Raw genomic sequence first — 56,083 nt, 5'->3', positions numbered from 1 at the left:
GGTTGCCGAATCCGGCATGCCAGGCCTCAGATATGCCGGCTGGTTTGGCTTGTTTGCCCCAAGAGCGACCCCGGACGCGGTCGTGGAGCGGATCGCCGCCGCGACCCGCGCGGCGATGGCCGATCCTCAGTTGCAGGAAAGCTATCGTTCGCAAGGTTTGGAGCCGGACATCGATTCAGGCCCCGATAAATTTCAGCGCCTCGTCGAGGACGAACTCGTCCGCCTGACTCCCATCGTCAAGTCGATCGGGCTCAAGCGCGACTGAGTGCTTCTCAGAGACGCACCCCGGTCGTAGCAAACGCCTGCGCGGCGGGCTCCTGAACGCGATCCAAGATCAGCATCCCCGCAATCGCAATCACCAGGGCCGCGACGCAGCCAAGCAAAAAAGCCTTCATCCTCAGCCTCCCTCGATTGGACCAGCAAACCATCTATACGACACGGCTTGCCGCCAGCAAGCTCGTTGATCGCTCCAAGGCTTCCGCGGTCCTATGGGCTCTTGAACACGGGATCGGCGGAAAACGCATCGCCCATCAAGCCAAGGGACTGAAGCTCGGTGCCATTCAAATCGACTTCCAAGACTGCGAGCAGCAGCGCGAGCACGACGGCAACGAGGAGGAGGAAAGACGAGGCTTCTCGCGCAGCGGGATCTTGCAGGCCATCAATGGCACGAAGAACGCGCAGCCGCGCAATCATCCGCAGAATTGGCCCCGTTCGCCCCTGCATGCCGTCTTCCTTGACGTGAGCAGCCAGAATCTGGTGTCGGGGCGATCGGCATTCAAGGCGGAGGATGCGCGAGCCGGGCTATTGCACTGCACGCTTCGGAACGGAAGGAGGGTTTGGAAGTTCTTGCGAGTTAGTGAGCGCATCGGAGATATTGCGTGAGATTAGCGAAAACGCTTTTGTGCTTCGCTGCACTTTGCTTTGCTGGGAGCGCCCTGGCCCAGCCCGCGCAAACCAACTCCTCGCCGACGCCAACCCGTCCCGAGGAGAAAGGTCAAGCACAGCCGCAAGGTTGGACGGGCCCGACCAATACAGGTTCGGGTGGTGCGCCAGCCGAAAGCCCCCAGGGCCAGAGTCCGCCTGGAATGCAGGCCGCTCCCGAGGGATCCTCCAAGACCACGACCGCACCTGCCAAGTAGACCGGTCCCGGATATTCATTTCCGTTGCCCGTTCTGGCAATCTTGAGGGCGTGAATGTCAGCAGGGCGGCCACGAATGAACAGATCGCCTTGGTGCAGGAACGTCGCTGCGGCGCTGTGGGTCATCTTTGCCGCATCGCCCGCGCACGCCGACATGGTCGGACACGGCGGCCCGATACGGGCTCTCGCCATCTCGCCCGACGGGGGCAGCCTTCTTTCCGGCAGCTTCGACACGGCGGTCATCCGCTGGTCGCTCAAGACGGATACCGCAGAGCAAGTGCTGCGGTATCATGCTGATGGCGTCAATGCGGTCGTCTTTCTGAAGGACGGCCGCATGATCACGGCCGGCGCCGATGCACGAATTGCGGTGTGGACGGCGGGACGGCAGGAGCCAGACCGGGTGCTGGAGGGGCACGTCGCTCCGATCGTGGCGCTTGCCGTGTCGCCCGATGGGTCGGTTCTCGCATCGGCTTCATGGGATCGGACGGTACGGCTCTGGTCGCTATCGGACGGCACGTCCCGCGCGCTCGAAGGGCATACGCAGAACGTCAACGGTGTCGCTTTCCTGCCGGACGGCGGACTTGTCAGCGTCGGCTACGATCTTGCGCTGCGAATCTGGCGTTTGCCGGATGGCCAGCCGGAAATCGTGACGTTGCCGGCGGCGCTGAACGCGGTGGCCGTGGCGCCGGATGGTGAAATCGTCACAGGCGCGGTCGACGGCAAGCTGCGCATGCTGAGCACCGACGGCAAGGTCAGCGGCGAGGTCGCGGCCAGCCCGACACCGGTGGTGGCCTTGACGATGTCGGCGGACGGCGCATTGATCGCTGCGGCCGGCATCGGCGGCACAGTGGCGATCATCGATCGCAAGTCGCGCAACCTGCTGCGCACGCTGGTTGGGCCCGGGCAGCCGGTGTGGTCGGTCGCCTTCCTTCCAGACCGCGAGACACTGATGACGGGTGGTGCGGACGGCAGGATCAGGCGCTGGAACGCGCGCACCGGCGATCCCATCGGCTCAGGTCTGATCGGCACACCGGCCGATCCGCTCGCGGCCTATGCCGGCGATCATGGCGCCGATGTATTTCGGGCGTGTGTTGCCTGCCACACGCTGTCGGACAAGGAGGTGCAGCGTGCCGGCCCGACGCTTGCTGGACTATATGGCCGCAAGATCGCTTCGCTCCCGGGATATCGCTTCTCCGATGCGCTGAAGAGGATGGACATCGTCTGGACGCCGGAAACGGTCGCAAGACTGTTCGAAATTGGGCCGAACACCTATACCCCCGGCACCAAGATGCCGGAGCAACGCATCGGTTCGGCCGAAGACCGGCGCGCACTCACCGAGTTCCTGGGCCGCGCGACGTCGCGATGATTGCCTCTTCCGGCCTTGCGAAGACGTCCGCTTCGTCTAATCCTTGCCGTTGCGTTGGCGTAGATAGTCATCCGTCGTCCGTGGCGGGGTTCGTTCCGGAACGCCCTTGAACGGATCGAATTGCTGTTCGCTCATGACGATGACGCGGCAGTCTGCGCACATCCTGAGTGCCTCGACCCGTTTGTCGCCGGCCGGATACATCCAGTGCCGGCCTTCGAGCTTGGCTGCGATGCGGTCGATCGTGCTCTTCACGCCGAAGGGCGTGCCGCAGCGGACGCAGAGTGCGGGCTCTTCTTCCTTGATAATCGCGGCGGGAGCACGCGCCGCGCGGAAATCGATCTGCGGCTTGAGGCTGATGACCTTTTCCGGACAGGTGCTCTGGCACAGGCCGCATTGCACGCAGGCATCCTCGATGAATTTCAACACGGGCCGCTCGGGATCGTCGCGCAGCGCGCCGGTCGGGCAGGCGGAGACGCAGGAGAGGCACAACGTGCAGCCATCGGTATCGACGGTGATTGCACCAACCGGCGCACCTTGCGGCAGGGCGATCACGTCGATCGGCTGCGGCGCCAGTCGGTGCAACTCGCCGAGGGCGAACCGCAAGAGGTCGCGCCGCTTGCCGACGGTCTTGAAGGTCGCGGGCGTCGCGACCGCGGCAAGCGTGCCGATATCGGTCAAATGCTCGCCGAGCGCATCGGGATCATCCGTTTCGATGGTGGCGAGGCGACGGCCTGCAAATCCAAGGCCGCCTAGGATCGCTTCGGCCATCGCGATCGTCTGCGCCAATCCGGTCACATCGTGGTGCGGCTTGGCGCGGAGCAGGAAGCGCACGGCGGATACGCCATAGGCGAAGGCGCCGACAATCGCTTCCAGCCCCACCTGCGTGACCTCGTTGACGGCAAAGGGGAGCGCGTTCGCCGGCAGGCCATCGCCATGCCGCGCGAGGGCCTCGATCAGAGGCGTGCCGTGCGATCCGTCATGAAAAAGCAGCACCGCATCAGCGCCGCCAGCCTCGCGATAGGCGAGCAGCATGGCGCGAATTTTCTGGAGCTGTGTATCGGGGGGCGGCAGCGCGTAGGAGGCCGCGCCGGTCGGGCAGGCAGCCGCGCATTGGCCGCAGCCGGCGCAGATGTTCGGATCGATTGCGACATGATCGCCGTCAGGCGTGATCGCCCCCGTCGGGCAGAGATCGAGGCAGCGGTGGCAGCCCGTGCGCTTCGAGCGCGAATGGGCGCAAAGGGCGGGCGCAAAGTCGACATATCTCGGCTTGTCGAAGCTGCCGACCAGATCGCGCGCGGTCAGCACGGCGCGCAGCACCGCAGCGGGATCTTTCGGGTCGGCGCGAAGATAGCCGTCGCGCAAGTCGTGGGCGGCAAACAGCGGCAAATCGCCGGACAGATCGAGCACGATATCGCAGTGCGAGGTGACGCCGCTTCGCGGCGGGTCCAGCACGAAACGATCGCGCGAGGAGGGGCGGGGACGCGCATAGTCGTCGATAGCAAGTTCGAACGCGCCGAAATGTCCCTTCGCGGAGCGGATCGTACCCTTGACGATCGGGAACACCGTTGCAGCCGGCGGCACCGCGTCATCGAGCTGCTTCAGCATCACCGTGACGTCGAGGTGATCGGCAAGCAGGCGGCCGGCCTCGATCGCAGCCTCATCGCGGCCGTAGATCAGGATCACGCCCTCACTCGACAAGGTGACGAGCGGATAGTCCGCGGCCGGGATGGAGGCGGATGCGAGCAGGCCGGCCATCTTTGGGCCAGTGCGCGCGCCCTCGCGCGACCAGCCGGCCGTTTCGCGGATATTGACGAAGCTGATTGCATCAGGCCGTTCGCCGGCCTCGTCAGAAAACTGCGCGGCCTGCTGCGTGCAGGCGACCGTCAGCATGCCTTCCGCCGCGGCAATGTTGCGGAAATGATCGAGCTCCGCACCGCAGAGGTGGCGAAAGCTCTTGAGCTCGCAGTTCGGGCATCCGCGCCGGATCGCAGCCACGTCGAGACGCATCGTGTCTTCGCACGAGCAGATCAGGACGGTCTTCGCTGGCTGCTCCAGGTTAATCTCTCCGCCATTCGGACGCCGACGACGGACTCGCGCCGGCCCTTCGCCTCGTATAGACATTATCCACCGCGAAGAAAAGGAAAGCGGAGGACGGCCTGCCGTCGACCCCAGTGAGCCATGTTTCCCTGGCGGAACCGATCCACCTGCCGCCGCCGTTCACGTTGGTGCGGCTGCGCGAGAGTGGCGATGCTTTTGCCCATGCATGCCGCATTGCACCGGAGAGCGGAGCCGGAACGCTGGTCTATGTCGGCCGCTTCGACCTGGCAGAGTTCGCCGTGGTGCTCGAGCCGGCCGAGCCGCTACGCAGCGCGCGGCGCGCGTTCTACGCTTGTATGGTCGCGCTCACGGATGCGCTTCGCGCCTATGCGCCGCCGAGCAAGCCCATCACTATCGGCTGGCCGGATCAGGTCAGAGTCGACGGAGGGCTGGTCGGCGGCGGACGGATGGGCTGGCCTTCCGCCGCCGGCGAGGATGCGCCGCCGCCCTGGCTGGTGTTCGGGGCCATGATCCGGACGGTTGCCATGAACGATGACGATCCAGGCGTTCACCCGCTGGCCTCGGCACTCGACCAGGAAGGATTTGGCGAGGCTGGCGCAGCGCAGATCACGGAGAGCTTCGCCAGGCACCTGATGCTGGCGCTGGACGGATGGCGGGTCGCCGGCTTTGACAGTGTCGCGCGCGATTATCTTACGCGGGTGCCGCGTGAAAGGCAGGCAGTTCAGCGCATTGATGATTGCGGCGATGTCCTGACGCGCCGGATCGGGACGGATACGATCGAGCGAAGCGACCTCGTCCAGGCGCTCGCGACGCCATCCTGGCTTGATCCGGCCCTCGGAGGACCACGCCTGTGAAGCTCCTGCGTACCATCGCGCTCGATCCCTCCGACACCTTCGTGTTCGACGTGGCGGCGGAGCCAGGCGAATGGGCCGTCTCCGGCGCTTTCCGCTTCTGGGAGTGCGACGCTGCGAAGCTCGAGGGGAAAGCGCGGGCGGCGTTTCGCGGTGGTTTTCTCGGGGTGCAATCCTGGGGCTGGTCGACGCTGGCGCAGATCGTTCCGGCGACCGAGGACGATTGCCGCGGCCTGGTCGATCTCCTGGCGAGGCAACTCGTCGATCGTTTCGGCGCGCCGGACATGGCGGCAGCGAAGGCGGCGGCGGAAGAGGAGGTGGCGTTCTCGCAGTCCCTCTGCAGCCATCCGATCAGCTCGCTTATTGCAGTGCATCGCACCTTGAACGATGGCGAGGTCCGCGAATCCTTCCGCCGGCTGCAACTCCGGGAAGGGCAGGGGCACGGCAAGGCATTCTCGTTCATGGAAATGGAGGACGACGTCCTGCCTGATGGCGATCTCAAGCTTGCGGATCTGGGCCGGGAGCCGACCATCAGATGAACGATTTCTGGATCGCCTGCGGCCATCACCTGCTCGATCGCGAGGAGGGGGGTGGCCTCCGTGTCACCGACGAGTTCCTCAAGGCCTATTTCGCCCGTCCCGAGCTGATGCCGCCGGACGACGCGTGCCCGATCGAACGCCGGCTGCACCGCGAATTGCTCGCCGACCCGCGCCAGGCGGTCAGCGCCGGTGAAATCGCCGGGATTGTCGATGCGGATGCCCGGGAGAATTGGCAGTTCGTGCTGGCCTTTCGCGATCTTCTGTTGCGGCATCCGACGCTCGAAGCCGCCTATCTTGCATCGGTGCGATCCGGCGCGAACGATTTGCCGCCGCTGTTCGTCAACCAGCTCGTGCACGTCATCCTGCGGAACGCGCTCGATGGCTGCGATGACCCGTTCGTGCTGCGCGCGGCCGAATTGTTCTTCCGGACCCAACGCATCCTGCCGCATGAGCACGCCCTGTTGCTCGGCGACGAGGAGATCGTCGGCGGCCGGAGCCCGACCCCGGTGCTCTCTTTGATGTCGATGCTGGGCGCCACCACCGACGCCGTCGTCGACGTGTTGAGCGAGGAGAATGCCGAGGCCTATTGGCAGCGCAGCGATCAGTTCGACATGGCCCTCGACCTCACGGCCGGCGGCCGCGGACCGGCTGCGCTGGCGCAGGCGATGACGCGCTGGGTCTCCCATCTGCTCGGCATCGACGTCGTGATCGAGCCGCTGCGGGCGCTGCGCGAGACAAAGCTCACCTGGTATGTCGGGCTCGATGCCGATGCCACCAGGCTTGGCGACCGGCTGTGGCACGGTGACGACCTCGGCGAGCGCGACGCCGATCGTGTGCTTGCGCTGTTCCGGCTGACACTTGCGGATTCAAGCCGTGCGCTTGACGATGTCAGCGGTGAACCGGTCTACCTGATCCTGTCGATGACGGCGGATCAGAAGCTCCGGATGAAGCCGCAGAATCTTCTGACCGGGCTGCCGGTGAAATGCCTGGAGATGGTGACATGAGCCCTGCGGCGCTGCCGTCCCTCTCGATTGCCGTCGGCGTCGTGGTCGAGCGGCGCAAGGCCGCTTCGCCCTGGGTCGATTTCATCTGGCGCGGAATTGCCGTCCTGCCAGACGAGCCGGTGACCCAACCCTGGACCGTGCTTCGCGAGGAGGATGGCACGACCATGTTCTATGCCGGAAGTGCCACCGTCGATCTCTATCCTTCCGAGACCGCGCGCTATCGCGACAATCTTGCCTCGGGTAGCCCGAGCATCTGGACCGTGCTGTCGCCCTCGGAGGGCCCCTGGCCCTATGCCGTCGCCGCGGTGACCGCCGACCCCGCAGAGGGCGAAGGCTTTACCGAAGCCGCCGATAATCTCGTCGAGGCCGTGCCGATGCCGGAGGTGCTGCGCGAAGCGATTGAAAGCTTCGTGGCCGAGCACCATGTCGAGCGGGAATTCGTCAAGCGTACGCGGCGCCGCGCCGACCCGGAAGCGCTGGCACGGCGCGAACATGAAGGCGGACAGGAATGAGTGAGGAGGAATTCCTTGCACGTTGGTCCCGCCGCAAGCGCGCATCGCTGGCGGAGCCGGCGAAGCCTGCCCCGGCGCAGCCCATGCCGCCGTCCGAGGCCAAGGACGACGAGACCAAGTTCGATCTCTCTTGTCTGCCGTCGATCGACGAAATCAATGCGGCGACCGACATCACGGCCTTTCTCAGCAAAGGTGTTCCTCGGGAGTTGAGCCGTGCGGCTCTTCGCCGCGCCTGGGCGACCGACCCCGCCATCCGCGACTTCGTCGGGCTTGCGGAGAATGCATGGGACTTCAACGACCCGACTGCGATGCCGGGTTTTGGACCACTGGATTGCTCGTCGGAGGAACTGGCCGCACTGGTCGATCGCATAGTTGGTGGTGTGCGCGAGGTGGCCCAGTCTCTCCCCGAGGCGTCGATCGAAACGGCAGATTCCTCGGCGGAATTGCATCAAGCCGAAGCGACAGCGGTTTCCAATGTCGCTGAGCCGCCCGATGAGACCGAGCACCCGGCAATCCCTGCTGCAGTGCAACCAGCAGTGGTCGACAGATCTGCAGAATCTGCCGAGCCTGTCAGACCCCGTACGCACGGCGGTGCACTGCCGCGCTGAGCAACTCGACCAAAGGCTATAGGCCCAGGCTATGGCAGGCGATTGACGGTCAGTGGAACCGGGATTACGCTGCCTACTGCTTTGTAACAAAAGCGATAATCAAGCAGACGGGACTTGGATGGGAGGTCCACGTGCGTGATGACGGGCTTGATCGCGCGATCGACGCCGCGGGCGGCATTGCTCAGCTTGCGCGCAAAATAGGCATCAGCCAGCCCTCCGTATCCAATTGGACCCGCGTGCCCGCACAACGGGTGGTTGCAGTCGAAGCCGCCACCGGCGTTTCCCGGAATGATCTGCGGCCCGATCTCTACAGCGAACAAGCCGGATCCGCTGAGCTCGTCGACCCCATCGATGCGGCGCGGGCGCAGGAATACGCGTTGCTGGCGCTGCTGCTGTCCGCGCCTCCGTCGAAGCTACTGCTCGATCAGCTCGCGGCCTTGAACGGTGACGCGACGCCCCTCGGACGCGCGCATGCGGCGCTGGCCGAGGCCGCTGCAAGTGCCGTCGCAGCGAAAGTCGAGCGGGAATATTTCGATCTGTTCGTCGGGCTCGGCCGCGGCGAATTGCTGCCCTATGCCTCTTATTATCTCACGGGCTTTCTCAACGAGCGGCCATTGTCGCGCCTGCGCGGTGACCTGACGACGCTCGGCATCGAGCCGGTTGCCAACAATTCCGAGCCCGAGGATCACGCCGCCATCCTGTGCGAGATCATGGCGGGCCTTGCCGGCGGCCGCTTCGATGCCTCGCCCGAGGCGCAGCGCGCCTTCTTCGAAAAGCATGTGTCGCCCTGGATGGGGCGGCTGTTCACAGACATCGAGAGCGCCCGGGATGCCGGCTTCTATCGAGCGGTCGGCGCGCTCGGCCGGACCTTCATCGAAATCGAAACGGAAGCATTCACATTCGCGAGCTGACCGAGGTGCCTCGGTCCGGGAGAGATGCGATGAGTGACGAGACGAAAGCAAAGGTCGGACGCCGCGATTTCCTTCGCAAGGTCGGCTTGGGCACGGCCGGTGTCGGCGCGACGCTTGCGACGCCGTTGGTCGGGTCCGCACAGGCGGACAGCGAAAACAACGATGAGAAGCGCAAGGCGCGCTACAAGGAATCCGATCACGTGAAGGCTTTTTACCGCGTCAATCGTTATCCGGCTAAGGGAGGCTGACCGTGCTGATCAAGCGAACACACCAGCATTCCCCTCGCCAGGGCTCCGTTGTCGAGTCCCTAGCGGCACGGGCCGGCGGTCTCGACCGCCGCAGCTTCCTGCGCAAATCCGGTGTTGCCGGCGGCGCACTTGCTGCGCTTGGCACCATGCCGCTCGGCAGCGTGCGCAAGGCGGAAGCAGCCAAGGCCGGTCCGCTCACCGAAGGCGCGACCATCCGCAAGAGCATCTGCACGCATTGCTCGGTTGGCTGCACGGTGACGGCCGAGGTCTTGAACGGCGTATGGATCGGGCAGGAGCCCAGTTGGGATTCGCCGATCAATCGAGGCTCGCATTGCGCCAAGGGCGCTTCGGTACGCGAACTCGTGCACAGCGAGCGGCGGCTGCGCTATCCGATGAAGCTCGTGGGCGGGCAGTGGACACGCGTGTCCTGGGACACCGCGATCAACGAGATCGGAGACAAGCTTCAGGCTGTACGCGAGAAGTCGGGCCCCGATTCGGTCTATTGGCTCGGCTCGGCCAAGATGACCAACGAAGGCGCCTACCTATTCCGCAAGCTCGGTGCGTTCTGGGGGACCAACAACACCGATCACCAGGCTCGCATCTGCCATTCGACCACCGTCACCGGCGTCGCCAATACCTGGGGCTACGGTGCGATGACCAACAGCTACAATGATATCCGCAATGCGAAGACACAGGTCGTCTTGGGCGGCAATCCGGCCGAAGCCCATCCGGTATCGCTGCAACATCTGCTCGAGGGCAAGGAGCTGCAAAAGGCCAACTTTGTCGTCATCGACCCGCGTCTGACGCGCACGGCCGCGCATGCAACCGAATATGTGCGGATGCGGCCGGGCACCGACATCCCGGTGCTCTACGGCATGATGTGGCACATTCTCCAGAACGGCTGGGAGGACAAGGAGTTCATCCGGCAGCGCGTCTACGGTTTCGACGACATCAAGAAAGAGGTTGAGAAGTGGCCTCCGGAAGAAGTCGAGCGCGTCACCGGCATTCCGGGCGAGCAGCTCAAGCGCGTCGCCAAGATGTTCGCCACCGAGAAGCCGGCAACCCTCATCTGGGCCATGGGCCAGACCCAGAAGACCGTCGGCACCGCCAACGTGCGGGCGAGCTGCATCGCGCTCCTGATGACCGGCAATGTCGGTAAGGCCGGCGCCGGCGCCAACATCTTCCGTGGCCATGACAACGTGCAGGGCGCGACCGACGTCGGGCTCGATATCGTCACGCTGCCGTTCTACTACGGCCTCGCCGAAGGCGCCTGGAAGCATTGGTCGCGGGTCTGGGAGGTCGACTACGACTTCCTGAAGTCGCGCTTCGATTCCAAGCAGATCATGGAAACCCCCGGCATTCCGCTGACCCGCTGGTTCGAGGCGGTGACGCTGCCGAAGGATCAGGTCGCGCAGAAGGACACTGTGAAGGCGGTGTTCGTGCAGGGGCACGCCTCCAACAGCATCACCCGCATTCCTGAGTCCCTCAATGGCCTGAAGGCGCTCGAGCTGCTCGTCATTGCCGACCCGCATCCGACGACCTGGGCCTCGCTTGCCGTCGAGGCGGGCCGCAAGGATGGCGTCTACATTCTGCCGGTTGCCACGCAATTCGAATGCAAGGGGTCGCGCGTCGCCTCCAACCGCTCGCTGCAATGGGGCGAGCAGATCGTGAAGCCAATCTTTGAATCGAAGGATGATCTCGAGGTCATCTATCTGATGGCGAAGAAGCTCGGTTTCGCCGACCAGATGTTCAAGAAAATCAAGGTCGAGAACAATCTTCCTGAAGCGGAGGATGTGCTGCGCGAGATGAACCGCGGCAGCTGGTCGACCGGCTATTGCGGGCAATCGCCCGAGCGCCTGAAGGCGCACATGAAGAACCAGGCCAAGTTCGATATGCTGACGATGCGGGCGCCGAAGGACGATCCCGAGGTCGGAGGCGACTATTACGGTCTGCCCTGGCCGTGCTGGGGGTCACCGGAAGTCAAGCATCCCGGCACGCCATTGCTCTACAACACCAATCTGCACGTGATGGACGGCGGCGGCACGTTCCGGCCGCGATTCGGCATCGAGCGCGAGGAGAAGCTGCCGGACGGCACGACGCGGAAGGTGAGCCTGCTTGCGGACGGCTCGTACTCGTTGGGGTCGGGCATTCAGGACGGCTACCCGGAGTTCACGCTGGCGAGCCTGAAGAAGCTCGGCTGGGACAGCGAGCTCACCGAAGCGGAAATGGCTGTCATCAACAAGGTCAATCCCGCCAATCCGGACACGGTGTCGTGGGCGCTCGACCTGTCGGGAGGCATCCAGCGCGTGGCGCTGGCGCATGGCTGCGTTCCCTACGGCAACGGCAAAGCGCGCATGAATGCCTTCGGCTTGCCCGATCCTATCCCGGTTCACCGCGAGCCGATCTACACGCCACGCGTCGACCTCGTCGCCAAATATCCGACGTTACCCGACGCCAAGCAGTTCCGGATGCCGAATATCGGGTTTTCCGTGCAGAAGGCGGCAGTGGAGAAGGGAATTGCAAAACAGTTCCCGCTCATCCTGTCGTCTGGCCGTCTGGTCGAATATGAGGGCGGCGGCGAGGAGACCCGAACCAACCCGTGGCTTGCCGAATTGCAGCAGGACATGTTCATCGAGATCAATCCTGCCGATGCCGCCGAGCGCGGTGTCAAGGACGGTGGCTGGGTCTGGGTCACCGGTGCCGAGAACAATTCCAGGGCGAGGATGAAAGCGCTCGTCACCGAGCGCGTCGGCAAGGGCGTTGCCTGGATGCCATTCCACTTCGGCGGGTGGTTCGCAGGCAAGGATCTTCGCGGCAATTACCCGAAGGGCACCGATCCGATCGTGCTCGGCGAAAGCGCCAACACGATCACGACCTACGGGTACGACCCCGCGACGGGCATGCAGGAGCCCAAGGTCACTCTCTGCCAAATCGCGGCGGCTTAGGAGTAACGACGATGGCACGTATGAAATTCCTCTGCGACGCCGATCGCTGCATCGAGTGCAACGCTTGCGTCACCGCCTGCAAGAACGAGCACGAGGTGCCCTGGGGCATCAACCGGCGCCGCGTCGTCACCCTCAACGACGGCAAGCCGGGCGAGCGCTCGATCTCGATGGCCTGCATGCACTGCACGGACGCGCCGTGCGCGGCCGTGTGCCCGGTGAACTGCTTCTACACCACGGCCGATGCTGTGGTGCTGCACTCCAAGGACCTCTGCATCGGTTGCGGCTACTGCTTCTACGCGTGCCCGTTCGGCGCTCCGCAATATCCGAAGGTCGGGAACTTCGGCTCGCGCGGCAAGATGGACAAATGCACCTATTGCGCCGGCGGTCCGGAAGCCGATGGCAGCAAGGAGGAGTACGAGAAATACGGTGCGAACCGGCTGGCCGAAGGCAAGCTGCCGCTGTGTGCCGAAATGTGCTCGACAAAGTCGTTGCTTGCGGGCGACGGCGAGATCATTGCGCAGATCTACAAGGAGCGCGTGATGAAGCGCGGTTACGGCTCGGGTGCCTGGGGCTGGAAGACGGCCTATCGCGAGACGATCGAATCCTGACGAAGGTCGCGCGCGGACATTGAGGAGGAGCTCATGGTGTCGTTTGCAAGGTTCGTCCGGGCGGCCGTCGGCGCCTGTGCTTTACTCCTCCTCGTCGTGGCAGCTCCGGCGCCGGTCGGCGCCCAGCAGGTCAATCCGACCGCGAGCTCGGTCAAGGAGCAGCAGCTCCTGCAGGAGCTGAACCGGATTCAGGGTCGCGTCAGCATCCCTGATGAGAGGTCCGGCGTTCTCGAGCAGCCGCAGGGGCGGCAATGGCGCGAGTTCCACAATGTCACGCTGCGCTGGATCGGCGGAATCGCGATCATCGGCATGCTGGCGGTGCTCGTGATCTTCTATCTGACCCGCGGCATGGTGCGGCTCGAAAGCGGACGGTCCGGCCGCACCCTCGTGCGCTTCAATATCTATGAGCGTTTCGTGCACTGGATGACCGCCACCTGCTTCATCATTCTGGCGATCTCCGGACTGAACATCACCTTTGGCCGACCGTTGCTATTGCCGCTGATCGGCTTCGAGAACTTCTCCGAATGGTCGCTATGGGCCAAGTACGCCCACAATTATCTGAGCTTCCCGTTCACCATCGGCGTCGTCCTCATCCTGTTGATGTGGATCGGCGGCAATATTCCGAACAAGGTGGATGTGGAGTGGCTGAAGCGGGGCGGCGGCATCGTCGGGCATGATCATCCGCCGGCCTATCGCTTCAACGCCGGCCAGAAGGCGGTCTACTGGATCGTCGTGATCGGTGGCGGACTGGTCGCTGCGAGCGGCTATGTCCTGATGTTCCCGTTCTACACAACGGGGATCGAAGGCATGCAAATGGCCCAGATCGTCCACTCTGTCGTGGCGGTCCTGTTCGTCGCGGCGATGATCGCACACATCTATATCGGCACCATCGGCATGGAAGGTGCGTTCGAGGCCATGGGCACGGGCGAAGTCGACGTCAACTGGGCTCGCGAGCACCATAGCCTCTGGCTCGACGAGCAGATGGCGCGAACGGGACCCAACGACGGACGACCGCAACCCGCGACCGCGGCGGCTGAATAGGGCGAAGCACCGGCGCGGACGCTCCGACCTACCGAGCCGACTGTTTCGCAAACAAGACGGAGCGGTCCTGCAGCTCCTGCTCGGGAAGCTTGTTGGCTTGGCCTGTCTGCATGTCTTGAACGGATGCCATGCCGTGCTGCGCGTGATCACCGGCGACCGTCAACTTGATCGTCAAAGTGGATATTAGGTTGCCGATAGCACCGCCCCATCCCACCCCAGTGTCGTGACGAGACGGGCGCAGAATTCTTCCATGAGAGCAGTGATTTGGCTTCGGTTCTTGGCGGCTTTTCAACCGTCAGGTCGAAAGTGGTCCAGCTCTTGCTCTTGCCAGTATGAGAGATTTTGATAAACGTCATACTGTGGGGTCGGGAATGGAACGAGCGGCGATGCGAACTTTGCGGGCGGTCGAGCCCGGAACTGTGGCGCTGCTCGGCGGGCTCGTCGCCGCCAACCTCGCCACATGGTCTTGGGCCTTCGTGCTGTTCGGCGACCGGCCGACGGTGATGGCGACCGCACTGCTGGCCTGGGTGTTCGGCCTCCGCCACGCCGTCGATGCCGACCACATCGCCGCGATCGACAATGTCGTGCGCAAGCTGATGCAGGCGGGCGGCGCGCCACGCAGCGTCGGTCTCTATTTCGCGCTCGGCCATTCCAGCGTGGTCGTTGTCGCCACCATGCTGCTTGCGCTGGGCGTGGTCAGTCTTGGCGGCGACAGCCTGCTCAAGGAGATCGGCGGCTTGATCGGCACGTCGGTGTCGGCGCTGTTCCTGCTCGCTGTTGCGCTCATCAACCTCGTCATTTTCGTCGGCCTGTGGCGGACGTTCCGCGCGGCACGGGAGGAGGGCGTCCACGACGTTGCGCAGCTTGACGCGTTGCTCGCCAGCCGCGGCATCCTGGCGCGGCTGCTCGGCCCGATGTTCCGCCTGGTGACAAAGCCGGGACATATGTACCCGCTCGGCTTCTTGTTCGGGCTCGGCTTCGACACCGCGACCGAAATCGGCCTGCTCAGCATCTCCGCCAGCGAAGCCGCGCGTGGCGCCTCGCTCGTCGATGTCCTGGTCTTTCCCGCGCTGTTTGCGTCAGGCATGGCGCTGGTCGACACGGCCGATTCCGCGCTGATGGTGAGCGCCTATCGCTGGGCCTTCGTCGATCCCCTGCGCAAGCTCTGGTACAACCTCACGATCACGGGCGCCTCGGTCGCGGTCGCGCTGTTCATCGGCGGCGTCGAGGCGCTCGGCCTGATCGCGGATCGGCTCGGCCTCTCCGGCGGTATGTGGACGCTGGTCGAGGGCCTCAACGAGTCGCTGGCGAATGTCGGCTTCGCCGTGATCGCGCTATTCGCGATCGCATGGCTCGTCTCGGTCGTGTTCTATCGCCGCATGTTCGCGGACGGCCGCCATTGTGCCGGGACGAAGGTCTTGGAATGCGCCGATGCAACCGAGGCGGTGTGAGCCTGGTCGTTGCGGCGGCGCGCTGACTGCACTCTCGGCCCTGCTGCTCCTCGCCGATAACGGCCGCGCGCTTGCGCAGAGCACCGGCATCTCGCGCGAACTTCCGCCAATCCAGGTCGATGGCGAGGCGCTGGTCCGCAAGAAGCCGCTCGCATCGCGCCGCACCAGAAAGCCGTCCCCCGCCGTTCACCGCATCCTCGTGTATCCAGCAGCGACGCAGGCGTCGGATGCGCGCAGTGCCGGCTCGGGTGCAAAGAGCGGAGCCGGCATGGCCAGCGAGATCACCGTCTCCCGCGAGGAGATCAACGCGCGCCCGATCTCGCGGCCTGGTGAGGTGCTCGAAGCCGTGCCGGGTCTGATCGTGACGCAGCATTCCGGCGAGGGCAAAGCCAACCAGTACTTCCTGCGCGGTTACAATCTCGACCACGGCACCGATCTGGCGATCATCGTCGACGGCGTCCCCGTCAACATGCGTACCCACGCGCATGGGCAGGGCTATGCCGATCTCAACTGGCTGATCCCGGAAACCGTCGCCGCAATGGACGTGCGCAAGGGGCCTTACTTCGCCGACGAGGGCGATTTCGCCTCGGTCGGAAGCGTTCATATCGGTCTGATCGATCGCACCTGGAGACTGGCGCAGGTGAGCGCCGGCAGCTTTGGTTACCGCCGTCTGCTCGGCATGGATTCGGCGAAGCTCGGTGACGGTTCGCTGCTGGTGGCCGGCGAAGTGGGCACCTACAACGGGCCGTGGGACAACTCCGACAATGTGAGAAAGCTCAACGGCCTCGTGCGCTACAGCCAGGGCACTGCGACCGACGGCGTGTCCATCACCGGCATGGCCTACGTCAACAAATGGATTTCGACCGACCAGGTGCCGCAGCGCGCGATCACCAGCGGCCTGCTCGACCGGTATGGTTCGGAAGACCCGAGCGACGGTGGAAACGCCGACCGTTTCGCGCTCTCCGGCCGTATCGCGCAGACCGACGATACGGGATCGTGGAAAGCAAATGCCTATGTGGTGAAGAGCCAGCTCGACCTCTTCAACAATTTCACTTACTTTCTCGACGATCCCCTGCTGGGCGACCAGTTCCACCAGCACGACAAGCGTTTGATGGCGGGCGCCAACGTCTCGCGCACGCTGAACGGTTCGTTTGCCGGCCTGCCGATGCAGATCACCCTCGGTCTGCAATCGCGTTATGATGCGATCGATCTCGCGCTCACCAACACTTTCCAGCGCGGCTTCCGCGCCAATATCCGCAGCGACAAGGTCGGCGAGGGGAGCGTCGGGATCTATGCCGAAAACACGGTGCGCTGGACCGATTGGCTCAGGACGACGGTGGGCTGGCGCGGCGACTATTACGCCGCTGACGTCACCTCTCTGTTCAACGCCGCCAATTCCGGCTGCGCCGATGCCGCGCTCGGCAGTCCGAAATTCAGGATGGTGCTTGGTCCGTTCAACCAGACCGAATTTTTCCTCGGTGCCGGCTACGGCATGCACTCGAACGATGCCCGCGGCGCGACCACGACGGAAGACCCCGCCGATCCCGCGACAAGGCTCACGCCGTCGCCGCTCCTGGTGCGCACCAGGGGCGCGGAGATCGGTGTTCGCAGCAGGATTGTTCCCGGCCTCGACAGCTCGCTTAGTCTCTTCATCCTGGATCAGGATTCCGAGATCCTGTTCGCGGGCGATGCCGGCGACACCTCGGCAACCCGCGCCAGCCGTCGGTACGGCTTCGAATGGACCAATCATTACCGGCCATGGTCGTGGATCGATATCGACGCGGATCTCGCAATGACGCATGCGCGCTTTCGCGGCTATGACAGCGAGCAGGCACAGGTCTATGCCTCGCTTGCCGGCTATCCCGAGGCGCAGATCGGCAATGCGCCCGGCAACTACATTCCGAACGCGCCGGCGATGGTGGCATCAGCCGGCGTCACGGTGGGCGAGAAGACCGGCTGGTTCGGAACCTTGCGCTGGCGCTATCTGGCCTCGAGCCCGCTGACGGAGGACAACGCATTCCGCTCCTCTGCGACCAGCATCTTCAATGGCCGCCTCGGCTATCGTATCGATAACGGCTGGCGCCTTCAGCTCGACGTGCTCAACCTCTTCAACGCGAAGGCGAACCAGATCACCTATGCTTATGGTTCGCTGCTCAAGACCGATACGCTCTACAATCTCTGCACGTCAGGCGCCGCTCCAGCGGCAGTCTGCCGGAATGGCGTGATGGACTACGTGCTGCACCCGGCGGAGCCGCTGACATTCCGGGTCACTGTGGCCGGGACGTTCTAAAGCATGATCCGGAAAAGTGCGAAGCGGTTTTCCGGAAAAGATCATGCGTAAACAACGAGCTAAAGCGCGATGACGATTCATCCAAATCTCATCGCGCTTTAGGTTTGCTCAGATCGCGGACCCTGCGCTGGCGCTCTGCAGCGGGGCGCAACCTGATGATCCGCCGTCACGATTGATCGGACATCGTCAGCCGGTCGCGCGCTGGGTGGCGCGCCCTGCGCGGGGCGATGGCCGGCACGAGCGGGGGCGACTCGCCGGCGAGACGCAGCGCGAAATAAGCAATGGTCGCTTGAAGACCGTCCCTCAGTGCCACCCGCGGACGCCATCCCAGAATCTTCTCTGCGGCATCGATCACGGGCTTGCGTCGCTTGGGATCGTCCTTTGGCAGCGCTTCGAAGCGCAGCGGGGAGGCCGATTCAGTGCAGGCCAGCACTTCACGAGCGATCGCCTCGATCGTGACCTCGTGCGGATTGCCGAGATTGTATGGGCCGGTGACCGAGGCGGGGCTCTCCATCAAAAGCTGAAGCCCCCGCACGAGATCGTCGACGAAGCAGAAGCTGCGGGTTTGCGTGCCTTGACCGTAGATCGTGATCGGCTCTCCGCGCAAGGCTTGAACGATGAAGTTGGAGACGACGCGTCCGTCATTCTCGAGCATGCGCGGGCCATAAGTGTTGAAGATGCGCGCGACCTTGACCTCCGTCCCGTGCATGCGCCGGTGGTCGAACATCAGCGTCTCCGCGGCGCGCTTGCCCTCGTCGTAGCAGGCCCGCGGCCCGATAGGATTGACGCTGCCGAGATAGGATTCCGGCTGCGGATGCACCTCCGGGTCGCCGTAGACCTCGCTGGTGGAGGCCTGCAGGACCCGGGCGCGCTTCTGCCGCGCGAGCTCGAGCAGGTTGATCGAGCCGAGCACGCAGGTCTTCATCGTCCCGACCGGATCGGTCTGATAGTGCCGGGGGGAGGCCGGGCAGGCGAGGCTGTAGATCCGGTCGATATCGCCCTCGATCTCGATGGGATCGCGAACATCATGCTCGACGAAACGGAAATTCGGATGATTGAGCAGCGGCCGGATGTTGTCGGCCGTCCCCGTGAACAAATTGTCGAGGCAGATCACCGTGCTGCCGCGTTGCAGGAGCGCGTCGCAGAGGTGCGATCCGATGAAGCCGGCACCGCCGGTGACCAGGACTGTCGGCGAGCGGCGGGAGGCGTGGATGCGGGTCTGGAGTGTCATGATCTGGCCTTTCAGAGTTCTGCGACCTGCATGGGGCGAGCGACGGGAAGGGGCGCCGTCTTGCGGCGGCGCCGCGCGGATGCCTCGGCGTAATAGGTCTCCAGCTGCCGGGCGCGATGATCGGGGGTGTGATCGGCGAGAACCCGCCGCCGCGCGTTGTGAGCGATGGTGCGCCGTTGCTCTTCCGGCATATCGCGCAGGATCTCGATCACCTCGCGCGGGCTGGACGCCAGCAGGATTTCGCGGGACGGCGCGAAGATCGTCTCGATCCCAGGCCATCGGTCCGAGATCACCGGCGTGCCGCAGGCGGCGGCCTCGAACAACCGGACGCTCGGTGAGAAGCCCAGCGCCCTCATGTCGGCGCGGGTGGCATTCAGGGAAAAGCGTTGCGCGGCGTAGAACGTCGGATGCTGCTTTGGCGGGAGGTGCTCGATCCGGGCGACGTTGGCGGGCCAGGCGATATGTTCGGGATACTGCGCGCCGGCGACGACGAATTGTTCCGACGGCAGCGAGCGCGCCGGCGCAAGCAGCAACTCGTCGAGAACCGGCTGCCGGTCCTCGCTGTAGGTCCCGAGATAGCCCAGCGCCCATTTCGGCTGCGCCCGCTTCGGTGCGTAGATCTCCGCATCCGCGCTGCAATAGAGGACACGTGCGAGTGGACTGCCGTAGCTCTGCTCGATCATCCCGGGCACCGGTCCGCCGGTGAACGACAGATAAAGATCGAAGCGCGGGATCATTGCGGCGGAAAGATAATTGAGGCCGTGCTCGAGCCTCGCCAATGTGACCGGCGTGTCGATGTCGTAGAACGCCGTGATGCCCCTCGCATGGGTCGTCGTCCATTCGGCAATCGGAATGCCGTCAGGAACATAGGAGCCGATGATCACCAGATCGGCATCGCGGATCAGCTTGCCGAACCGGCGCGGAATTTCCTTCAAGGATTGGTACAGCTCGACGGCCCAGGCAGAGGGCTTGGTCAGGTCGCGGTGATCTCGATACCAGGGTACGTCCCGCTCCAGAAACGTGACGCGGTGACCTCGTCGCGCCAGGGCTTCGATCAGGGCGCGGTACGTCGTGGCGTGACCGTTGCCCCAGGACGAAGTGACCGAAAGTCCGATGACGACGATGGAGAGGTTCATTCTGCTGCCTCGATTCGCGAGCTACTGGCGACGAAGAGATCGTTGAATTGGCGGGCGCGCTGCCGGTAGGTGTGCTGGCTGAGGATGCGCGCGCGGGCGCGGCGGGCGATCGATCGGGCCTGCTCCGGATCCAGTGCGGCGAGGTGCTCCGCGACCTCGGCTCCGTCAGCGGCAACCAGCACCTCGCGGCCGGGTTCGAGAAAATGATCGATGCCGGCCCATTGATCGGTGATCAGGCAGGCGCCCGCGCCGATCGCTTCGAACACACGGGTTGGCGGAGAGAAACCGTAGCGCGCCATGCTGTCGCGATTGACGTTCAGCGTGGCGAGAGCGGAGCCGAAGAACGCGTTGTGATCGGCGGTGCCGACATGGCCGACTTTGCGCACATTGGCGGAGGCGTCCTTGTCGTCCCAGCCGGAGCCGCCGAGCACGAAGGACTTGCCGGGCAGGTGGCGTGCGGCGTCCAGGAAGAAGTGATCGACACGCGTCTCGCGATCGGGCAGGCGGTTCGCCAGCAGGCTGAGATCGCAGGCGAAGCGCGCATTGGCGGGCGCCGGAAAATGCGTGGCCGGATCGAGTGCATTGTAGATCGGCACGCAGTGCCGCGCGCCCATCGATCGGTAGGCCGACACGACACCATCGCCGCCGCCATAGGTCAGCACCATGTCGTAGCACGGGATCGCGCGACGCAGATGATGCTGTGGATCGCTTTCCATCGCTTCGAGCGTGGCGGGCGCGTCCACGTCCCAATAGATCCGGATCAGCCGGGAAGGCAACGCAGCAACGGCGTTCTCCAGCTCCAGATCAAACACGCCGACGCCGCTGGCCTTGATCAGCATGTCGGCCGATTGCACGGCTGCATCGAGCGAGCGGCGCCAGCCGTCCGGAGTCGCGGGATAAATCACCACTCTGGCCCAATCCGGATCGTCGATGTCGCGATGCGCCTGGCGCCCGAAGGCGTCGGGTTCGTAGAAGGTGACATCGTGGCCGAGCGCTGCGATCTCCTTCAGCATGCCGCGATAATAGGTGGCGGCGCCGTTCCAGTACGACGAGACGAGGCTGGATCCGAAGAACGAGATCTTCATGCGACGGCTCCGATGTGGCGGGAGCACGCCCGGCGGCTCGAATCCCGAATGTCGCTCACGATGTCGATGAGCTGCGCGGCGCGGTGGCGGCAGGTATGACGATCCTGGATGGCCTTCAGGCCGGTCTCCACCATGGCGGAGGCCAACTGCGGATCGTCGATAACCGCGCGAAGCGCACGCTTCATCTGCGCGCCATCGGCAACGCTGAGATAGGCGCCCTCCGGAAACAGCCTTTCCGTATCCGACCAAGGCGCCGAGACCAGGGGAATGCCGCAGGCGAGCGCTTCGAACACGCGGATGGTCGGAATGCCCGGAAGCAGGGCTACGTAAGGCCCGCGCGGCACATGAATCGTTGCGCGCGCACCGGCGAAGGCAATGGGAGCCCAGTGTGCCGGCAGCCAGCCGCCATAACGGATACCTGCGCTCCTGATGGTGTGGAGCGCTTCGTCCGAATAGCGCACGCCGTGAACGCTCGCGCGGAGCTTCAGCTCCGCCACGGGCTCGACCAGGAATTCGGTCAGTTCGGCGCTGCGCTCGCCATCACCCCAATTGCCGATCCAGACCAGATCGTCTGTACGATCAACCTGTGGCAGCGGATGATACAGCGCGACATCGGCTGCCTCGTGCCAGGTGAAGACCCGGTCGGCCCAGCCGAGCTTCAGATAGATCTGCCGAAGCACCTCGCCGAAGGCGAGCACGCCGTCGAATCCGTCGAGGTCGAATTGCGCGAGCTCCTCAGGCGCGCTGACGGCGCGGTGATGGGTGTCGTGGAACAGCAGGGTGAAGGGCGCGCCCTGCGCCCGCCTGCGCCCGATCTGCGCGATCAGATCGGGCGAATTCCATTCATGCACGATGATGAGATCGGCGCCGTCCAGCGCCCGCTCGAGATCCAGACTGGCATCGTAGCGGCCGATCTCGATGCCGGGGAAAAGGGCGGGAATATCCTCCAGTGCATGACTGCCGCCTTCGCGGATGGCGTTCAGCCGGCTCCAGCCGTCGACGGGTTCGAATACGACGACCTCGTGCCCGAGCGCATGAAGCTCGCGCGCATAGCCACGCAGGAAATGCGCGTTGCCGTTGTTCCAGCAGGAAGTGAACGCATGATAGAATAGGATGCATTTCATGCGCGCACCTCGATCTGGCTGGCCGCCGCGCTCGTCCGGCTCGATGCGAGCAGGTCCTCGTAGAGACCAAGATAGGCGCTCGTCGTCCGCCTCAGCGAATAGGTCAGGGATTGCTCGTAGGCGGCGCGTTGCAGGCGCGTGCGCCCGAAATTGTCGGCACAAAGCTCCGAGAGCGTTCGGTGGAGCGCCTGACTGTCGGCCGGATCGAAGAACAGGGCGGCACCGCTCCACAATTCCCGGAACGTCGGGATGTCCGAGAGGACCAGGGCGCAGCCTGCCGCGGCTGCCTCCAGCACCGAGAGGCCAAAGGGTTCATAGAGCGCAGGGCTGACGAAGATCGCCGCATGCTGCAATCGCGCGGCCACGGCCTCGTGCGGCAGCTCTCCGAGCCAGGTCACACCCGCAGCCAGGTCGGTATCGATGGGGCCGGCCACCTCGACCGGCCAATCGAGCTCGGGTGCGGCGGCGGCGAGAGCCTCGATGTTCTTGGCGCGGTCCCACAGCCGACCGGCCGCGAAGATCAAGTCCTGCTTCCGTCCCGCGGGGTCGCGAGGCGCAATGCCGTTCCAGATCACCGCGCCGCGCGACCGCGGCTGGTAGATCGCCGTCATGTCGTCGTAGAAGGCCCCGCTCGGACACACCCATGCCTTCGCCATGTCGAGCGCCGCGGCGACCCGCTCGGTGTAGCGACGCCATCGGGGCTCGTCGAGCCAGGCCGTATCGCGGCAGGCGACGGCCCAGGAATTCACACAGGAGTGCGCCACCAGCACGGTCGGGGCGTGCCAGGCAAAGGTCGCTTCGCGAAAGCTGTTCAGGTGCACGACATCGGGCATCAAGCTGGCTTCGAGGTTGGCGAGCACGCGCCTTGCCTCGGAAACGTTCCGCCCGTCCGGGTCCTGCCATTCGAGTGCGAGATCCGTTTCGATCAGGTGCACCCGGGTGTCGCGCAGCATCCGGCGATGATCGTTGCGAGATTGCGGGCCCAGTGTCACGAGCGTGACGTCGGCACCGGACGCAGCGAGGCTGGAGGCGAGGGCGCAGGAATAGGTCCAAACGCCGCCAACCGTGTCGGTCGTCATCATGATCCTGAGGTCCGCGCTAGGCCTCATGAGGTCACCTGACGTTCGAGAGTGTCGAGTGGGACCGGGCGGTCGTTCTGCACGTCGCTGAACTGGTCGAACATCGCCAGATAGTGCCGGTGCGCGCGCTCCCAGGCGAAATCGTCGGGCTCGCCCCAGAGCTTCCGATAGTCAGGCGAACCGGGATAGGGATAGAGCGGCACCGGATCGTTGGCCCAGACGCCGGCATCCTGCATCGTGCGGCGCCAGCGCTGCACGACGGGATCGTCGTCCTCGGGCACCTCGATCAGATTGGCCTGCACGAAGGGGACGTGGCGGCGGGCTTCGACCAGCCGATCGGCGAGCTGATCCGTGGTCATCTTGCAGTTCTTGGCGAGTGCTGCGCGCCCTTCGACGGTCAGGCTCTCGATGCCGGCTTCGATCGAGACGCAGCCGGCGCGGCCGAGCAGGGCGAGCATGTCGGGCTTCCACAGATCGATACGTGTCTGCACGCCGAACTTCAGCCCGCGGGTCGTCAACCCCTCCAGCAGCTCGCGATTGGGAAGGAAGATCTCGTCGATGAAATAGACGTACTCGATACCCTGGTCGCACAAACGGTCGATCTCGTCGAGAATGACCGCTGGCGGCCGCTTGCGGTAGGCGTTGCGGAAATTCTCCTTGGCGCAGAACGTGCAGTTGTAGGGGCAGCCGCGCGAGGCCTCGACCTCGGCGCCCGGTGCACTCGGCTCGGCCTCGAAGCGGTGATGATGGTGATGATGGCGCCGGATCATCTCGTCCGGCCAATCGAGTGCGGGCTGGTCGCTGAACGCGACGGCCTGTGGGCCGCCATTGACGCGCAAAGAAGCACCGTCTGCGAAGCACAGGCCGGGAAAGTCCCACTCGCCGTTGGCGAGACGCAGCAGGGACGCCTCGCACTCGCCCATCACGACGATGTCGGCGCCGAGCTTCTTCAAGGCCGTCCTCGGCGTGGTCGAGCCATGCGGGCCCACCGCAATCAGTGTCGGCGCATGGTCCCTCACCGCCAGTGCGAGCTGTTGCGGCACGCGAAGCTCCGGCGGCGCGCAGCGCCAGAACAGGTATGTCGGCGCAGTGGTGAAGACGATCTGGTCGGGACCGAAGGCGCGCAGCTCGGCCTCGATCTCGCCGAGCGAGAGATCGAACAGATGCGCATCGAGCAGCAGCGTCTTGTGGCCGGCCGTCTTCAAATAGTGCTCGGAGATGCCGAGCTCGAGCGGAAGATGGGGCGAGCGGCAGCCGAAATAGATGCTTCCCGCAAAATCCCAGTTGGGATTGATGAGAGCGATCCGCGTCATGCCATGGCCTCGCGGTTTCCGGGTGATCCGAAGCGGCCGTCGAGCCAGGCGTGAAGCGAGCGCAGGCCGTCGGCGAGGGACATTTGCGGCGTCCAGCCGAGCGCGGTGGCCAGCGCCCTTGTGTCGGTCACGTACCAGGGTTGATCGCCAGGTCGCCAATCCGCAAAGCGGTAGTTGATCTTGCGGCCGGTCAGCTCGGTGATGCGGTCGATCAGTTCGAGCAGGCTGACCGCATTGGCCGGACCACCGCCGAGATTGAAGACGCGGCCGCGGGCCAGCGCGATGTGGTCGAGGGCCGCGAGCCAGGCGCTCACCGCGTCCGACACGTGCAGCGCGTCGCGGACCTGCTTGCCATCGCCATAGATCGTCAGCGGATTGCCACGGATGGCGCTGAGCAGGAAGTGTGCGATCCAGCCCTGGTCCTCGGTGCCGAATTGCCGCGGCCCGTAGATGCAGCTCATGCGCATCACCACGGTCTGCAGCCCGAACACCCGGGCATAGTCGTGGACATATTGATCGGCCGTGCCCTTGGAGCATCCATAGGGACTGTAGAAATCCAGCGGCGCATTCTCCGAGACGCCGCCGGTGAGCAGGTCGCTGATCGGCATGTAGCGGCGCTCCTGGAGCGCGATCTCGCTGTCCTCGATCAGGCGCCCATAGACCTTGTTGGTCGAGGCGAAGATTACCGGCGCGAAGTTGTTGTGCAGGCGAACGGCCTCGAGCACGTTCAGCGTGCCGCGCGCGTTGATCTCGAAATCGGCGGCGGGATCGCTGACGCTGTCGGTGACGGCGACCTGAGCTGCCAGGTGCAACACGGCCCGCGCCTCGCGCACGGCGTCGATCACCGGAATTGGGTCGCGGATATCAGCCACCGTGATGGTGACGCGGTCGCCATGCCGGGATTTCAGCCATTGCGCGTTCTCGCGCACGCCGGCGCGGGCGAGATTGTCCAGCACCAGAACGCGATCACCCCGCTCGGCGAGGCGGTCGGCGAGATTGCAGCCAATGAAGCCGCAGCCGCCGGTGACCAGGACGTGTCCGTTCGCTTGCTCGCTCATTACGCAACCAACCCCCGTTGCAGCAGCTCGCGGGTCGCCCGCTCGGCCTGATCGTCCGCGATCTGGTCGGCGAGATACCCGGCGAGCTCTTCAAGGCCGTCCTTGAACGCGACATGCGGCTCGAAGCCGAGCAGGTCGCGTGACTTGCCGATATCGGCAAAGCAGTGCCTGATGTCGCCGGCCCGGTATTTTCGCGTGATCTCGGGAGCGATCTCGCGCCGTCCCATCACCTGGGCCAGATCCTCGGCGACCGACAGTATGCTGCGGCTCTGACCCGAGCCGACGTTGAAGACGTCCTGACTGTGCTCGGCTTCGAGAGCCATGCGGCAGACGCGGGCAACGTCGCGCACATGAACGAAGTCGCGCCGCTGCAGGCCGTCCTCGAAAACGAGCGGCGGACGGCCGTTGAGCAGTCGTGCAGCGAAGATGGCCAGCACGCCGGTATAGGGATTCGATAGGGCCTGGCGCGGACCGAATACGTTGAAGAAGCGCAAGGCGACGGTCGAAATGCCGTAGGCCTTGCCCGTGATCAGGCACATGCGCTCCTGCGCATACTTGTTCAGCGCGTAGATCGAGCTCAGCGACGGCTGCTTCGTTTCAGGGGTGGGCACGGGATCGAGCAGATGACCAGCGGTGTCCCGCAATTCCCATTCGCCTTTGCGAAGCTGCTCGATCGGTCGTTCGTCGCACGCGACGATGCTCCCGCCGCCGTCGCGATAGAGGCCCTCGCCATAGATGCTCATCGAGGATGCCACGACCAGGCGCGCGACGGGGCGCTTGGCCAGCGCCTGCAGCAACACCGCAGTGCCGAGTTCGTTCGTCCTGACATAAGGCTCGATGTCGTACATGCTCTGCCCGACGCCGACGGCGGAGGCGAGATGCAGCACCATGTCGGCGTCGCGCAAGGCCTGTTGGACGGCGACGGCGTCGGTGACGTCGCCGACGACGAGCTCCGCATCGTCCGCAAGATAGGCGGGCCGCAGACGGTTGCCGCCGTGGACCTGCGGAGAGAGATTGTCGAGAAGGCGGACCTCGTAACCGGCCGCAAGCAGCACGTCGGCCGTGTGTGAGCCGATGAATCCCGCGCCTCCAGTAATCAATACTCGCGTCATTCACCGCTCCGTGCCGCATGGGACCGATCCGTTCGGGATCAGTCGATGATGAGAGTTGAAGCGCGCTTTGCTTGGTCGGGCGACCCGCGCGCCAGTCACGTCTGGGAGTTAGAAGCGATGCAAGGAATGTTCGTTCCTGCGAGACCTACAAACGAAAATTTCTCTAACCTGGATCAATAACCCAAGTGAATGGCGGCTAGAAATGCGCGCCATGAAGCGGCGCGGGCAGATCGAGATGTCTCGCGACGGTCGCACCGATATCGGCGAACCCCGCGCGTCGGCCAATCGGAGACATTGATTGCGCGGTCTGTGCCAGGATCGGGACCTGCTCGCGCGTGTGATCGGTTCCGCTCCAGGTCGGATCGCAGCCATGATCGGCGGTGATGATCAGCAGATCGTCGCTTCGCAGCCGGTTCAGCAGTTCGGGAAGGCGAGCGTCAAAGGCTTCGAGCGCCGCTGCGTAGCCGGCCACGTCGCGGCGGTGGCCGTAGAGCGTGTCGAAATCGATGAAGTTCGCGAACAGCAGCCCGCCTTCTGCAAGGCTCGCCAGCCCATCCAGCGTGGCATCGAAGAGTGCCGCATTGCCGTCGCCGCGCAGGTTTCGCCCGGTGCCGCGATGGGCGAAGATGTCGTCGATCTTGCCGATCGTCACGATGTCGCGGCCGGAGAGTTGCGCAAGGTCGAGAATGGTTCGTTCGGGCGGCGGAACGGAGAAATCTCGCCGGTGCGAGGTGCGCTTGAAGTCATGCGCGTTCGATCCGACGAACGGACGCGCGATGACGCGGCCGATGTTCAGGGGATCGACCAGCCGCCTCGCAATCGTGCAGACCTCGTAGAGCCGCTCGAGCCCGAACGTCTCTTCGTGCGCCGCGATCTGGAACACGCTGTCGGCGGAGGTGTAGCAGATCGGTTCGCCGCTGCGCATGTGGCGCTCGCCGAATTCGGAGATGATGTCGGTGCCGGAGGCGTGGCAGTTCCCGAGGATGCCGGGCAGTCCGGCCAGTTCGCACAGCTTCTCCACGAGATCGCGCGGGAAGCAGGGTTGGATCTTTGGAAAATAGCCCCAGTCGAATGCGACAGGCACGCCGGCGATCTCCCAATGGCCGGACGGCGTGTCCTTGCCCCTGGATATCTCGCTCGCGCATCCATAGCGCGCAAATTGAACCCGGCCGTCCAGCCCGGGCGGGACGCGGCCGGTGGCCAGATGGCAGGCCTCACCCAGTCCCAGTGCCACCAGATTGGGAACGCGCAGTCTGCCCTCCCGCTGCGGGCTGTCGGCATGGCCGGCCATGCACGCGTCCGCGACGTGGCCGACCGTATCGGCGCCTTCGTCACCGTAGTTGACGGCATCGGGCGCCGAGCCGATACCGACCGAATCCATCACGAGGATCAGGGCACGCATGTCGGCTCCCTGAGCGGCGGCGTCGTCAGCGACGAAGCGACGCCGGTTTTCGTGCAATAGCGCTCGACCATCTGCGCACAGAAATCGGCGAACTCGTTGACGTCGAGCGGCGGGCTGGTGTGATGAGGTTCGAGACCGCGGTGTTCCGGTGTGAAGCAGAAGGTCACGGTGACATCGAACTCGGCCAGCGCGTCCATCTGGCGGTCGAACCAGTCGAGCGCGTTGGGACGGAAGCTGTCGGCCCATGACAGGCCGGTCCGTAAGTGCCTCACGCCGAAGCGGCGCATCCAGCGCACGGCGTCATCAAGTCGATGGTCCTCGAAGTGAAACCACTGGCACAGACCCATGTCTGGCGCATATTGGCCAAACAGCTCCGCTGCGGCTTTCGGCGTTCCATCCTCGCGCAGCAGGCCCATGTGGAAGTGCCGGTAATAGGAGGAACCCTCCGCCTCCTTGTGCCGGGTGGTCGCCTCCCAGGTCGAAGGGAGATCGTAGAGGCTGTACCAGTGGATACGCGGCGCGCGGCCGATCAAGAGCTCGGCTGTGCGCGACAGGCCCCAGGCCTGTACCTCCTCGGCGCCGAACGAGGAGACGCCGACTTCGGTCACCCAGACCGGGAGCGAGATGACAGCCTTGATCTCCTCGATCTTGGCCGGCCATTCCCCGATCTGCCACAAATTCCAGTCGAGCGGAAAGCCGTGCACGGCGACGGCGTCGACGTGATCGATCACGCCGCGCGCCTGCATGTTGCGCATGAAGGACGGGTCGATCGGCGAGATGCCGCCGAGCACGCGCGGCAAGGTCGGGTGCGCACTGCGGATCGCCTTGCCGGCCGCCAGCGCCAGATTTGCGAACATCGCCCAGGCCGGGTCGATCAGGAGGTCCCAATGCGACTTGTTGTTGGGCTCGTTCCAGATCTTGGCGGCCTCGATCATCGGTCCGTCTCCCGCGACGGATAGACCGGGCCATCGGCCTGCGGCCGCGTCGTGCGCCTGCACAGATACACCTCATCCTCCGGATGGGCCGCGATGGCAAAGCCCGCGCTGCGCAGCATGGCTTCGACGCAGGCGCGATTGGGCACCCACCAATTGGTGGGGTCGTCGGCATATTTATGCTCGACGAAGTGCAGCTTGGGGTAGCCGGACGAATCGAACTGCTCGGTGGTCCAGAAGTCGTAGTTCTTCTCGATCGCGTCGACGCGGCTGTCGCCGCGCTGCATCGACTGGAACAGCAGGAGATCGCCGGCGACGTGCTCATGGATCAGGTCCAGCGCGAGCAGCGGGTGCCGCAGATGGTAGAGCACGCCCATGAAGATGACGAGGTCGAACCTTTCACGCAGCTGGCCGACATCATAGGCCGACATCTTGCGGAACTCGATCCTGAGTCCGTTCACTTCGGCCGCGAACCGGGCTTGCGCAAGGTATTCCTCGTCGGTGTCGAGGCCGAGCACGCGTTCGGCGCCGCGCCGCTTCATCTCCATGGCGTAAAAGCCGGCGTTGCAGCCGATGTCGAGCACGGTCTTGCCTTCGAGCCGATCGGGGATGATTCCGGAGAAGCGCTGCCACTTCACATTGGGATAGTCGCCCAGAAAGTGCGACGGCGCGGTCGGCACGCCCTTGAGGTCGAGATTGTGAAACCATGGCCCGAGCGCGTCGATGCGCTGGCGGATCTCCTCACGGGAGAGGGCACCTCTGGTCATGCATTCGCTCCGTTGTTCGCTGCGAGCGGGCGGGCGCCGTCCGACGACGCGCGGGCCCGCAGCCTCGATCGGCCCTCGGCGGTCTCGGCGAGCAGCGCCATCGCCGTGCGATAGCCGTCGATGGTTCCGACATCGACGTAGGATTCGCCGGCCTTGACGCCGATGCCGCGGCCACCGGACGAAAGATAAGCATTGACCAGCGTCCCGAAATATTCGTCGCGGCGTTCGCGTGCGTGCCACAGCGACCGGAGCTCGCGGAAGCCGCGCGCCGACATCTTGAAGGCGCCCCAGATCCAGCGCGAGGTTGCGTGCGGCTGCTTGACCTGGATCTCCGTCACCTGCTCGCCGTCCAGCACCACCGCATCGAAGAATTCGGGGTGCTCGACCGGGAACAGGAGGAACGAGAGGTCTGCATCCGGCAGGGAATGCAAGGCCGCCTTGGGAAACCACACGGTATCGGGCAGTCCGACGAAGACATCCTCGTGTTGCCCGACGACGGTGCTTGCCCTGAACACGGCGTCGCACAGGCCGGATGCCTCCGGCTGCACGACATAGGCGAGCTCGGCGGTGCCGTAATGGTCACCGAAATATTCGAGGATGTCGGATTTGCCCGGCGAGATCACGAAGCAGATCTTGTCGGCACCGCCCAGGATCAACCGCTCCAGGAGATATTCGGAGACGGCGCAGGGGCGGTCCGTACCGTCGTCACGCCGGCTGCCGACCGGCAGCAATTCCTTCGAGAAGGCGAGCGGCTGGATGCGGCTGCCGCGGCCCGCGGCCGGAACGATGCCCCACATGATCAGGCCTCCTCGGGTTGTTGCCGGCTCACGCGGTTCGACGTTATCTGCTCGAGCATCGAGATCAGTTCACGCGCGCGCTTGTCGGACGTGTGCTGGTCCATGGTGCGTTCATAGGCGCACCGGGCCATGCGGCGGAGTTCGGCATCCGTCATCGCAAGTGCGGCGAGCGCGTCATGCTCGTCGCGTGCGATCAGGATCTCCTCTCCGGGCGCGAAGAAATCCGCTATTCCCGGCCAATCGTCGCTGAGCAGCGGCGCGCCGCAGGCCGCGGCCTCGAACAACCGGCCGGACGGACACCAGCCCATCTCCGCCATGGCCCCGCGCGTGACATTGAGGGTCAGTCGCGACGAGGCGAAGAACGGTGCGTGCTCAGGCGGCGGCAGGTGCCGCACGAAATAGATGTTGGGCGACCATGGGAAATCGTCCGGATACTGCGCTCCGCCAATCAGGAAGCGGAGATCCCTGCGCGCCCGCGCGGGCGCGACGAAAAGCGTCTCGAGCGTGCGCTGACGATCTTCGGAATAGGTGCCGAGATAGGACAAATCGGCGCGATAATGCGGCTGGGGCGCGACCGGCCGGTGGATGTCGGTGTCGACGTGACCATAGAGCGGCCGGGTGTCGCGGGCACCCAGCCTGTCTCGGAATTCATCCGCGACGCGAGGTCCGCCGGTAAAACTGAGCACCAGCTCGAAATCCCGCAGGCCGCGCGGGCCGACATAAGGAACGGCTTCGCCGGCCAGGAGCCTTGCCAGCGTGACCGGAGTATCGAGGTCGTAGAACACGGGAATAGCGCGACCTTCGGAGAAGATCAGGTCGGTCGCCGCAACCGCATCGGGACAATAGGAGGTCACAATCGCGACGTCGGCGTCACGGACGTCGGCGCTTGCAGCCTGCCGCACATCGTCCCAGTTCGAGAACAGCCGGAGCTCGCCGCCGGGCAGTTCGTGGAGATCCCTGGCACCGGCATAGTAGGGAACGTCGCGCTCGAAGAAGACCACGCTGTATCCCGACCGTGCCAGGTGCTTGCAGAGGCCGCGCCACAGGGTGGCGTGTCCGTTGCCCCAGGAGGAGGAGATTGTCAGGCCGAAGATGACGATCTTCACGCCGGCACCCGCTGGTTGATCCCGGTGATCTTCATGCCGCGGCTGTCGGCGCGGAGCGTGCTGATGCTGGCTGGATCGATCTCGATCGAGAGAAACTCGTCGAGCGGCGTCCGCGAATAGTGCAGGAGCGCGGCACGGATCGGCTCGGCATGACTGACGGCGACGACGATGTCGAGATTGCGATCTCGGCGCAGTTGCTCCAGATGAGCAACGATGCGACTTTGAAGCGACCGCATGCTCTCGCCGCCCGGCGGTCGGCTCGTGCCGCGTCGCCCATTCCAGCGCGACCATCGTGAATCCGGCGCCAGGTCGTCGAATGATCGTCCGGTCCATTCGCCATAGTCGATCTCGTCGAGGGCCGGGGCTATCTCGACCGGCAGTCTGAAATGCGCGGCGAGGATGCAGGCCGACTGCATGCACCGTCGCTGCGGGCTGGATTGAATGAGCGTCGGTCGAGGCGAAAGAGTCCCGGCACAGCGCGCCATGTCCTCGCAGCCGAGATCGTCGAGTTCGACGCCTCTCATTCGCCCGCACAGAACGCGGCCGAGCAGGGCGTGATGACCGTGCCGAACGAGATGGATGATCTTGACCATCACGCATACGCCTTGTCGTCGATGAAGGCGCGTGTCCGCCGTCCGGCCTCCTCGTCGGTGAACTGTTGCGGCGGCGACTTCATGAAATAGCTGGAAGGACCGGTCAGCGCTCCGGCCTGGCCGCGGTCCATGGCGAGCTTGGCGCAGCGCACTGCGTCGATCACGACGCCCGCCGAGTTCGGAGAATCCCAGACCTCGAGCTTGACCTCGGCGCTGAGGGGAACGCCGCCGAACGTCGTTCCCTCCAGGCGGATGAAGGCGAGCTTGCGGTCGGTAAGCCACGGCACGTGGTCGCTCGGCCCGACATGGATGTTATCAGGGTCCATCGGGACGTCGAACTGGCTGGTCACGGCCTGGGTCTTGGAGATCTTCTTCGAGGTCAGCCGCTCCCGTTCCAGCATGTTCTTGAAATCGGTATTGCCGCCGACGTTGAGCTGATAGGTGCGGTCGAGCCGCACGCCGCGGTCACGGAAGAGATTGGCGAGCACGCGATGCAAGATGGTGGCGCCGACCTGGCTCTTGATGTCGTCCCCGACGACCGGCAGGCCGGCCTCCTCGAAGCGGCGCCGCCACTCCGGATTGGAGGCGATGAAGACGGGAATGCAATTGACGTAGCCGCAGCCCGCTTCGATGGCACGCGCCGCATACCATTCGCTGGCGCGTTGCGAGCCGACCGGTAGATAGGACACCAGGACGTCGGTGCGGGACATCGCCAGGATTTCGGACACGTCAGCCTCCGGCACGTCCGCAATCGGAACGTCGTCCGTCAGGTAGTGCCCGATGCCGTCCATGACCGGTCCGCGCTGCACGATCACGCCGGTCGGCGCGACATCGGAGAAGCGGTGCGTGTTGTTGGGTGGCGCGAAAATCGCGTCGGCGACATCGCGGCCGACCTTGCCGGCGTTGACGTCGAACGCCGCCGCGATCTGGATGTCGCTGATATGGTAACCGCCGAGCTCGGCATTCATCAGTCCCGGGACCGGCTCGTTCGATTTGGCGTTCCGGTAGTAGGAGAGGCCCTGGACGAAGGAGCTCGCGCAATTGCCGACGCCGACGAGTCCGACGCGCACGCGGCGCCTGTCTTGAAGACGAGAATGCATGGAATGAAGCCTCCGGGAAACAGACGGCGTCGGTAAGTACGTCGGCGAACGTGCGGAAGGTATGTTCGTTCCTGGCAGGAAGATCCGAGCGTCGCGTCGCGCGCGATTCGGGTAGATAAAATGCGGCGGGCTTAACATGGGATAGGATCCCCGGCCGCCCGTAGGGAACGAAGAACTTTCATGATGAAGATGAAGAAGATGATGCTTGCGTCGCAGGACTGCTTCGCATCCGAGCGAAAGAACAAATTGCTTCGGTCCGCGTTTGTCGGCCAATGGTTCGATGCGATGCCGGGCTCATCGCCCGGCCAGTAAGCGAGGTATGACATGACGTCAAAGGCGCAGAATATTGAAGCCCAGCAGACCACCGATCACAATGTCATTCGGAAATGGGCCGAGGAGCGCGGAGGGAAACCCGCAACCGTGAAGGCGACGGAAGAAGATGGCCACGCCGGAATCCTGCGCATCGATTTCGATCCGCCGGACGAAGGGCTGGACCGCATCAGCTGGGACGAGTTCTTTGAAAAATTCGATGAAGCCGGCATTGCGTTCCTGCACCAGGACCGAACCAAGGACGGCAAGCTCAGCCGATTCCACAAATTCGTTCGACACTAGCGACTGCGCGAAATGGCGGGCGGTTGGGCTGAGGCGATCAGGGCGGGCGATTTTGCGCGCGCCTGGGCGATCAACGATCGTGATCTGCTGGAAACGGCGCATCCGCCCAAGCACACCGGCCCGCGGCATCTCCAGCGGATCTGGCGCGGCGAGGATCTGAAAGATAAGCACGTGCTGGTGCGCTGCTATCACGGACTCGGCGACACCATTCAGTTCCTGCGCTTCATGCGTGCGCTTCGCGAGATCGCGCGCAGCGTCACCCTGTGGTGTCAACCCGAGCTGCTGCCGCTGGCCGCGGGCGCCACGGGCGTCGATCGCGCGATTCCGCTGCATGATGGAGCGCCCGAGGTCGGTTTCGAGGTCGATATCGAAATCATGGAGGTGCCGCACGCCATCAGGGCGCGGCGGGATCAGGTCGAGATGCGCGTTCCTTACCTGGCGTTGCCTCCCGCTGCAGTTCCGCCGCTGCGGGGAGAACAAGGTCTGGCCCTCGGCCTGGTCTGGAAAGTCGGCGACTGGGACAAGCGGCGGGAGGTTCCGGCCGTCTTGCTGCGTCATGTCGCCGGACCGGGCGTGGCGCTCTATTCGCTCCAGCGCGGCGCCAGCAGCGAAGAGCTCGCGGCGCTCGGTGCGCTGGAGATCAGCACGCCCGATATCGTGGCCCTCGGCCATCGCCTGCGGCAGCTTGACCTGCTCATTTGCGTCGACACCATGGTCGCGCATCTTGCGGGAGCGCTCGGATGCGAGGCCTGGGTGCTGCTGCATGCCGATTGCGACTGGCGCTGGCCTCAATCCGGTGCGCACTCGTTCTGGTATCCGAGCGTGCGGCTGTTTCGCCAAAGACGGCCGGGCGATTGGGGCCATGTCGTCGCCGAAGTGCGCGATGCGCTCGAGGTGCAGCTCGGCTATTGCCGCCGCTCGGGCAACGCGTAGGCCCGGACGTAGTCGCCGAGCTTGGTGCCGAATGAGCCATGGCCTCCGTCGACGGTCACGACGTATTGCCTGCCGCCGACTGAGTAGGTCATCGGCGTCGACTGCCCGCCGGCAGGAAGGCGGGCCTGCCAAATCTCTTTGCCGTCGCGGACGTCGAAGGCGCGGATGTAGTCATCCATCGTTCCCGAGATGAAGATGATGCCGCCAGCCGTCACGATCGGGCCGCCGATCATGGGAACGCCGAGCTTGAAGGGCAGCGACAACGGAGCCTGATCGCGGATCGTGCCGATACGGTGCTGCCAGACCACCTTGTGCGTCCTGAGATCGATGGCGGCGATGTTGCCCCAGGGCGGGGCGAGGCAGGGGATGCCGAGCGGCGAGAGGAAAATCCCGAGATCGACGCCGAACGGGGCGCCGTACATCGGCTGCACGCCGAGCTCGGTGCCGGGCGGATGCGCCGCGTTGGGCGCCGCCGGATTGTCCTTTCCGCGCGGCACGAGACGCGAGATGAAGGGAATCGATTGCGGATTTGCGATCGCAATCTGGCGCCGCGGATCGACGGCGATGCCGCCCCATTCGAACATGCCGAAATCTCCAGGGAAGACCAGCGTGCCCTGTTCGGAGGGCGGCGTGAACGGCCCCTCATAGCGCAGGCGCTTGAACTTGATGCGGCAGGCGAGCTGGTCGAACATCGTGCTGCCCCACATCTGAGCGTCCGTCAGCATGCGAGGTGGCCGGAAGCTCAATTCGGAGAAGGGTTGAGTGGGCGACAGCCGATCCCCGGGCGCCGGACCCTGCGGCACCGCAGTCCCATGATGGTGACGACAGGGATGGTGACGGCCAGCAATGGCGCGTCGCGTAACCAGTCTACTGAACGACGAATGATGGGGTTCACTTCAACGGAGGGAGAAACGCCCCGAGGTTGTGGGCGGTGCCAATGCTCGCTGCTTGCAATGTCTTGGGAACCGAGATGTTCATTGTTCAGAACCGCAGATGGCCTCCACGCCGGAACGAAGGTTCGAGACCGGGCGTTCCTGCGGGAAAACCCGAGGGCCGGACGTGCCGCGCTATCATTTTGATTTGGTGGATTCCGAAACCGTGGCAGACGAGAGGGGTGCCGAACTGCCGGATGACATGAAAGCCATGGATGTTGCCGAAGAGATTGCGAGGCGCCTGCTCGAGGAGCATCCCGAGCTCAAGGGCCGTCACTTCTCGATCCTGGTCACGAACGAGGATGGCGAGGAAGTCGGCCGGATGCCATTGGACGTGCTGCATTGATGACGTTCAGGATTGGGGTGATTGCCGATACACATGGGCTGCTGAGGCCGGAGGCGGAGCACTGCCTCGCCGGCGTCTCGCACATCATCCACGCCGGCGATATCGGCACCCAGGCTGTGATGGATGGGCTTTGCCGGATCGCGCCGGTTACCGCGATCAGAGGAAATGTAGATCGCGGGGCGTGGGCTGAACGTTTGCCTGAAACGCAAACGCTGCGCCTCGGCGGCCGCTGCTTCCATATCCTGCACGACCTCAAGGAGCTGACGATCAATCCTGCGGAGCTTGGGATCGACGTCGTGGTTTCAGGCCATTCCCACCGCGTGCGGATCGAGACCGCCGAAGGCGTGCTCTACTTGAATCCGGGAAGTGCAGGGAAGCGGCGGTTCAAGCTGCCGATTACGCTGGCAACGCTCGAGCTCGATCCGAGCGGCCCGCTGCGGCCGGTCATTCATGATCTCGACGGCTCGTAGGAGCGTGCACCTGGTTGGCGCGCATTCGAGTTGCCAACGCTCCAGGCGACTGGCGGCCGCTCGCGTCGATCCGGTCCTTTTCGGGATTTCTTGCGCCTCTGTATTCGTTCGCGCTGCGACGATCGGCTCGGGAACGACCCTTCTGCCAACTCATTGCTCCACGTGAAGGTCACAACGCGAGTGGCGATCGCCACGGGAGCCTCAGCACGGAGAAATTCGAATCGGCTCGCCTTCAATTCTCCGCTCGATATCCGTTTTCGCGCTGATGCGCTTGGAAGCACGCTGCTCTTCATCGGATACAGCATGTCCGATCCCAATATCCGCCTGCTGCTGCACCGGATCTGGCAGATCTGGGACGAGTCCGGGCACAGTCAGGACCGGCCGAAATCCTTCGTGTTCGTCGCGCAGCGTAATCCGGTGCAGGAGGCTGTGCTCGCGAACTGGGGGATCACCACCATTGCTCCGCCCGATGGCATGGCCGCCGACGACGGTCTCACGCAGCTGCCGCGCGACATTCGCCGGCGCCTCGATCGACCCATGGAGCGCAGCTCGCGCCCTGGCCATTGAGAGACATCGTTAAAGCCGCCGCACGCTGCAGATCCCGTTCGGGATCGGGGCCAGGCGTGCGGCATACTGCATGTCCAGAAAGCCGGCCCGCCAGCGTTGCGCCATGGCCTCCTCCGACAGGTCGAAGGATTTTTCGGGACCTGCTTCCTCGCGGCCCGGCCGGTAGCTCAGCAGATAGACCTCGTCGTCGTCATCGAGGTCCTGAAGCTCGGCACGGAGCTGCCGGGCCTCCAGGGCGTAGCCAAGGCGCTGGAAGGTCTGGTTGCCGAAGGTCAGGTCGCTCGTGCGCTCGGCCGCGGCCTCGAGCCCGTCGGGGACCTTGCCGTCGCGCGGAAAGAGATCGACGACATAGAGGCGGAGCCGTCGCGCAGTTTCGAGGATCGGATCGAATGGCGCGTTCAACGCGAACCCGCCATCGCCGAGCCACCGGCCGGCGATCTGCATCGGAGCGAATTCAGGGAGGAATCCGCAACTGGCCAGGATATGGTCGATTTCGATCCGCTCGGACGAGGAGTCGAACAGCACGGCATCGCCGCTTTCCAGGTCCGTGGCGCAGATCGTGATGCGCGGATCGCCGTCGTTCAGACGTCCGAAATCGATCAACTGCTGAAGGCGTTCGCGGGTCGGGCCGAGGTCGTAAAGGCCGGCGAAGTGAGATGTCGGAATCGGAAGGCGGGGATGGAAGAAGCCCTGACGACCCAGCACGCGCGTGTTGATCGAGCTCAGCCAGGCGAAGGTATGGCGGCCCGCGTTCGGCACTCCGGCTGGACTGCTTGGCGCATGCCAATAGCTGCGTAGATTGCGTAGCCGCTCGGCACTCGGGCTCCCCGCGATCAGTGCGGCAGTAATGGCCCCTGCCGATGAGCCCGTCACCCAGTCGATCGGCAACAAAAGAGAGGTGAGCGCTTCAAACACACCGCCATGATACGCGCCGAGGCCGAGACCGCCGGAGAATGCGATGGCAGTGAGGGGGCGCTCTGCTGGCGTCGTGCCGCTCGGCTCTGCTGTGGGATCGGTCAAGACGCGCGCCTGTTGCCGATGTGGAGGCGTGGGCTGATCACCGGTATCCCCTGTAACGGCGCGCATAGGCGTAGCGGGGATTGATGCCGCAATAGGCGTTCGTTCCCGATGCGCTCGCCATGCACTGACTGTAACTGGCGAACTGGCAATTGCCCGGATAGCCCCAGATCCGGCCCTGCAGGCAATAGCGATCTTGCGCGACCGCGGCGCTCGGGGCGGCAAAGCTGCCCATGATCGCGAGAGCGGCGGTAGCGGCGAGCAATCGATATGTCATCTAAAATCTCCAATTTCGACATTAAACGCGGCGCGTGACGCGGTGTTCCAAACGCGCGCGTGCCCGCCAGTCGAGGCGATCGCTGATCGCGAGCGGGGCGGCGGATGATCTAAAGCGCGATGAAGTGAGGTTTGATTGCTGCAATCACGGAGGTGCGCCGCGGCGCCATGCGCGGCGTCGCCGCCAACATCGCTTATCGCCCGGTGCGCAACCGCGGCACGATCGGCGGCTCGCTCAGCCATGCCGATCCCTCCGCGGACTGGATTTCAGCCTGGAGAGCGGTCTGCGATCTCGACCGGCTGAAGGCGGAGACGATCGTTCGCGTACACGTCGCGGGCCTCGACGTGCTCGTGATCTGGAACGAGGGCGATATCATCGCATGCGATCGCGCGTGCCCGCACGAGCAGGCGGATCTCGGCTTGGGGCAGGTGAGGGCAGGGCGGCTGTACTGCCCGCGTCACGCCGCATCGTTCGATCTGTGCGACGGTGCGATCAATTCGGGATGGTCGAGCCCGCCGCTGCGGCTTTATACGGTGCGGATCACGGGCGAGCAAATCTGGATTGAGATGCAGGAGCGGCAGCCGCGGCGATGATGGCACTATGCTCCTGTTTTGCCCGACGAGTCAAAGCGATGGCGGTGTCGATCTGGCCTCGAAAATTGTCCTTTGAAAACAACGGCGTCTCTACTGTGCATGGGGTTGTTTTTGCAGTTTTAGTCCAGCAGTCGCCGAGCAGCCTCCACGAGAATGCCGTCCGGCCGCCGCAGCGCCTCGAGAATGGTGAAATGGTCGGCACCTTCGACCGGGATGAGCTTGCCTGCATCTTGCGCCAGAAACTACGCTCGCAAGATGGCCTCTATCTCTTGCGCTGCTGCGAGCAGCGAGCGGTCTTGTCCGCGCGCGGCGATGATCTGAAGGCCGAATGGAAGTCCGTGCCGATCGGTTCCGCACGGAATCGAAATCGCCGGCAGGCGGGCATGATTGACAAAGGGCGTGAACACCGCGTGGGCACGAGGGCTTGCGGCTTTTCCGCCGATCATGTCCGGGCCGAGCTGCGTCAGTGGCCACGCAGCGCATGGGACGGTTGGCGTCAGCAGCAGGTCAATCTCGGTGAAGAAAGCCGCGAAGGCATTGGCGATCGCGGCGCTCGCGAGCAGCGCTCCGGCAACTTCCGTACCAGACCAGGAGAGACCTCGCTCGATCTGCTTGGCGACATCGGGATCGAAGATAGTCGGATCCGTGCGGAAGGCGTTACCATAGAGCGCCGCCAGACCCGCATGCTGAAGCGGCATGATGGCGTCCTCCGTGGCGTTTGCCGACCAGACGGGATCGCGTTGCGTGATGCGCAAACCTGCCGCGGAAAGCCGGTCGACAGCGGAGGCGAGCCCATTCGCGACGACATCGTCAATCGCGACATCGAGACCAAGGCGCGGCGAAAACGCGATGCGCTGACCGGCGGTGTCCTTGGCCTGCTGCGCAACGACGGCAGAATCCGGATCGCGTCCATCGAGGCCGGCCATGGCCTCGAACGCCAGCGTGATGTCGGCGACTTCGGCGGCGATCGGTGCAATGACGGAGAGGCCGAAGAAGGGCTCGGCGAAACCTGGCCCATAGGGGATCGCACCATAGGACGGCTTGAAGCCGGCGACCCCGACATGCGCCGGCGGCCTGCGACTCGAGCCGCCGGCATCTGTGCCGATCGCGAGCGGCACGAGGCCGGCAGCGACGGCCACGGCCGGGCCGCCCGATGAGCCGCCGGGTGTCAGCGCGGGATCGAGCGGATGCCGCGTCGGCCCATACAGCTGCGAGGTCGTGACGCCCTTGCAGGCGAATTCGGACGTCGCGCCGATCCCGACGATGACCGCTCCGGCGCTGCGCAGGCGCTCGATCGCGATCGCGTCCTGCGGCGCGATGAAGTTCGCAAACAGGCGCGAGCCTTGCGTCACGCGCCAGCCGCCGACCCAGATGTTGTCCTTGACGACGATGGGGACGCCGGCAAGCGGCATGGTCTCGCCGGCGCGCAGGCGAGCATCGACGGCTGCGGCATCGGCGAGCGTGCGTGCGGAATTGACCGCGACGACCGCGTTCAAGGCCTTTGCGGCCTCGATGCGGCCGAGGGCGGCCTTGGCGGTCTCGACAGCAGTCGTCCGTCCGGCGGCGACGTCGGCAGCAATCTCGCGCGCGCTATTTCTCGGCTTTGTCATGGCCTTCCCAGATCAGCGCCAATGTGCCGCAGAGAGCGAGGCAGGCCAAGGTGAAGAATGCCATGCCGAGACTGGCCACGCCATCCAGGATCGACACCAGCGCCGGCGCCGCAAGCAGGCCCGCATAGGAGGCTGTCAGCACCGCGCCGGTGGTTTCGCCGATCCGCTCCTGCGGGGCGAGGCGGGCGATCTCGGCGATGAAGACGCCGTTCCAGCCCGACGCCGTCAGGCCGAACAGTGCGGCAATGATGAATTGCCCGCCGCGACCGAGCGAAGCGCCGTTGAGGCCCAGCAGCGCGGCGCAGAATGCCATGCCGAGGCCAATGACGACGAGAATCGTCCGCGAGGCATCGAGGCGCATCGCGACATAGCCCCAGCCGAGCCGGCCGACGAGGCCGCCGGCTTGCGCGCAGGCGAGCGCCATGCCCGCCTCGATATGGCCAAGGCCGAGCTCGCGCGTGCCGAGCGTGACGAAGACCGTGTTGAGCGACACCTGCATCGCGCTGAACGGCATCGAGGCCAGCGCCAGCGTCGCGATCCGCCGGTCCGCAATCACCAGCGCCAGCCGCGCGCGGAGATCGAGCTTTGGCGGCGGAGCGACCTTGCCGGCATAGGCCGGCCGCAACCATTCGAACAACAGGATCGCGAGCAGCGCGCAGCCGCCTACAAACGCATAGCACCAGGCCGGTCCGAGCGAGATCGCGATCGCGGGCAGCGCGAGCGAGCCGCAAACCGCGCCGATCTGGTTGCCGGTCTGACGCACCGAGAACACGAAGGCGCGCCGCTCGGCGGTGACGAGCCGCGCCAGCAGCGCCGCGCTCGCGGGCGTCTCGGGCCCCATGGCAAGGCCGAGGCAAAGGCCTGCGGCGAGCAGCGCGGCGCTCGATCCGAGCGAAGCCAATGCCATGCCGACGACGATGGCCGCCGCACAGAGGCTCGCGATCCGCAGCGAGCCAAGGCGCGCGATGAAGCCGCCGCCCCAGAACGAGGCGGGGATGCCGACCGCGAACACAGCGCAGGAAAACATCGAGAGCTGCCAGACCTCGATATGCGCGCGCGGCGCGACCACGCCGGGCGCGAACAAGGCCAGCGCGACGAGGCCCTGCAGCGCGGTCATCGCTCCGAGGGCCGGCAGCAACGCCGGTGCTGGCCGAGCGGCCGTGTTTGCGTCTACCATAGCGGCGTGCTCATGGGAGGAACATCGTGGCAGGCGGCATTTCCATTCACGCGGTCGATGTGGCAAGCGGGCGCCCGGCGCAGGGGCTGCGCGTCGAGATCTGGCGGATCGATCCGGACTCGCTGCGCATCGCCGACGGGCGGCTCGGCGGCAATGGCGTGCTCGATCATGCCATCGCGCAAGGCGCCGGCGTGACGGCCGGCGAATACGAGGTGCTGTTTCATCTCGGCGAGTTCTTCGGCGAGCGCGACGGCTTCCTGACCGTGACGCCGTTCCGCTTCCGCATCAAGAACGTTGACGAGCATTTTCATCTGCCGCTGAAATTCACCCGCTGGGGCTATTCGCTGTTCCGCGGTGCCTGATCAATTCGTCAGCCGCCGCGACAGGCCGGTGACGCGCTCCATGATTGCGACCAGCGCGACGGTCGCGATGATCAGCACGCCCGACAGCGCGGCGATGGTGACATCCAGCTTGCCCTCGAGGTCCTGCCACATCCGGATCGGCAGCATGTCCGTGGCGGCATCGCGCAGGAACAGCGACACCGGCACGTTGTCGAAGGATGACATGAAGGCGATGAAGGCGCCTGCGATGATGCCCGGGCGGATCAGCGGCAGCACGATGCGGCGGAAGGTGTAGAGGCGGCTCGCGCCGAGCACCGCCGAGCTTTCGAGCAGGGTCGGCTCGAGCTGGGCGAGGGCTGCGACCGTGTTGCGCACGACATAGGGGACGCAGACCACGGTGTGCCCAATCACCAAGGTCAGCGGCGACACCGGCAGGCCGATCAGCGAGAACAGCATCAGAGCGGCGAGGCCGAAGGCGAGGGCCGGCAGCACCAGCGGCGACATGAAGAGGGAATCGAGCAGCCGCGCCGATAGCGTGCGCGACCGCGAGATCGCGAGCGCCGCGGCGACGCCAAGCACGACTGACAGGCCCGTCGCCCACAGCGCCACGATCAGGCTGTTCTTGGCCGCGAAATGCAGCTGCCAGGCATTCCACAATTCGGCGTACCAGCGCAGCGAATAGCCCGGCGGCGGGAAGCGCAGCGAGAAGCCGCTGGTGAAGGAGACGATCAGCACCACGAGCGACGGCGCGATGATGATGACAAGCGCGATCACCGCGATCACGGTCATCACGAGCTCGAAACTGAGGGCTTCCAATGTGCGCCTGCGCCCGCGCATCATGCGCCTCCATAGCCGCGCGACATGCGACCGAGGGTGGTGAAGACCGAGACGACCGCGAGCACGGCGAGCAGGAAGATGATCGAGATCGCGGCCGCGAACGGCCAGTTCTGCAGTGTCGAGGCCTGCTGGTAGAGATACATCGGCATGAACAGCATCTGCCCGCCGCCGACCAGCGACTGGGTGATGAAGGCGGTGATCGCGGCGGCATAGGTCAGCGTGCAGCCGGCGATGACGCCGGGCAGCGACAGCGGCAGCACGATCCGGAAGAAGGTGCGCCAGCTCCCGGCGCCGAGCGAGCAGGAGGCATCGTCGAGATTGGGATCGATGCGGCCGAGCGCGGTGATCAGCGGCAGCGTCATCAAGGGCATCTGCACCTGCGCCAGCGCGATCACCACGCCGAACTGGGTGTAGAGCAATTTTAGCGGCGTATCGATGACGCCGAGCCATTGCAGCGTCGCGTTGATGATGCCCTGGCGTCCGAGGATGACGATCCAGGCGAAGGTGCGCACCACGACGCTGGTCAAAAGCGGCAGCAGCACGATCAGGATGATGATGGTCTGAAGCCTTGGTCCGACCCGCTGATACAGCCAGGCGATGGGAAAGCCGAGCACGAGGCAGACCGCCGTCACCTCGGCCCCTAATAGCAGCGTCGAGCCGAGCACGCCGAGGCTGAAGGGATCGGTGAGGAAGTGCAGGTATTGGCCGAGCCCCCATTGGAGCCCGGCCGTGTCGTTGTGCAGCGAGAGCCAGAACAATTGCAGCAGCGGCGCGACGAAGAAGACCAGGAAGAACAGCGCCAGCGGCGCCGCCAATCCCATTCCGTAGGACGTCACGTCCCGTGATGCCGGTGCTGCGCCCATGACTCAAGCCTTCAATGTCTCAGATCTTGATCTCGCGGTTGAACCGCTCGATCCAGACCGAGCGCTGCTCGTTGATCTTCTTCCAGTCCTGGAACACGAACTTCTTCTTCAGCTCGGCCGCGTCCTTGGCCAGCACGCGCGCGATCTCGCCGCCCATCGCCACTTTGGAATTGGTCGGCACGATCAGGTAGGGCGGGTTCATCAGCGTGGTCTGCACTTCCGGCATCAAGGCCGCCTCGATCAGCTTGAAGGCGAGCTCGCGGTTCGGCGAGTTCTTGACGATGTGGATCGTGGTCTTGAAGGCGATCGCACCTTCCTTCGGCGCCACGAACTCGACCGGCACGCCGCGCGCCTTCAGGATCTGGATGGCGTTGAAATTGCCGGGCGAGATGTCGATCTGGCCCTGCTGGAACAGGGTGGCGAGCGCGCCGGGATTGGCGGCGACCGCGGCGAGGTTGGGCTTGAGCTCTTCCAGCGCCTTGAAGCCGGGATCGACATTGGCCTCCGAGCCGCCGCGCATCTTGGCGATCTCGACCAGCCAGCCGGTGCCGAGCGTCGAGTTGAGGTTGGTGATGCCGACGCGGCCCTTGAACTCCGGCTTCCAGAGATCGGCCCACGACGTCGGCGGCGTCTTGACCGCTTCCGGATTGTAGGTGAGGCCGACGACCTGGAAGAACGGGGCAGGGCCCATCGGCTCCTGCGCCTCGGCGATCAGGTCCTTGTAGTAGGCGCTCTTCTCGACCGGATAGGGATCGACCAGGTCCTGGCCGATGGCGACGAGGGCCGGGCCGGGATCGTGCAGCATGACGTCGATCGGTGGATTGGCCTTGGCGGCATTCACCTTGGCGATCTGGTCGACCGAGAGCATGGGGTCCAGCACGATCGCGGCGTCCGCGTTAGCCTTGCGGAACGCCGGCACCAGCACGGCCTTGTGCGCTTCCTCCCAGCTTCCCGTAAAGGTCGCAAACACCAGTGGACGGGCCTGGGCGTAGCTCAGGCCAGGAAATGCCTTCATGGCGCCGAGTGTGAGCGCGGTGGTCAGCAGGCTTCTGCGATTCATGATCATGTCGAACTCCCCTCTGGACAGAAACTGAATTCAAAGCGTTGCGGGAAAGGCGTTGGCGAGCGACGGGGCGAGCGGCGCGAGACGCACCGCCGCGCCGTTCTCCAGCGCGCGCGTCTCGCCGATGCGCGCCTGGGAGACCTTGACGCCGGAGCCATCGGCGGTGGTGACTTCGTGCACGACGGTGGCGCCCAGCGGCAGCGACATGCCGATCACGCCGGCAAAGCCGGTCTCGTCGCCGACGAATTGCAGATGCTCGGGACGGATGCAGACCGTGACGCGGCCGCCTTCGCTGAGTGTACCGCCCGCGGGACGCGCGATGATCTCCGCGCCGGCATCGAGGCGCACCTTTGCCGCCGTGCGGTCCGCCGAAACCACGACGCCGGGCATGCGGTTGGTTGAGCCGACGAAGGTGTTGACGAACAGCGTCTGCGGACGGTCGTAGACGTCCGACGGCGAGCCGAACTGCTCGAGCTTGCCATGGCTCAGCACGGCGACACGATCGGCCATGGACAGCGCTTCTTCCTGGTCGTGCGTCACGATCAGCGTGGTGATGCCGGAGACGCGTTGCAGCCGCTTGACCTCGATCTGCATGTCCAGCCGCAGATTCTTGTCGAGCGCGGCGAAGGGCTCGTCGAGCAGCAGGATCGACGGCTTGATCGCGAGCGCGCGGGCGAGCGCAACGCGCTGCTGCTGCCCGCCGGAGAGCTGCCGCGGCAGCCGCTCGGCCATGGTCGGGAGCTGCACCAGCTCCAACAGGCGCTGCGCCTCGCGCTGCCGCGTCACATTGTCGATGCCGCGGGCGGCGAGGCCATAGGCGACGTTCTCGCTGATGGACAGGTGCGGGAACAGCGCGTAGTTCTGGAACACGATGCCGACCGCGCGCTTGTTCGGCGGCAGCGCATCGACGATGTCGTCGCCGATGATGATCCTCCCTTGCGTCTGCGCGATGAAGCCGGCGATGATGCGCAAGAGCGTTGTCTTGCCGCAGCCGGAGGGGCCGAGCAGGGCGATGATCTCGCCGCCCTTGATGTCGAGATTGATGTTCTCGACCGCAAGCGCGCCACTCGGATATCGGTGGGTGACCGCGTCGACGACGAGCGATCGGCCGCTTGGCGCATCAGCCATGGTGTTGCCTCCCGTTGCCCCAGAAGAGAAAGCAAGTCTCGTGCCCGCGCCTGTCGCTTTTCGGCGAGCGTTTTGGCATGGTGGCCCGATGACATCGGATCGATCGATATGCGACCTCACGGCCACGGAGCTTGCGCGCGCCATTGCGAGGGGCGAGCTGTCCTCCCGTGACGCCATCGAAGCGTATCTGGCCCGGATTGCGAGCCTCGACGCCCGATTGGCGGCATTCGTGACGGTCGATGCGGACGGCGCCCGCCGCGCTGCGCAGATGTGCGATGCGGCCTCTGCGCCGATCGGCCCGCTGCATGGCGTGCCGATCGCGATCAAGGACCTCACCGACACGGCGGGACTTGCGACGACTTACGGCTCGGTGCTGTTCCGCGATCACGTCCCGGCCGAGGACGATCTCATCGTGGCGCGGCTGCGGCGCGCCGGCGCGATCATTTTGGGCAAGACCAACACGCCGGAGTTTGGCTTTGGTGCGGTCTGTACCAACAGATTGCGCGGGCCGACACGCAATCCGTTCGATCTCGCGCTGACCTCCGGCGGATCGTCCGGCGGCTCTGCCGTCGCCGTCGCGACCGGCATGGCGCCGCTGGCGCACGGCACCGATTTCGGTGGCTCGGTGCGCACGCCCGCCAGCTTCTGCGACGTTGCTTCGATCCGGCCGACCCCCGGCCGCATTCCGTCGCCGCGCCGGCCGCTCGGCTGGGACATGCTGGCCACGCACGGTTTTCTCGCCCGCAGTGTCGACGATCTCGAGCTTGCGCTGTCGGCCTGCGCCGGAGGCGATGCGAATGATCCGCTCTCGCTCCACGGCGCCGGCGATGATCGACCCATCGCTGGCCGTCCCCGGATTGCCGCTACGCCCGATTTCGGTGTCGCGCCGGTTGCGTGCGAGGTTCGTGCGCGCTTCGCTGCGGCTTGCGAGGCGCTCGCGCGTGTTGGCGATGTCGAGCTGTCCTCGCCCGATTGTGGCGGGGCGATCGAAACCTTTGGTACGCTGCGCGGCGCGCACATCGCGAGCAGCTATGGCGAGTTGCTGAGGATGCGTCGTACCGAGCTCACTCCGACGGTGATCTGGAACATCGAGGCCGGCGCAAGGCTGTCCGCGGAGGCTTACCTGAACGCCGAACGACGCCGCACCGTGATCTATCGCAGCTTTCGCGCGCTGTTCACCCGTGCCGATATCCTGGTCGCGCCGGCTGCGTCGGTCGTCCCCTGGCCGAACGAGATCAGCGACGTCACCGCGATCGACGGGGCGGCGCTGGAGACGCCGATCGATTATCTCGCCGTTACTTTCATCGTGTCGCTGGTCGGCTTTCCGGTCCTGACTTTGCCGGTGCCGCGAGGGGAGGATGAGCTGCCCTTCGGCATCCAGGTCATCGCGCCGCCGGGGTGCGAATCCCGCTTGTTTGCCTTCGGCCGCAGCCTCGAGAACGAACTGGGTTTTTCGCATCGCCGGCCGCCTCTCTGATCAGCTGTCGCGATGCTCGAGCCGGGCGGCGAGCGCATCGGCAAGGCCGATGGTCGGCTTCGCGGCGGGGCGGCGGAACGTACCTGCGCTCGCCTTACGCAGGTGCAGCGCATGAAGCGCTTCGGCTTGCTTCACGGAGGCGATGACCTGATCGACCACGGGGACAGGGATCCGGTCGGCGACGCGCTCGGCAAGGCCGGACAGCGGCGCGCCCGCAAAGATCAGCACATCGGCCTCGTCCTCGACGATGGCGCGCTGGGCGAGTTCGACCAACACGTCTTCCTTCTCGGCGCCGACCTCGGAGATCGCCTGAAACGGTGTATCGAGCATGCGGATGCCGGCGCACCGCTCCCACAGCCCGTGGGCGCGGACGCATTCCTCGTACCAGGGGCCCAGGGCCTGGGCGAAGGTGACGATGGCAAAGCGGCGTCCGGCCATGCAGGCGGTCAGCATGGCGGCTTCCGCCATGCCGATCACGGGGATGTCGAAGGTCTCGCGCGCCGCGAACAGGCCGGGATCGCCGAATGCCGCGATGATTGCGGCATCGACCTTCATGTGCTGCTCGGCCAACATCTCCAGCGCGATGGCGCCGCCGATCTGCGCTTCGGTGCGCGTGGCGATATAGGGCACGCCGCGGGTCGCGGTGCAGGGGATCAGCTCGGTGCCGGAGGAAGCGGCGCGCTGCCCGACTCCCAGCATCAGCTGCGTGACCTCGGTGCTGGTGTTCGGGTTGAGCAGCAGCAGCTTCATGATTATGCCGCCGTCCGTTTGGCCTGAGGGGCGGCGAGGACTTCGAGCAGCGCCGTGCCGGTGCGCGCGACGTGGGCGCCGAGCAGGCGGCCGGCGGCTTCGCCGTCGCGTGCCTCCAGCGCGGCCAGGATGTCCGCGTGTTCGTCGACCGAATTGCTCCAGCGCCTGTTCGCGCCCAGCGCGAGATAGCGCGCGCGTTCGGCGCGGGAGATCAGCGTCTCGTGGGCTTCGCGGAGCGGCGTGTTGCGGGCCATGCGGACGATGGTGTTGTGAATCTCGCCGTTGATGGTGAAATAATCGTCGAGCTTGCCGTTGCGGTGATGACCCTCCATGCGGGTCTGAAGCGTGCGCAGGCGGGCGAGGTCGCGCTCGGTGGCGCGCTCCGCGGCGAGCTCGGCGGCGAGCCGCTCGATGCCGGCGAGGGCCTCGAACAATTCCGAGATGCCGTCCACTGCGATATCGGCAATGCGCGGGCTGCGGTTGGGACGAAGCTCGATCAATCCTTCAGCCGCCAGCACCTTCATCGCCTCGCGCAAGGGGGTGCGCGACACGCCGAGCTCCTTCGACAGCTTCGTCTCCCGGGTTTGCGAACCCGGCGGCAGCTCGCCGCGAATGATCATCGTCCGCATCCGCGCCGCGGCACGCTCATGCAGGCCCATCCGCTTGAGTTTGGGCGACTTTCGTCCCTTTGACGCTTCCGATTTTGGCTGCACGCGTGCCTCACTTCTCACGTTGGATCTTAGCCGTTTCCGGCCCTTTGGCCTGCCCAAAATATCGACGTATCTCGCTGAAAACAATGGCATAGCGCGCAAATTGTATGCAGCATGCAGAAACTGGATTGCCTTGCGGCGAAGGGCGGCGGATGATCGTTTCCGACGCGCGAGATCCCGCGCATTCGAAACGGAGCAGGTGATGCGGACGAGTTTGCGACTGGGCCTCGTGGTAATGGCGGCGATGCTTGGCGGAAGCGATCTCGCCTCCGCGCAGGCGGCGAAGATCAAGCTCGGCTACGCCAAATGCGCGCACTGCCTGCCGATGTCGCTGATCCCGGGCATCGCCAAGAGCATCGAGGTCGAGGCCACCGGCTTCAACTCGGGCAATGACGTGCTCACCGCCCTGGTCTCGAAGAGCATCGACGTCGCGCAGGTGACCTATCTCCATTACATCACCGCGCTCGACAAAGGTTTCGACGTCGTCGCCGTCTCAGGTCAGATCAATGGCGGCTCGGAATGTCTCTCCTCCGCGAAGCTGAACCTTCCCCCTGAGGACTGGGCGACGTTCAAGACGACCGTTGCGAAGGCGAAGAGCGACGGTCAGCCGCTCAAGGTCGCGGCGTCCCGCGGCAATGCGCAGGACATCCACATGCGCGGCGCGTTCCTCAAGCAGGGCGTCGATCCCAACAAGGACATCCAGTTCATCAACATCCCCAATCCGTCAGATCATCTCGCCGCGCTCCAGCGCGGCGAGGTCGACATGATCTGCTCGGTCGAGCCGTTCGCCTCCCAGATCCGGCTCGCCGGTGCCGGCAAGCATTTTGTGCTGCCGTATGAGCAGGCTGCGGGAAATCTCACGAATCTGATCGTCACGCGTTCGGATGTGATCGCGGGCCAGCGCGCCGGCGTCCAGGGCGTCGTCGGCGCCGTGGTCGAGCTCGACAACAAGCTGATCGCCGACAAGGGGCCGTGGGTCGAGGTCATCAACAAGCTCACCGGCCTCGACAAGAATGTGGCGACCGAGGCGCTGAAGAACGCTTCGCCCGATCCTGCGATCCATCGCTCGCAGACGCTGGCGATCGCCGCGATGATGCGCGACCTCAAATACATCTCGAAGGACGTCTCCGCGGAAGCGGAGAAGAACATGGATTATTCGTTCCTGGAGCAGGCCACCGGAAAGGCCAAGAATGACCTCGGTTACTGACGTCTCGCCCGCAAGGCCGGCGTTTCGGCTGACGCGGGCATTCCAGGGGCTCGAACGCCTCGTCGTACCCGCGCTGCTGATCGCGGGCTGGGAGGCCTTTGCCCGCAGCGGCATGCTTCCGCCGGCGCTGTTGCCGGCGCCGAGCGCGGTGCTGCATGCGCTCGGCGACTGGGTGTTCGGTTTCGACGAGACCACGCAGACCTATTCGGGGCACTGGCTGCGTGACGCGCTCGCCAGCGCGTTTCGCGTGTTCGGCGGCTTTGCGCTGGCAAGTCTGCTCGGCATCCTCGCGGGAGTCGCGATCGGCTGGTCGCGCCTGTTCGAGAAGACGCTGGAGCCCACGCTGCAGATGCTGCGTCCGATCCCGCCGGTGTCCTGGATTCCGCTGGCGATCATCTGGTTCGGCATCGCCGACAAGCCGGCGGTCTTCCTCGTCTTCCTCGGCGCCTTCTTTCCGGTGCTGATGAACAGCATCCACGGCGTCAAGACCGTTGACCACAATCTCGTGCGCGCCGGCGCGATGATGGGCGCCAATAGCCGGCAGATGCTGACCGACATCGTGCTGCCGGCGGCGCTGCCGTCGATCTTTGCGGGCTTGCGCATCGCGGTCGGATCGGCCTGGATGCTGACGGTCACGGCCGAGATGGTCGCGGTGAAGAGCGGCCTCGGCTATGTCTTGTGGGATTCCTATTACTTCCTGCGCTACGACATCGTGCTGGCTGCGATGATCTCGATCGGCCTGCTCGGCTATCTCTCCGACCTCGGACTCAAGGCGATCATGGCGCGCACGCTGCGCTGGCAGCAGACGACCACCGTGCAGGGAAGGGCGGGCTGATGGCGGCAATCGAGCTTCGCAACATCGTCAAGATGTTCTCCGACAAGCGCCGCGGCCGGGACCTCTTGACGCTGGACAACATCAATCTCGACATCGAGTCCAACGATTTTGTCTGCCTGCTCGGCCCCTCCGGCTGCGGCAAGTCGACACTCCTGAACATCATTGCGGGCTTCGAGCAGGCGACAAGCGGCCGCGCGCTGGTGGACGGCAAGCAGGTGGAGCGGCCCGGCTCGGACCGCGGGGTGGTGTTCCAGCAGCCGACGCTAATGCCGTGGCTGACCGCGATCGACAACATCGCCTTCCATCTCAAGCTCAAGGGGGTCGCCAAGGCCGAGCGCCACGACCGCGCCATGGAGTTCATCGATCTCGTCGGCCTGCGCGGCTTCGAGCATCATCATCCTTCCGAAATGTCGGGCGGCATGAACCAGCGCGTCGGCATCGCCCGCGCGCTGCTGATGAACCCGAGCGTGATCCTGATGGACGAGCCGTTCGCGGCGCTGGATGCCCAGACCAAGCTCGAAATGCAGGAGGAGCTGGTCGCGATCTGGCAGAAGCGCCGCTGCACCATCGTGTTCGTCACTCATAGCGTCGACGAGGCCTTGGTGCTCGGCAACAAGATCGTGGTGATGACCAGGCGGCCGGGCCGGATCCGCGAGGCCGTCACTTTCGACCTGCCGCGCCCGCGCGACATCACCAGCCCCGAATTCAACGACGCCAAGCGCCACATCCTGGCTTTGATCCGGGAGGAGTCGACGCGGCTTGCGCAGGCGTCGTAAGGTATCGCCATGCGCAAGCGTCTCGGCATGATCACGCCATCCTCCAACTCGGTGCTGGAGCCCGTCACCAGCGCCATGCTGCATGGCGTGGCTGATGTCACCGCACATTTCTCGCGCTTTCGCGTCACCGAGATTGCGCTCGACGCCGCCGCGCTGAGCCAGTTCGATGCCTCGGTGATGCTGCCGGCCGCGGACCTGCTGACCGATGCCAAGGTCGACGCGATTGCCTGGAATGGCACCTCCGCAAGCTGGCTCGGTATCGGCCGCGACCGGAGCCTGTGCGAGGCGATCACGGCGCGCGCGGGCGTCCCGGCAACAACGTCGACGCTCGCCTGCATCGATGCCGCCCGCTCGCTCGGCGCCAAGCGCGTCGGCCTGGTCTCGCCCTATACGGACGATGTGCAGCGGCGGATCGCCGACGTCTGGGCCGAGGAGGGGATCGCCCCGCACGCCGAGCGGCACCTCGGCCTGCGCGACAATTTCTCCTTTGGAGAGGTCGCGCCGGCGACCATTGCGGACATGATTCGCGCCGTGGCGGCGGAGGGAGCAGATGCGATCGTCATCCTCTGCACCAATCTCGACGCTGCGGCGCTTGCGGCCTCGCTCGAACGGGAATTGGACGTCGCTGTGCTCGACTCGGTCGCGGTCACGCTGTGGCGGACCCTCGGTCTCGCCTGCGGCGACATCAGGGCCCTTGCGGGGTGGGGCCGCATATTCCAGACATCCGCGGCCATCAAGTGACGGAGGCGCACGTGACCCAGCTCGATCTCGCCATTCGGGGCGGCACCATCGTGACGGCCAGCGACGAGTTCCGCGCCGATATCGGCATTCGCGACGGCCGAATCGTCAGCATCGCCGATCATCTCGAGGGCGCGGCGCAGGAGATCGACGCGACCGGCCTGCTGGCGCTGCCGGGGGGCATCGACAGCCACGTCCACATCTCCCAGCCCTCGGGCCCCGACGTGGTGATGGCCGATGATTTTGCCTCGGCGACACGCGCGGCGGCTGCCGGCGGCAACACCATGGTGCTGCCCTTCGCGCTGCAGGAGAAGGGGACCTCGCTGCGAACCTGTGTCGAGAACTATCGCAAGCTCGCCGAAGGCGAATGCTATATCGATACCGCGTTCCACCTCATCATCTCCGACCCGACCGCGGTCGTGCTCGGGCAGGAGCTGCCGGCCCTGGTCAAGGACGGCTACACCTCCTTCAAGGTGTTCATGACCTATGACGACCTCGTGCTCAGCGACAAGCAGCTGCTCGAGGTGTTCGAGGTCGCGCGCCGCGAGGAGGCGCTGGTCATGGTCCATTGCGAGGGCTATGACGCCATCCGCTTCCTCACCAGCAAGCTGGAGCGCGAGGGCCATATCGCGCCGTACTATCACGGTACCTCGCGGCCCCAGGCGGTCGAGCGCGAGGCGACGCACCGCGCCATCAGCCATGCCGAGGTGATTGGCGTCCCCATCATGATCGTGCACGTCTCCGGTCGCGAGGCGATGGAGCAGGTGCGCTGGGCGCAGCAGCGCGGCTTGCCGGTGCATGCAGAGACCTGCCCGCAATACATCACGCTGACGGCCGACGACATGAAGGGCCTCAACATGGAGATCACGGGCGCGAAATATGTCTGCTCGCCGCCGCCGCGCGATGTCGAGAGCCAGCAAGCGATCTGGGAAGGCATCACGTCGGGTGTGTTCCAGACCTTCTCGTCCGACCATTGCCCGTTCCGCTACGACGATCCCAAGGGCAAGCAGACGCCGAACGCCCGCACCTCGTTCCGCTGGGTGCCGAATGGCATCCCCGGTGTCGAGACGCGGCTGCCGATCCTGTTCTCAGAAGGCGTCTCGAAGGGACGCATCACCCTGCAGAAGTTCGTCGAGCTGACCGCGACCAACCATGCAAGGATCTATGGTCTTTATCCGCGCAAGGGCTCGATCGGTGTCGGCTTTGATGCCGATATCGTTCTCTGGGATCCCAAATTGAAGAAGCCCATCCGGCAGACCGATTTGCATCACGGCTCGGACTACACGCCCTGGGAAGGGTTCGAGGTCACAGGATGGCCGGTGACGACGATCGCCCGCGGAGAGGTGGTCTTCACCAAGGGGCGGATCGTCGGTGCCAAAGGTGCAGGCCAAGTGCTGAGCCGGGGCAAGTCGAGCCTGATCTGATCCGGCTCGACCTGCCGCCAAAGCGGACATCCAGAAGCTCGCGGCCAATGCAGCGAGGCGTCGATGGGTCCTTTCACGGGCAGCGTCGATCGGCTGCTGCGGTCCGGCGGTTGGACCGATCAGCACGAAGCGGACATTGCTGATGCCGATGAAGCGCAGGATTTCCCGCAAGTAAGGCGTTGCCATATCGATGCGGCCGCGGTTCATGCCGCGAGGAATCCTCCGTCCACCGCGATCACCGTGCCGGTCGCATATTGCGACGCCGGCATGCAGAGGAAGGCGACAGCGCCGGGAGCCACCGCATTGATGCGGATGTCTTCCTCGGCCCACTTCAGGACGGCTCGACAAGCTGACCACGGCCAAGGCCGCGTCGTGGAAAGCGCGCTTTCCGGTGTTCACTGAGATCAAGCGGGAAGGTGACTTCGCGCGCGCCTATTGAGATAGTGGCTCTGCGTGGTTTCACCCCGATCGCAGGATCCGCAACATGACTGACGGCTTCACCATCCGCTCGATCGAGGCGTTCTGCTATCGCTATCCACTGGCGACGCCGGTTGTGACGTCGTTCGGCAAGATGCTCAACCGTCCCGCCGTCTTTGTTCGCGCTGTCGATGAAGACGGCGTCGAGGGGTGGGGTGAATCCTGGTCCAACTTTCCGGCGCCCGGCGCGGAGCATCGCGCCCGGCTCGTCAACGAGGTGCTTGCGCCCGGCCTTGTCGGTCGCAAATTCGACAGTCCCGCTCAGGCTTTCGAGACCTTGACCAAGGGCACCGAGGTGCTGGCCCTTCAATGCGGCGAACCGGGACCATTTGCGCAGGCGATCGCCGGTATCGATCTCGCGCTGTGGGACCTCTCCGCACGCCGCCAGCGTTCGCCGCTCTGGCGGCTTCTGGGCGCGCAGTCCGATACGATCAGGGTCTATGCCAGCGGCATCAATCCCGGCGGTGCGGCACAGACAGCGGAGGCCGCGCTCGCGCGCGGTCATCGTGCGCTGAAGCTGAAGGTCGGCTTCGGCATCGAGACCGACCTTGCCAATTTGGCCGCGCTGCGCGGACTTGTCGGCGCCGGCATGCTTGCCAGCGATGCCAATCAGGGCTGGTCAACGGCTCAGGCGCTTCAGATGCTGCCGCGGCTTGCCGAATTCGATCTGCGCTGGTTGGAGGAGCCGATCCGCGCCGATCGCCCGCGCGAGGAGTGGCGCAGGCTGCATGCCGCGGCGAAGATGCCGATCGCCGGCGGCGAGAACATTTCGAGCGTCGAAGCCTTCAACGACGTTCTGTCGGAAGGCGTGCTTGGCGTGGTTCAGCCCGATATTGCGAAATGGGGCGGCCTCAGCCTCTGTGCCGGTCTGGCTCGCGACATCCTGGAGGCGGGAAAGACGTTTTGTCCGCACTATCTCGGCGGTGGTCTCGGCCTGCTTGCATCCGCGCATCTTCTCGCCGGTATCGGAGGTGATGGCTGGCTGGAAGTCGATGCCAACGATAACCCACTGCGCGATCTGTTCTGTGGCTCGATCGTCAATGTGAGGGAAGGAACCGTTCAGCTGGGCGAAGACCCCGGGCTCGGAATAGTGCCCGATCTTGCCTCGATCGAGCGCTATCGCAGCATCTAGACCAGAAGTGACAGGACCTGCTGGCTTTCGGCCGCAATTTGCGGTGTGCACCGCGATCAAGAAAGATCGCATCGCAGCCGAGGAGAGCAGAATCCGGTCGCCTTGCAACGACTCAAACGAGAGCCGCAGCTCCCGGTGTTCGCTGATGAAGCAAGCGGCAGCATCGCGGCGCGCCAACACTTCTTTCAAGGACACACCTCCGCATTCTCGCGGCGCCTTCCGCCCGAGCTTTGCTTCGTCGGTTCACCCTCTGAAAGCCAAGAGCAACTGTGGCGAAGTAGCCCGGCGATCGGCCGGCCTCAAGGCTGGCGCTGGCGCGCCCCCGCCTGCGGCGGCTGACGGCCTTGACCCCGTCCGCTCACCGGTCTGTTGGCTTTGCATGCGCT

Annotated in this window: 55 protein-coding genes and 5 pseudogenes (1 of these 60 cut by a window edge); 30 read left to right on the top strand and 30 right to left on the bottom strand. The window is 65.0% G+C overall.

The annotated features are described in order from the left end of the window. Positions 1–265: the 3' portion of a Bug family tripartite tricarboxylate transporter substrate binding protein gene (locus EAV90_RS18225; protein ID WP_245509559.1), read on the top strand. Its footprint begins 728 nt before the window's first position; 265 of the gene's 993 nt are visible here — the last part of the coding sequence; its start codon lies beyond the left edge, outside the window; it ends in the stop codon at positions 263–265. Positions 266–272: 7 nt separating this feature from the next. Here the strand turns inward: EAV90_RS18225 and EAV90_RS41270 are convergent, their stop codons facing one another. Then, positions 273–395 (bottom strand): hypothetical protein, encoded by a 123-nt coding sequence (locus tag EAV90_RS41270; RefSeq protein WP_283809894.1) that lies wholly within the window; start codon positions 393–395, stop codon positions 273–275. A 16-nt stretch (positions 396–411) separates the two neighbouring features. Here EAV90_RS41270 and EAV90_RS39560 point away from each other — a divergent pair, with 16 nt between their 5' ends. Both EAV90_RS39560 and EAV90_RS18215 read left to right on the top strand, forming a co-directional pair. Beyond that, on the top strand, positions 412–882 hold the full coding sequence (locus EAV90_RS39560; protein ID WP_160118838.1) for a hypothetical protein: 471 nt from the start codon (positions 412–414) through the stop codon (positions 880–882). A gap of 332 nt (positions 883–1,214) precedes the next feature. After that, complete coding sequence (locus EAV90_RS18215; protein WP_245509558.1) at positions 1,215–2,504, top strand: c-type cytochrome; 1,290 nt, start codon at positions 1,215–1,217, stop codon at positions 2,502–2,504. Positions 2,505–2,540: 36 nt separating this feature from the next. On the opposite strand, the gene EAV90_RS18210 is transcribed toward EAV90_RS18215, so the two are convergent. Further along, positions 2,541–4,511, bottom strand: coding sequence for a 4Fe-4S binding protein (locus EAV90_RS18210; RefSeq protein WP_129144248.1), 1,971 nt, complete (start codon positions 4,509–4,511; stop codon positions 2,541–2,543). 164 nt (positions 4,512–4,675) lie between these two features. Between EAV90_RS18210 and EAV90_RS18205 the strand changes: the two genes are divergently transcribed. The 12 genes from EAV90_RS18205 to EAV90_RS18145 all read left to right on the top strand — a co-directional run bounded on the left by EAV90_RS18205 (position 4,676) and on the right by EAV90_RS18145 (position 17,570). Continuing rightward, on the top strand, positions 4,676–5,416 hold the full coding sequence (locus EAV90_RS18205) for a biotin/lipoate--protein ligase family protein (RefSeq protein ID WP_245509557.1): 741 nt from the start codon (positions 4,676–4,678) through the stop codon (positions 5,414–5,416). Further along, entirely contained in the window at positions 5,413–5,952 is a 540-nt protein-coding gene (locus EAV90_RS18200; RefSeq protein WP_129144247.1) for a DUF6505 family protein, read from the top strand. Before EAV90_RS18205 ends, EAV90_RS18200 begins: the two co-directional genes overlap by 4 nt. Then, on the top strand, positions 5,949–6,956 hold the full coding sequence (locus tag EAV90_RS18195; protein WP_122403938.1) for a DUF6352 family protein: 1,008 nt from the start codon (positions 5,949–5,951) through the stop codon (positions 6,954–6,956). Before EAV90_RS18200 ends, EAV90_RS18195 begins: the two co-directional genes overlap by 4 nt. Next, positions 6,953–7,468, top strand: a complete 516-nt coding sequence (locus EAV90_RS18190; RefSeq protein ID WP_122403937.1) for a DUF3305 domain-containing protein — start codon at positions 6,953–6,955, stop codon at positions 7,466–7,468. Before EAV90_RS18195 ends, EAV90_RS18190 begins: the two co-directional genes overlap by 4 nt. Then, positions 7,465–8,076, top strand: coding sequence for a DUF3306 domain-containing protein (locus EAV90_RS18185; protein ID WP_129144246.1), 612 nt, complete (start codon positions 7,465–7,467; stop codon positions 8,074–8,076). Before EAV90_RS18190 ends, EAV90_RS18185 begins: the two co-directional genes overlap by 4 nt. Before the next feature lie 131 nt (positions 8,077–8,207). After that, a complete protein-coding gene (locus EAV90_RS18180) occupies positions 8,208–8,987 on the top strand; it encodes a molecular chaperone TorD family protein (RefSeq protein ID WP_129144245.1) in 780 nt (259 codons plus the stop codon). A gap of 29 nt (positions 8,988–9,016) precedes the next feature. Next, positions 9,017–9,235, top strand: coding sequence for a twin-arginine translocation signal domain-containing protein (locus tag EAV90_RS18175; protein ID WP_027571964.1), 219 nt, complete (start codon positions 9,017–9,019; stop codon positions 9,233–9,235). 2 nt (positions 9,236–9,237) lie between these two features. Continuing rightward, positions 9,238–12,180: a formate dehydrogenase subunit alpha gene (locus EAV90_RS39555; RefSeq protein WP_164937000.1), complete on the top strand. Its 2,943-nt coding sequence runs from the start codon at positions 9,238–9,240 to the stop codon at positions 12,178–12,180. 11 nt (positions 12,181–12,191) lie between these two features. Beyond that, positions 12,192–12,788 carry a formate dehydrogenase FDH3 subunit beta gene (gene fdh3B / locus EAV90_RS18160; RefSeq protein ID WP_122403933.1) on the top strand — a complete coding sequence of 199 codons (597 nt, stop codon included), beginning with the start codon at positions 12,192–12,194 and terminating at the stop codon, positions 12,786–12,788. A gap of 33 nt (positions 12,789–12,821) precedes the next feature. Next, complete coding sequence (locus EAV90_RS18155; RefSeq protein ID WP_129144243.1) at positions 12,822–13,829, top strand: formate dehydrogenase subunit gamma; 1,008 nt, start codon at positions 12,822–12,824, stop codon at positions 13,827–13,829. Between the two features lie 386 nt (positions 13,830–14,215). After that, entirely contained in the window at positions 14,216–15,280 is a 1,065-nt protein-coding gene (locus tag EAV90_RS18150) for a HoxN/HupN/NixA family nickel/cobalt transporter (RefSeq protein ID WP_245509556.1), read from the top strand. Beyond that, positions 15,261–17,570: a TonB-dependent receptor gene (locus EAV90_RS18145; RefSeq protein WP_129144241.1), complete on the top strand. Its 2,310-nt coding sequence runs from the start codon at positions 15,261–15,263 to the stop codon at positions 17,568–17,570. Before EAV90_RS18150 ends, EAV90_RS18145 begins: the two co-directional genes overlap by 20 nt. A 166-nt stretch (positions 17,571–17,736) precedes the next feature. Here the strand turns inward: EAV90_RS18145 and EAV90_RS18140 are convergent, their stop codons facing one another. The 15 genes from EAV90_RS18140 to EAV90_RS18070 all read right to left on the bottom strand — a co-directional run bounded on the left by EAV90_RS18140 (position 17,737) and on the right by EAV90_RS18070 (position 33,405). Next, positions 17,737–18,801: a UDP-glucuronic acid decarboxylase family protein gene (locus tag EAV90_RS18140; RefSeq protein WP_129144240.1), complete on the bottom strand. Its 1,065-nt coding sequence runs from the start codon at positions 18,799–18,801 to the stop codon at positions 17,737–17,739. 11 nt (positions 18,802–18,812) lie between these two features. Further along, positions 18,813–19,937 (bottom strand): CgeB family protein, encoded by a 1,125-nt coding sequence (locus tag EAV90_RS18135; RefSeq protein ID WP_129144239.1) that lies wholly within the window; start codon positions 19,935–19,937, stop codon positions 18,813–18,815. Then, positions 19,934–21,022, bottom strand: coding sequence for a CgeB family protein (locus EAV90_RS18130; RefSeq protein WP_129144238.1), 1,089 nt, complete (start codon positions 21,020–21,022; stop codon positions 19,934–19,936). Before EAV90_RS18130 ends, EAV90_RS18135 begins: the two co-directional genes overlap by 4 nt. After that, complete coding sequence (locus EAV90_RS18125; protein ID WP_129144237.1) at positions 21,019–22,146, bottom strand: CgeB family protein; 1,128 nt, start codon at positions 22,144–22,146, stop codon at positions 21,019–21,021. The genes EAV90_RS18130 and EAV90_RS18125 overlap by 4 nt, the downstream gene beginning before the upstream one ends. After that, a complete protein-coding gene (locus EAV90_RS18120; RefSeq protein ID WP_129144236.1) occupies positions 22,143–23,255 on the bottom strand; it encodes a glycosyltransferase family 4 protein in 1,113 nt (370 codons plus the stop codon). Before EAV90_RS18120 ends, EAV90_RS18125 begins: the two co-directional genes overlap by 4 nt. After that, positions 23,252–24,538 (bottom strand): TIGR04295 family B12-binding domain-containing radical SAM protein, encoded by a 1,287-nt coding sequence (locus tag EAV90_RS18115; RefSeq protein ID WP_122403924.1) that lies wholly within the window; start codon positions 24,536–24,538, stop codon positions 23,252–23,254. The genes EAV90_RS18120 and EAV90_RS18115 overlap by 4 nt, the downstream gene beginning before the upstream one ends. Continuing rightward, positions 24,535–25,596: an SDR family NAD(P)-dependent oxidoreductase gene (locus EAV90_RS18110; RefSeq protein WP_129144235.1), complete on the bottom strand. Its 1,062-nt coding sequence runs from the start codon at positions 25,594–25,596 to the stop codon at positions 24,535–24,537. The genes EAV90_RS18115 and EAV90_RS18110 overlap by 4 nt, the downstream gene beginning before the upstream one ends. After that, the gene (locus EAV90_RS18105) at positions 25,596–26,708 is read right to left on the bottom strand and encodes an NAD-dependent epimerase/dehydratase family protein (RefSeq protein ID WP_129144234.1); all 1,113 of its coding nucleotides are present in this window, start codon (positions 26,706–26,708) and stop codon (positions 25,596–25,598) included. Before EAV90_RS18105 ends, EAV90_RS18110 begins: the two co-directional genes overlap by 1 nt. 196 nt (positions 26,709–26,904) lie before the next feature. Further along, on the bottom strand, positions 26,905–28,110 hold the full coding sequence (locus EAV90_RS18100) for a phosphopentomutase (protein ID WP_129144233.1): 1,206 nt from the start codon (positions 28,108–28,110) through the stop codon (positions 26,905–26,907). Beyond that, positions 28,098–29,045 (bottom strand): glycoside hydrolase 5 family protein, encoded by a 948-nt coding sequence (locus EAV90_RS18095; protein WP_122403920.1) that lies wholly within the window; start codon positions 29,043–29,045, stop codon positions 28,098–28,100. The genes EAV90_RS18100 and EAV90_RS18095 overlap by 13 nt, the downstream gene beginning before the upstream one ends. Continuing rightward, a complete protein-coding gene (locus tag EAV90_RS18090; RefSeq protein ID WP_122403919.1) occupies positions 29,042–29,809 on the bottom strand; it encodes a TIGR04290 family methyltransferase in 768 nt (255 codons plus the stop codon). Before EAV90_RS18090 ends, EAV90_RS18095 begins: the two co-directional genes overlap by 4 nt. Then, on the bottom strand, positions 29,806–30,606 hold the full coding sequence (locus EAV90_RS18085; RefSeq protein WP_129144232.1) for a nucleotidyltransferase family protein: 801 nt from the start codon (positions 30,604–30,606) through the stop codon (positions 29,806–29,808). The genes EAV90_RS18090 and EAV90_RS18085 overlap by 4 nt, the downstream gene beginning before the upstream one ends. A 2-nt stretch (positions 30,607–30,608) precedes the next feature. Then, a complete protein-coding gene (locus EAV90_RS18080) occupies positions 30,609–31,712 on the bottom strand; it encodes a CgeB family protein (RefSeq protein ID WP_129144231.1) in 1,104 nt (367 codons plus the stop codon). Next, positions 31,709–32,305, bottom strand: a complete 597-nt coding sequence (locus EAV90_RS18075; RefSeq protein WP_129144230.1) for a histidine phosphatase family protein — start codon at positions 32,303–32,305, stop codon at positions 31,709–31,711. Before EAV90_RS18075 ends, EAV90_RS18080 begins: the two co-directional genes overlap by 4 nt. Next, the gene (locus EAV90_RS18070; protein WP_122403915.1) at positions 32,305–33,405 is read right to left on the bottom strand and encodes an inositol-3-phosphate synthase; all 1,101 of its coding nucleotides are present in this window, start codon (positions 33,403–33,405) and stop codon (positions 32,305–32,307) included. The genes EAV90_RS18075 and EAV90_RS18070 overlap by 1 nt, the downstream gene beginning before the upstream one ends. A gap of 324 nt (positions 33,406–33,729) precedes the next feature. Here EAV90_RS18070 and EAV90_RS18065 point away from each other — a divergent pair, with 324 nt between their 5' ends. Further along, positions 33,730–34,017: a hypothetical protein gene (locus EAV90_RS18065; RefSeq protein ID WP_122403914.1), complete on the top strand. Its 288-nt coding sequence runs from the start codon at positions 33,730–33,732 to the stop codon at positions 34,015–34,017. Between the two features lie 12 nt (positions 34,018–34,029). Further along, on the top strand, positions 34,030–34,950 hold the full coding sequence (locus EAV90_RS18060; RefSeq protein ID WP_129144229.1) for a glycosyltransferase family protein: 921 nt from the start codon (positions 34,030–34,032) through the stop codon (positions 34,948–34,950). Here the strand turns inward: EAV90_RS18060 and EAV90_RS18055 are convergent. Then, positions 34,923–35,753, bottom strand: a pseudogene (locus tag EAV90_RS18055) (outer membrane protein assembly factor BamB family protein); the annotation flags it as partial. The gene EAV90_RS18060 and the pseudogene EAV90_RS18055 sit on opposite strands and share 28 nt — an antisense overlap. 190 nt (positions 35,754–35,943) lie before the next feature. Between EAV90_RS18055 and EAV90_RS18050 the strand changes: the two are divergent. From EAV90_RS18050 to EAV90_RS18040, 3 genes and pseudogenes are all read left to right on the top strand, one after another. Further along, positions 35,944–36,228, top strand: coding sequence for a DUF6894 family protein (locus EAV90_RS18050; protein WP_245509554.1), 285 nt, complete (start codon positions 35,944–35,946; stop codon positions 36,226–36,228). Continuing rightward, positions 36,228–36,698: a metallophosphoesterase family protein gene (locus EAV90_RS18045; RefSeq protein ID WP_129144228.1), complete on the top strand. Its 471-nt coding sequence runs from the start codon at positions 36,228–36,230 to the stop codon at positions 36,696–36,698. The genes EAV90_RS18050 and EAV90_RS18045 overlap by 1 nt, the downstream gene beginning before the upstream one ends. 219 nt (positions 36,699–36,917) lie before the next feature. Next, positions 36,918–37,265 (top strand): annotated as a pseudogene (locus tag EAV90_RS18040) (SIR2 family protein); the annotation flags it as partial. 9 nt (positions 37,266–37,274) lie between these two features. On the opposite strand, the gene EAV90_RS18035 reads toward EAV90_RS18040, so the two are convergent. Then, the gene (locus EAV90_RS18035) at positions 37,275–38,285 is read right to left on the bottom strand and encodes a patatin-like phospholipase family protein (RefSeq protein WP_245509553.1); all 1,011 of its coding nucleotides are present in this window, start codon (positions 38,283–38,285) and stop codon (positions 37,275–37,277) included. A gap of 37 nt (positions 38,286–38,322) precedes the next feature. Further along, complete coding sequence (locus EAV90_RS18030) at positions 38,323–38,559, bottom strand: DUF3551 domain-containing protein (protein ID WP_122403909.1); 237 nt, start codon at positions 38,557–38,559, stop codon at positions 38,323–38,325. 149 nt (positions 38,560–38,708) lie between these two features. Here EAV90_RS18030 and EAV90_RS40655 point away from each other — a divergent pair. Both EAV90_RS40655 and EAV90_RS18025 read left to right on the top strand, forming a co-directional pair. Next, a pseudogene (locus tag EAV90_RS40655) lies at positions 38,709–38,843 on the top strand (FAD binding domain-containing protein); the annotation flags it as partial. Beyond that, positions 38,823–39,152, top strand: coding sequence for a Rieske (2Fe-2S) protein (locus EAV90_RS18025; protein ID WP_245509561.1), 330 nt, complete (start codon positions 38,823–38,825; stop codon positions 39,150–39,152). The pseudogene EAV90_RS40655 and the gene EAV90_RS18025, both read left to right, overlap by 21 nt. A gap of 242 nt (positions 39,153–39,394) precedes the next feature. Here the strand turns inward: EAV90_RS18025 and EAV90_RS18015 are convergent, their stop codons facing one another. Both EAV90_RS18015 and EAV90_RS18010 read right to left on the bottom strand, forming a co-directional pair. Further along, positions 39,395–40,762, bottom strand: coding sequence for an amidase (locus EAV90_RS18015; RefSeq protein WP_129144226.1), 1,368 nt, complete (start codon positions 40,760–40,762; stop codon positions 39,395–39,397). Beyond that, entirely contained in the window at positions 40,743–41,939 is a 1,197-nt protein-coding gene (locus EAV90_RS18010; protein ID WP_122403907.1) for an MFS transporter, read from the bottom strand. The genes EAV90_RS18015 and EAV90_RS18010 overlap by 20 nt, the downstream gene beginning before the upstream one ends. Before the next feature lie 26 nt (positions 41,940–41,965). Here EAV90_RS18010 and EAV90_RS18005 point away from each other — a divergent pair, with 26 nt between their 5' ends. Beyond that, positions 41,966–42,301, top strand: a complete 336-nt coding sequence (locus tag EAV90_RS18005) for a hydroxyisourate hydrolase (RefSeq protein ID WP_129144225.1) — start codon at positions 41,966–41,968, stop codon at positions 42,299–42,301. Here the strand turns inward: EAV90_RS18005 and EAV90_RS18000 are convergent, their stop codons facing one another. Genes EAV90_RS18000 through EAV90_RS17985 form a run of 4 tightly spaced genes read right to left on the bottom strand, consistent with a single transcriptional unit; the run spans position 42,302 to position 46,171 of the window. After that, positions 42,302–43,117: an ABC transporter permease gene (locus EAV90_RS18000; RefSeq protein WP_164936998.1), complete on the bottom strand. Its 816-nt coding sequence runs from the start codon at positions 43,115–43,117 to the stop codon at positions 42,302–42,304. Continuing rightward, a complete protein-coding gene (locus EAV90_RS17995; protein WP_129144223.1) occupies positions 43,117–43,980 on the bottom strand; it encodes an ABC transporter permease in 864 nt (287 codons plus the stop codon). The genes EAV90_RS18000 and EAV90_RS17995 overlap by 1 nt, the downstream gene beginning before the upstream one ends. A gap of 19 nt (positions 43,981–43,999) precedes the next feature. After that, the gene (locus tag EAV90_RS17990; RefSeq protein WP_129144222.1) at positions 44,000–45,046 is read right to left on the bottom strand and encodes an ABC transporter substrate-binding protein; all 1,047 of its coding nucleotides are present in this window, start codon (positions 45,044–45,046) and stop codon (positions 44,000–44,002) included. A gap of 30 nt (positions 45,047–45,076) precedes the next feature. Beyond that, positions 45,077–46,171, bottom strand: coding sequence for an ABC transporter ATP-binding protein (locus EAV90_RS17985; protein ID WP_129144221.1), 1,095 nt, complete (start codon positions 46,169–46,171; stop codon positions 45,077–45,079). Positions 46,172–46,259: 88 nt separating this feature from the next. Here EAV90_RS17985 and EAV90_RS17980 point away from each other — a divergent pair, with 88 nt between their 5' ends. Next, entirely contained in the window at positions 46,260–47,648 is a 1,389-nt protein-coding gene (locus EAV90_RS17980; RefSeq protein ID WP_129144220.1) for an amidase, read from the top strand. On the opposite strand, the gene EAV90_RS17975 is transcribed toward EAV90_RS17980, so the two are convergent. Continuing rightward, a complete protein-coding gene (locus EAV90_RS17975; protein WP_164936997.1) occupies positions 47,649–48,398 on the bottom strand; it encodes an aspartate/glutamate racemase family protein in 750 nt (249 codons plus the stop codon). A 2-nt stretch (positions 48,399–48,400) separates the two neighbouring features. Next, positions 48,401–49,111: a GntR family transcriptional regulator gene (locus EAV90_RS17970; RefSeq protein ID WP_129144218.1), complete on the bottom strand. Its 711-nt coding sequence runs from the start codon at positions 49,109–49,111 to the stop codon at positions 48,401–48,403. Positions 49,112–49,310: 199 nt separating this feature from the next. Here EAV90_RS17970 and EAV90_RS17965 point away from each other — a divergent pair, with 199 nt between their 5' ends. Genes EAV90_RS17965 through hydA form a run of 5 tightly spaced genes read left to right on the top strand, consistent with a single transcriptional unit; the run spans position 49,311 to position 54,088 of the window. Further along, positions 49,311–50,315 (top strand): ABC transporter substrate-binding protein, encoded by a 1,005-nt coding sequence (locus tag EAV90_RS17965; protein ID WP_129144217.1) that lies wholly within the window; start codon positions 49,311–49,313, stop codon positions 50,313–50,315. Then, entirely contained in the window at positions 50,299–51,150 is an 852-nt protein-coding gene (locus EAV90_RS17960) for an ABC transporter permease (RefSeq protein WP_122403897.1), read from the top strand. The genes EAV90_RS17965 and EAV90_RS17960 overlap by 17 nt, the downstream gene beginning before the upstream one ends. Next, the gene (locus tag EAV90_RS17955; protein WP_129144216.1) at positions 51,150–51,926 is read left to right on the top strand and encodes an ABC transporter ATP-binding protein; all 777 of its coding nucleotides are present in this window, start codon (positions 51,150–51,152) and stop codon (positions 51,924–51,926) included. The genes EAV90_RS17960 and EAV90_RS17955 overlap by 1 nt, the downstream gene beginning before the upstream one ends. Positions 51,927–51,935: 9 nt before the next feature. After that, entirely contained in the window at positions 51,936–52,667 is a 732-nt protein-coding gene (locus EAV90_RS17950; RefSeq protein WP_164936996.1) for a maleate cis-trans isomerase family protein, read from the top strand. A gap of 11 nt (positions 52,668–52,678) precedes the next feature. Next, complete coding sequence (gene hydA / locus EAV90_RS17945; protein ID WP_164936995.1) at positions 52,679–54,088, top strand: dihydropyrimidinase; 1,410 nt, start codon at positions 52,679–52,681, stop codon at positions 54,086–54,088. 33 nt (positions 54,089–54,121) lie between these two features. Here the strand turns inward: hydA and EAV90_RS17940 are convergent. Together EAV90_RS17940 and EAV90_RS41465 are read right to left on the bottom strand one after the other, a co-directional pair. Next, positions 54,122–54,298 (bottom strand): annotated as a pseudogene (locus EAV90_RS17940) (NAD(P)H-dependent oxidoreductase); the annotation flags it as partial. Continuing rightward, positions 54,292–54,423: pseudogene (locus EAV90_RS41465) on the bottom strand (SDR family NAD(P)-dependent oxidoreductase); the annotation flags it as partial. The pseudogenes EAV90_RS41465 and EAV90_RS17940, both read right to left, overlap by 7 nt. Positions 54,424–54,572: 149 nt before the next feature. Between EAV90_RS41465 and EAV90_RS17930 the strand changes: the two are divergent. Next, entirely contained in the window at positions 54,573–55,697 is a 1,125-nt protein-coding gene (locus EAV90_RS17930) for a mandelate racemase/muconate lactonizing enzyme family protein (RefSeq protein WP_129144213.1), read from the top strand. Positions 55,698–56,083 lie beyond the last annotated feature (386 nt).

Origin of the sequence: Bradyrhizobium vignae (assembly GCF_004114425.1) — a bacterium.
In the GTDB taxonomy this organism is placed as follows: Bacteria; Pseudomonadota; Alphaproteobacteria; order Rhizobiales; family Xanthobacteraceae; genus Bradyrhizobium; species Bradyrhizobium vignae.
Note: the sequence above shows the minus strand (reverse complement) of the source record. Positions and strands in the feature narration are given on the sequence as shown.

Coding starts and splice junctions, on each gene's coding strand:
- EAV90_RS17955 (WP_129144216.1), top strand. CDS start 51,150: ATGGCGGCAATCGAGCTTCGCAACATCGTCAAGATGTTCTCCGACAAG.
- EAV90_RS18130 (WP_129144238.1), bottom strand. CDS start 21,022: ATGAAGATCTCGTTCTTCGGATCCAGCCTCGTCTCGTCGTACTGGAAC.
- EAV90_RS18175 (WP_027571964.1), top strand. CDS start 9,017: ATGAGTGACGAGACGAAAGCAAAGGTCGGACGCCGCGATTTCCTTCGC.
- EAV90_RS18050 (WP_245509554.1), top strand. CDS start 35,944: ATGGCCTCCACGCCGGAACGAAGGTTCGAGACCGGGCGTTCCTGCGGG.
- EAV90_RS18100 (WP_129144233.1), bottom strand. CDS start 28,110: ATGCGTGCCCTGATCCTCGTGATGGATTCGGTCGGTATCGGCTCGGCG.
- EAV90_RS18095 (WP_122403920.1), bottom strand. CDS start 29,045: ATGATCGAGGCCGCCAAGATCTGGAACGAGCCCAACAACAAGTCGCAT.
- EAV90_RS17990 (WP_129144222.1), bottom strand. CDS start 45,046: ATGATCATGAATCGCAGAAGCCTGCTGACCACCGCGCTCACACTCGGC.
- EAV90_RS18140 (WP_129144240.1), bottom strand. CDS start 18,801: ATGACACTCCAGACCCGCATCCACGCCTCCCGCCGCTCGCCGACAGTC.
- EAV90_RS18195 (WP_122403938.1), top strand. CDS start 5,949: ATGAACGATTTCTGGATCGCCTGCGGCCATCACCTGCTCGATCGCGAG.
- EAV90_RS18065 (WP_122403914.1), top strand. CDS start 33,730: ATGACGTCAAAGGCGCAGAATATTGAAGCCCAGCAGACCACCGATCAC.
- EAV90_RS18070 (WP_122403915.1), bottom strand. CDS start 33,405: ATGCATTCTCGTCTTCAAGACAGGCGCCGCGTGCGCGTCGGACTCGTC.
- EAV90_RS18185 (WP_129144246.1), top strand. CDS start 7,465: ATGAGTGAGGAGGAATTCCTTGCACGTTGGTCCCGCCGCAAGCGCGCA.
- EAV90_RS18075 (WP_129144230.1), bottom strand. CDS start 32,305: ATGGTCAAGATCATCCATCTCGTTCGGCACGGTCATCACGCCCTGCTC.
- EAV90_RS18000 (WP_164936998.1), bottom strand. CDS start 43,117: ATGCGCGGGCGCAGGCGCACATTGGAAGCCCTCAGTTTCGAGCTCGTG.
- EAV90_RS18150 (WP_245509556.1), top strand. CDS start 14,216: ATGCGAACTTTGCGGGCGGTCGAGCCCGGAACTGTGGCGCTGCTCGGC.
- EAV90_RS18145 (WP_129144241.1), top strand. CDS start 15,261: ATGCAACCGAGGCGGTGTGAGCCTGGTCGTTGCGGCGGCGCGCTGACT.
- EAV90_RS18010 (WP_122403907.1), bottom strand. CDS start 41,939: ATGGTAGACGCAAACACGGCCGCTCGGCCAGCACCGGCGTTGCTGCCG.
- EAV90_RS18085 (WP_129144232.1), bottom strand. CDS start 30,606: ATGTGGGGCATCGTTCCGGCCGCGGGCCGCGGCAGCCGCATCCAGCCG.
- EAV90_RS17980 (WP_129144220.1), top strand. CDS start 46,260: ATGACATCGGATCGATCGATATGCGACCTCACGGCCACGGAGCTTGCG.
- EAV90_RS18120 (WP_129144236.1), bottom strand. CDS start 23,255: ATGAGGCCTAGCGCGGACCTCAGGATCATGATGACGACCGACACGGTT.
- EAV90_RS17975 (WP_164936997.1), bottom strand. CDS start 48,398: ATGAAGCTGCTGCTGCTCAACCCGAACACCAGCACCGAGGTCACGCAG.
- EAV90_RS17950 (WP_164936996.1), top strand. CDS start 51,936: ATGCGCAAGCGTCTCGGCATGATCACGCCATCCTCCAACTCGGTGCTG.
- EAV90_RS18045 (WP_129144228.1), top strand. CDS start 36,228: ATGACGTTCAGGATTGGGGTGATTGCCGATACACATGGGCTGCTGAGG.
- EAV90_RS18090 (WP_122403919.1), bottom strand. CDS start 29,809: ATGACCAGAGGTGCCCTCTCCCGTGAGGAGATCCGCCAGCGCATCGAC.
- EAV90_RS18060 (WP_129144229.1), top strand. CDS start 34,030: ATGGCGGGCGGTTGGGCTGAGGCGATCAGGGCGGGCGATTTTGCGCGC.
- EAV90_RS17965 (WP_129144217.1), top strand. CDS start 49,311: ATGCGGACGAGTTTGCGACTGGGCCTCGTGGTAATGGCGGCGATGCTT.
- EAV90_RS41270 (WP_283809894.1), bottom strand. CDS start 395: ATGAAGGCTTTTTTGCTTGGCTGCGTCGCGGCCCTGGTGATTGCGATT.
- EAV90_RS17960 (WP_122403897.1), top strand. CDS start 50,299: ATGACCTCGGTTACTGACGTCTCGCCCGCAAGGCCGGCGTTTCGGCTG.
- EAV90_RS18210 (WP_129144248.1), bottom strand. CDS start 4,511: ATGCGTCTCGACGTGGCTGCGATCCGGCGCGGATGCCCGAACTGCGAG.
- EAV90_RS18030 (WP_122403909.1), bottom strand. CDS start 38,559: ATGACATATCGATTGCTCGCCGCTACCGCCGCTCTCGCGATCATGGGC.
- EAV90_RS18115 (WP_122403924.1), bottom strand. CDS start 24,538: ATGACGCGGATCGCTCTCATCAATCCCAACTGGGATTTTGCGGGAAGC.
- EAV90_RS17930 (WP_129144213.1), top strand. CDS start 54,573: ATGACTGACGGCTTCACCATCCGCTCGATCGAGGCGTTCTGCTATCGC.
- EAV90_RS18155 (WP_129144243.1), top strand. CDS start 12,822: ATGGTGTCGTTTGCAAGGTTCGTCCGGGCGGCCGTCGGCGCCTGTGCT.
- EAV90_RS18190 (WP_122403937.1), top strand. CDS start 6,953: ATGAGCCCTGCGGCGCTGCCGTCCCTCTCGATTGCCGTCGGCGTCGTG.
- EAV90_RS18110 (WP_129144235.1), bottom strand. CDS start 25,596: ATGAGCGAGCAAGCGAACGGACACGTCCTGGTCACCGGCGGCTGCGGC.
- EAV90_RS17995 (WP_129144223.1), bottom strand. CDS start 43,980: ATGGGCGCAGCACCGGCATCACGGGACGTGACGTCCTACGGAATGGGA.
- fdh3B (WP_122403933.1), top strand. CDS start 12,192: ATGGCACGTATGAAATTCCTCTGCGACGCCGATCGCTGCATCGAGTGC.
- EAV90_RS18135 (WP_129144239.1), bottom strand. CDS start 19,937: ATGAACCTCTCCATCGTCGTCATCGGACTTTCGGTCACTTCGTCCTGG.
- EAV90_RS18015 (WP_129144226.1), bottom strand. CDS start 40,762: ATGACAAAGCCGAGAAATAGCGCGCGCGAGATTGCTGCCGACGTCGCC.
- EAV90_RS17985 (WP_129144221.1), bottom strand. CDS start 46,171: ATGGCTGATGCGCCAAGCGGCCGATCGCTCGTCGTCGACGCGGTCACC.
- EAV90_RS18125 (WP_129144237.1), bottom strand. CDS start 22,146: ATGAAATGCATCCTATTCTATCATGCGTTCACTTCCTGCTGGAACAAC.
- EAV90_RS18215 (WP_245509558.1), top strand. CDS start 1,215: ATGAACAGATCGCCTTGGTGCAGGAACGTCGCTGCGGCGCTGTGGGTC.
- EAV90_RS18105 (WP_129144234.1), bottom strand. CDS start 26,708: ATGACGCGAGTATTGATTACTGGAGGCGCGGGATTCATCGGCTCACAC.